Source organism: Paracoccus aerius (assembly GCF_014656455.1).
Lineage (GTDB): Bacteria > Pseudomonadota > Alphaproteobacteria > Rhodobacterales > Rhodobacteraceae > Paracoccus > Paracoccus aerius.
The window spans coordinates 1-56,092 of the sequence record NZ_BNCL01000018.1; the positions used below are offsets into that span (position 1 = coordinate 1).

50 protein-coding genes and 5 pseudogenes (1 of these 55 cut by a window edge) are annotated in these 56,092 nt (G+C 61.8%); 29 read left to right on the forward strand and 26 right to left on the reverse strand.

Annotation, left to right across the window (positions count from 1 at the left end; genetic code table 11):
- Nucleotides 1–83 precede the first annotated feature (83 nt).
- A pseudogene (locus IE224_RS16465) lies at nucleotides 84–623 on the reverse strand (IS30 family transposase); the annotation flags it as partial.
- A gap of 304 nt (nucleotides 624–927) precedes the next feature.
- On the opposite strand from IE224_RS16465, the gene IE224_RS16470 reads away from it, so the two are divergent.
- The 5 genes and pseudogenes from IE224_RS16470 to IE224_RS16490 form a co-directional block, all read left to right on the forward strand.
- Nucleotides 928–1,530: a VPLPA-CTERM sorting domain-containing protein gene (locus IE224_RS16470; RefSeq protein ID WP_191311928.1), complete on the forward strand. Its 603-nt coding sequence runs from the start codon at nucleotides 928–930 to the stop codon at nucleotides 1,528–1,530.
- 247 nt (nucleotides 1,531–1,777) lie between these two features.
- Nucleotides 1,778–1,975 carry a hypothetical protein gene (locus IE224_RS16475; protein WP_191311930.1) on the forward strand — a complete coding sequence of 66 codons (198 nt, stop codon included), beginning with the start codon at nucleotides 1,778–1,780 and terminating at the stop codon, nucleotides 1,973–1,975.
- A gap of 360 nt (nucleotides 1,976–2,335) precedes the next feature.
- Nucleotides 2,336–2,515 (forward strand): hypothetical protein, encoded by a 180-nt coding sequence (locus IE224_RS16480; protein ID WP_191311932.1) that lies wholly within the window; start codon nucleotides 2,336–2,338, stop codon nucleotides 2,513–2,515.
- Nucleotides 2,516–2,614: 99 nt separating this feature from the next.
- Nucleotides 2,615–3,283 carry a sugar transferase gene (locus IE224_RS16485; RefSeq protein WP_191311934.1) on the forward strand — a complete coding sequence of 223 codons (669 nt, stop codon included), beginning with the start codon at nucleotides 2,615–2,617 and terminating at the stop codon, nucleotides 3,281–3,283.
- A gap of 362 nt (nucleotides 3,284–3,645) precedes the next feature.
- Nucleotides 3,646–4,047: pseudogene (locus IE224_RS16490) on the forward strand (ABC transporter ATP-binding protein); the annotation flags it as partial.
- Here IE224_RS16490 and IE224_RS21410 read toward each other — a convergent pair.
- Nucleotides 4,035–4,223, reverse strand: coding sequence for a mechanosensitive ion channel family protein (locus IE224_RS21410; RefSeq protein WP_373305574.1), 189 nt, complete (start codon nucleotides 4,221–4,223; stop codon nucleotides 4,035–4,037). The pseudogene IE224_RS16490 and the gene IE224_RS21410 overlap by 13 nt on opposite strands.
- Nucleotides 4,224–4,342: 119 nt before the next feature.
- Between IE224_RS21410 and IE224_RS16495 the strand changes: the two genes are divergently transcribed.
- A complete protein-coding gene (locus IE224_RS16495; RefSeq protein WP_191311938.1) occupies nucleotides 4,343–4,510 on the forward strand; it encodes a hypothetical protein in 168 nt (55 codons plus the stop codon).
- A gap of 173 nt (nucleotides 4,511–4,683) precedes the next feature.
- Here IE224_RS16495 and IE224_RS16500 read toward each other — a convergent pair whose 3' ends face one another.
- Nucleotides 4,684–6,486: a CHASE2 domain-containing protein gene (locus tag IE224_RS16500; protein ID WP_191311940.1), complete on the reverse strand. Its 1,803-nt coding sequence runs from the start codon at nucleotides 6,484–6,486 to the stop codon at nucleotides 4,684–4,686.
- 10 nt (nucleotides 6,487–6,496) lie between these two features.
- The gene (locus IE224_RS16505) at nucleotides 6,497–10,168 is read right to left on the reverse strand and encodes a TonB-dependent receptor domain-containing protein (protein WP_191311942.1); all 3,672 of its coding nucleotides are present in this window, start codon (nucleotides 10,166–10,168) and stop codon (nucleotides 6,497–6,499) included.
- 169 nt (nucleotides 10,169–10,337) lie between these two features.
- On the opposite strand from IE224_RS16505, the gene IE224_RS16510 reads away from it, so the two are divergent.
- The 3 genes and pseudogenes from IE224_RS16510 to IE224_RS16520 form a co-directional block, all read left to right on the forward strand.
- Nucleotides 10,338–10,889 carry a Pycsar system effector family protein gene (locus IE224_RS16510; RefSeq protein WP_191311944.1) on the forward strand — a complete coding sequence of 184 codons (552 nt, stop codon included), beginning with the start codon at nucleotides 10,338–10,340 and terminating at the stop codon, nucleotides 10,887–10,889.
- Nucleotides 10,890–11,037: 148 nt separating this feature from the next.
- Nucleotides 11,038–11,199, forward strand: a pseudogene (locus IE224_RS16515) (IS110 family transposase); the annotation flags it as partial.
- Between the two features lie 43 nt (nucleotides 11,200–11,242).
- A pseudogene (locus tag IE224_RS16520) lies at nucleotides 11,243–12,031 on the forward strand (IS5 family transposase); the annotation flags it as partial.
- Between the two features lie 190 nt (nucleotides 12,032–12,221).
- Here IE224_RS16520 and IE224_RS16525 read toward each other — a convergent pair.
- The 3 genes from IE224_RS16525 to IE224_RS16535 form a co-directional block, all read right to left on the reverse strand.
- Entirely contained in the window at nucleotides 12,222–13,166 is a 945-nt protein-coding gene (locus tag IE224_RS16525; protein WP_191311946.1) for a glycosyl hydrolase 53 family protein, read from the reverse strand.
- A 371-nt stretch (nucleotides 13,167–13,537) separates the two neighbouring features.
- Nucleotides 13,538–14,413: an NAD(P)H-hydrate dehydratase gene (locus IE224_RS16530; protein WP_191311948.1), complete on the reverse strand. Its 876-nt coding sequence runs from the start codon at nucleotides 14,411–14,413 to the stop codon at nucleotides 13,538–13,540.
- The gene (locus tag IE224_RS16535; protein ID WP_191311949.1) at nucleotides 14,410–15,174 is read right to left on the reverse strand and encodes a histidine phosphatase family protein; all 765 of its coding nucleotides are present in this window, start codon (nucleotides 15,172–15,174) and stop codon (nucleotides 14,410–14,412) included. Before IE224_RS16535 ends, IE224_RS16530 begins: the two co-directional genes overlap by 4 nt.
- Nucleotides 15,175–15,353: 179 nt before the next feature.
- On the opposite strand from IE224_RS16535, the pseudogene IE224_RS21415 reads away from it, so the two are divergent.
- Nucleotides 15,354–15,509, forward strand: a pseudogene (locus tag IE224_RS21415) (IS3 family transposase); the annotation flags it as partial.
- Nucleotides 15,510–15,836: 327 nt separating this feature from the next.
- Nucleotides 15,837–16,055: a YMGG-like glycine zipper-containing protein gene (locus tag IE224_RS16540; RefSeq protein ID WP_191311951.1), complete on the forward strand. Its 219-nt coding sequence runs from the start codon at nucleotides 15,837–15,839 to the stop codon at nucleotides 16,053–16,055.
- Between the two features lie 128 nt (nucleotides 16,056–16,183).
- Here IE224_RS16540 and IE224_RS16545 read toward each other — a convergent pair whose 3' ends face one another.
- Nucleotides 16,184–16,558, reverse strand: a complete 375-nt coding sequence (locus tag IE224_RS16545) for a VanZ family protein (protein WP_191311953.1) — start codon at nucleotides 16,556–16,558, stop codon at nucleotides 16,184–16,186.
- A 407-nt stretch (nucleotides 16,559–16,965) separates the two neighbouring features.
- On the opposite strand from IE224_RS16545, the gene IE224_RS16550 reads away from it, so the two are divergent.
- Nucleotides 16,966–17,550 carry a YqaA family protein gene (locus tag IE224_RS16550; RefSeq protein WP_191311955.1) on the forward strand — a complete coding sequence of 195 codons (585 nt, stop codon included), beginning with the start codon at nucleotides 16,966–16,968 and terminating at the stop codon, nucleotides 17,548–17,550.
- A gap of 138 nt (nucleotides 17,551–17,688) precedes the next feature.
- On the opposite strand, the gene IE224_RS16555 is transcribed toward IE224_RS16550, so the two are convergent.
- The 4 genes from IE224_RS16555 to IE224_RS16570 form a co-directional block, all read right to left on the reverse strand.
- Nucleotides 17,689–18,513 (reverse strand): undecaprenyl-diphosphate phosphatase, encoded by an 825-nt coding sequence (locus IE224_RS16555; protein ID WP_191311957.1) that lies wholly within the window; start codon nucleotides 18,511–18,513, stop codon nucleotides 17,689–17,691.
- Nucleotides 18,514–18,799: 286 nt separating this feature from the next.
- Entirely contained in the window at nucleotides 18,800–19,078 is a 279-nt protein-coding gene (locus IE224_RS16560; protein WP_191312047.1) for a TSUP family transporter, read from the reverse strand.
- A 153-nt stretch (nucleotides 19,079–19,231) separates the two neighbouring features.
- On the reverse strand, nucleotides 19,232–19,531 hold the full coding sequence (locus IE224_RS16565) for a hypothetical protein (RefSeq protein ID WP_191311959.1): 300 nt from the start codon (nucleotides 19,529–19,531) through the stop codon (nucleotides 19,232–19,234).
- A gap of 104 nt (nucleotides 19,532–19,635) precedes the next feature.
- Nucleotides 19,636–20,388 carry a cell wall hydrolase gene (locus IE224_RS16570; RefSeq protein WP_191311961.1) on the reverse strand — a complete coding sequence of 251 codons (753 nt, stop codon included), beginning with the start codon at nucleotides 20,386–20,388 and terminating at the stop codon, nucleotides 19,636–19,638.
- A gap of 160 nt (nucleotides 20,389–20,548) precedes the next feature.
- On the opposite strand from IE224_RS16570, the gene IE224_RS16575 reads away from it, so the two are divergent.
- Both IE224_RS16575 and IE224_RS16580 read left to right on the forward strand, forming a co-directional pair.
- A complete protein-coding gene (locus IE224_RS16575; RefSeq protein ID WP_268246561.1) occupies nucleotides 20,549–21,322 on the forward strand; it encodes a type IV secretory system conjugative DNA transfer family protein in 774 nt (257 codons plus the stop codon).
- A 212-nt stretch (nucleotides 21,323–21,534) separates the two neighbouring features.
- Nucleotides 21,535–22,896 (forward strand): IS110 family RNA-guided transposase, encoded by a 1,362-nt coding sequence (locus tag IE224_RS16580; protein ID WP_191311963.1) that lies wholly within the window; start codon nucleotides 21,535–21,537, stop codon nucleotides 22,894–22,896.
- 536 nt (nucleotides 22,897–23,432) lie between these two features.
- On the opposite strand, the gene IE224_RS16585 is transcribed toward IE224_RS16580, so the two are convergent.
- Complete coding sequence (locus tag IE224_RS16585) at nucleotides 23,433–25,124, reverse strand: Na+/H+ antiporter family protein (protein ID WP_202380237.1); 1,692 nt, start codon at nucleotides 25,122–25,124, stop codon at nucleotides 23,433–23,435.
- A 27-nt stretch (nucleotides 25,125–25,151) separates the two neighbouring features.
- Between IE224_RS16585 and IE224_RS16590 the strand changes: the two genes are divergently transcribed.
- The gene (locus IE224_RS16590) at nucleotides 25,152–26,921 is read left to right on the forward strand and encodes a thiamine pyrophosphate-requiring protein (RefSeq protein WP_191311965.1); all 1,770 of its coding nucleotides are present in this window, start codon (nucleotides 25,152–25,154) and stop codon (nucleotides 26,919–26,921) included.
- 263 nt (nucleotides 26,922–27,184) lie between these two features.
- Here IE224_RS16590 and IE224_RS16595 read toward each other — a convergent pair whose 3' ends face one another.
- The 7 genes from IE224_RS16595 to IE224_RS16625 all read right to left on the reverse strand — a co-directional run bounded on the left by IE224_RS16595 (nucleotide 27,185) and on the right by IE224_RS16625 (nucleotide 33,777).
- The gene (locus IE224_RS16595; protein ID WP_229849420.1) at nucleotides 27,185–28,057 is read right to left on the reverse strand and encodes a bestrophin family protein; all 873 of its coding nucleotides are present in this window, start codon (nucleotides 28,055–28,057) and stop codon (nucleotides 27,185–27,187) included.
- 98 nt (nucleotides 28,058–28,155) lie between these two features.
- Nucleotides 28,156–28,908, reverse strand: coding sequence for an SDR family NAD(P)-dependent oxidoreductase (locus IE224_RS16600; protein ID WP_191312053.1), 753 nt, complete (start codon nucleotides 28,906–28,908; stop codon nucleotides 28,156–28,158).
- Nucleotides 28,908–30,218, reverse strand: a complete 1,311-nt coding sequence (hisD, locus tag IE224_RS16605; protein WP_191311969.1) for a histidinol dehydrogenase — start codon at nucleotides 30,216–30,218, stop codon at nucleotides 28,908–28,910. Before hisD ends, IE224_RS16600 begins: the two co-directional genes overlap by 1 nt.
- A gap of 10 nt (nucleotides 30,219–30,228) precedes the next feature.
- Entirely contained in the window at nucleotides 30,229–30,996 is a 768-nt protein-coding gene (locus IE224_RS16610) for an SDR family oxidoreductase (protein ID WP_191311971.1), read from the reverse strand.
- Between the two features lie 12 nt (nucleotides 30,997–31,008).
- Nucleotides 31,009–32,376, reverse strand: coding sequence for a TRAP transporter large permease (locus IE224_RS16615; protein WP_229849421.1), 1,368 nt, complete (start codon nucleotides 32,374–32,376; stop codon nucleotides 31,009–31,011).
- Entirely contained in the window at nucleotides 32,274–32,774 is a 501-nt protein-coding gene (locus IE224_RS16620; RefSeq protein WP_191311973.1) for a TRAP transporter small permease, read from the reverse strand. Before IE224_RS16620 ends, IE224_RS16615 begins: the two co-directional genes overlap by 103 nt.
- A 52-nt stretch (nucleotides 32,775–32,826) precedes the next feature.
- Nucleotides 32,827–33,777, reverse strand: a complete 951-nt coding sequence (locus IE224_RS16625) for a TRAP transporter substrate-binding protein (protein WP_229849422.1) — start codon at nucleotides 33,775–33,777, stop codon at nucleotides 32,827–32,829.
- Nucleotides 33,778–34,002: 225 nt separating this feature from the next.
- Between IE224_RS16625 and IE224_RS16630 the strand changes: the two genes are divergently transcribed.
- The 4 genes from IE224_RS16630 (at nucleotide 34,003) to IE224_RS16645 (ending at nucleotide 38,000) form a co-directional block, all read left to right on the forward strand.
- Nucleotides 34,003–34,731 (forward strand): GntR family transcriptional regulator, encoded by a 729-nt coding sequence (locus IE224_RS16630; protein ID WP_191311977.1) that lies wholly within the window; start codon nucleotides 34,003–34,005, stop codon nucleotides 34,729–34,731.
- A 29-nt stretch (nucleotides 34,732–34,760) separates the two neighbouring features.
- Nucleotides 34,761–35,672, forward strand: a complete 912-nt coding sequence (locus IE224_RS16635) for a 3-hydroxyacyl-CoA dehydrogenase (protein ID WP_191311979.1) — start codon at nucleotides 34,761–34,763, stop codon at nucleotides 35,670–35,672.
- A gap of 1 nt (nucleotide 35,673) precedes the next feature.
- Nucleotides 35,674–36,606, forward strand: a complete 933-nt coding sequence (kce, locus tag IE224_RS16640; RefSeq protein WP_191311981.1) for a 3,5-dioxohexanoate:acetyl-CoA acetone transferase — start codon at nucleotides 35,674–35,676, stop codon at nucleotides 36,604–36,606.
- Between the two features lie 146 nt (nucleotides 36,607–36,752).
- A complete protein-coding gene (locus IE224_RS16645) occupies nucleotides 36,753–38,000 on the forward strand; it encodes a glycerate kinase type-2 family protein (RefSeq protein ID WP_191311983.1) in 1,248 nt (415 codons plus the stop codon).
- 364 nt (nucleotides 38,001–38,364) lie between these two features.
- Here the strand turns inward: IE224_RS16645 and oiaX are convergent, their stop codons facing one another.
- Nucleotides 38,365–39,609, reverse strand: coding sequence for a 3-oxo-isoapionate-4-phosphate decarboxylase OiaX (gene oiaX / locus IE224_RS16650; protein WP_191311984.1), 1,245 nt, complete (start codon nucleotides 39,607–39,609; stop codon nucleotides 38,365–38,367).
- Nucleotides 39,606–40,961 carry a four-carbon acid sugar kinase family protein gene (locus IE224_RS16655; protein WP_191311987.1) on the reverse strand — a complete coding sequence of 452 codons (1,356 nt, stop codon included), beginning with the start codon at nucleotides 40,959–40,961 and terminating at the stop codon, nucleotides 39,606–39,608. The genes oiaX and IE224_RS16655 overlap by 4 nt, the downstream gene beginning before the upstream one ends.
- An 87-nt stretch (nucleotides 40,962–41,048) precedes the next feature.
- Between IE224_RS16655 and IE224_RS16660 the strand changes: the two genes are divergently transcribed.
- The 8 genes from IE224_RS16660 to IE224_RS16695 all read left to right on the forward strand — a co-directional run bounded on the left by IE224_RS16660 (nucleotide 41,049) and on the right by IE224_RS16695 (nucleotide 49,746).
- Entirely contained in the window at nucleotides 41,049–41,879 is an 831-nt protein-coding gene (locus IE224_RS16660) for a phosphogluconate dehydrogenase C-terminal domain-containing protein (protein ID WP_191311988.1), read from the forward strand.
- A gap of 115 nt (nucleotides 41,880–41,994) precedes the next feature.
- On the forward strand, nucleotides 41,995–42,936 hold the full coding sequence (locus IE224_RS16665) for a D-ribose ABC transporter substrate-binding protein (RefSeq protein ID WP_191311990.1): 942 nt from the start codon (nucleotides 41,995–41,997) through the stop codon (nucleotides 42,934–42,936).
- Between the two features lie 68 nt (nucleotides 42,937–43,004).
- Nucleotides 43,005–43,634 (forward strand): DUF2291 family protein, encoded by a 630-nt coding sequence (locus IE224_RS16670; protein ID WP_229849423.1) that lies wholly within the window; start codon nucleotides 43,005–43,007, stop codon nucleotides 43,632–43,634.
- The gene (locus tag IE224_RS16675) at nucleotides 43,631–45,169 is read left to right on the forward strand and encodes a sugar ABC transporter ATP-binding protein (RefSeq protein WP_191311991.1); all 1,539 of its coding nucleotides are present in this window, start codon (nucleotides 43,631–43,633) and stop codon (nucleotides 45,167–45,169) included. Before IE224_RS16670 ends, IE224_RS16675 begins: the two co-directional genes overlap by 4 nt.
- On the forward strand, nucleotides 45,166–46,227 hold the full coding sequence (locus IE224_RS16680) for an ABC transporter permease (RefSeq protein ID WP_191311993.1): 1,062 nt from the start codon (nucleotides 45,166–45,168) through the stop codon (nucleotides 46,225–46,227). Before IE224_RS16675 ends, IE224_RS16680 begins: the two co-directional genes overlap by 4 nt.
- A 1-nt stretch (nucleotide 46,228) precedes the next feature.
- Nucleotides 46,229–47,251 carry a Gfo/Idh/MocA family protein gene (locus tag IE224_RS16685; protein WP_191311994.1) on the forward strand — a complete coding sequence of 341 codons (1,023 nt, stop codon included), beginning with the start codon at nucleotides 46,229–46,231 and terminating at the stop codon, nucleotides 47,249–47,251.
- Nucleotides 47,242–48,978 (forward strand): D-apionate lactonase family protein, encoded by a 1,737-nt coding sequence (locus IE224_RS16690; RefSeq protein ID WP_191311996.1) that lies wholly within the window; start codon nucleotides 47,242–47,244, stop codon nucleotides 48,976–48,978. Before IE224_RS16685 ends, IE224_RS16690 begins: the two co-directional genes overlap by 10 nt.
- A 27-nt stretch (nucleotides 48,979–49,005) precedes the next feature.
- Nucleotides 49,006–49,746 carry a transcriptional regulator NanR gene (locus tag IE224_RS16695; protein WP_191311998.1) on the forward strand — a complete coding sequence of 247 codons (741 nt, stop codon included), beginning with the start codon at nucleotides 49,006–49,008 and terminating at the stop codon, nucleotides 49,744–49,746.
- Nucleotides 49,747–49,997: 251 nt separating this feature from the next.
- On the opposite strand, the gene IE224_RS16700 is transcribed toward IE224_RS16695, so the two are convergent.
- The 4 genes from IE224_RS16700 to IE224_RS16715 form a co-directional block, all read right to left on the reverse strand.
- Nucleotides 49,998–50,315: a transposase gene (locus IE224_RS16700; RefSeq protein WP_229849424.1), complete on the reverse strand. Its 318-nt coding sequence runs from the start codon at nucleotides 50,313–50,315 to the stop codon at nucleotides 49,998–50,000.
- Between the two features lie 176 nt (nucleotides 50,316–50,491).
- A complete protein-coding gene (locus IE224_RS16705) occupies nucleotides 50,492–51,754 on the reverse strand; it encodes a glycerate kinase type-2 family protein (protein ID WP_191312000.1) in 1,263 nt (420 codons plus the stop codon).
- A complete protein-coding gene (locus tag IE224_RS16710; protein ID WP_191312002.1) occupies nucleotides 51,751–52,725 on the reverse strand; it encodes an HpcH/HpaI aldolase/citrate lyase family protein in 975 nt (324 codons plus the stop codon). The genes IE224_RS16705 and IE224_RS16710 overlap by 4 nt, the downstream gene beginning before the upstream one ends.
- A gap of 125 nt (nucleotides 52,726–52,850) precedes the next feature.
- Nucleotides 52,851–53,480 carry a response regulator transcription factor gene (locus IE224_RS16715; RefSeq protein WP_191312004.1) on the reverse strand — a complete coding sequence of 210 codons (630 nt, stop codon included), beginning with the start codon at nucleotides 53,478–53,480 and terminating at the stop codon, nucleotides 52,851–52,853.
- 174 nt (nucleotides 53,481–53,654) lie between these two features.
- On the opposite strand from IE224_RS16715, the gene IE224_RS16720 reads away from it, so the two are divergent.
- On the forward strand, nucleotides 53,655–54,902 hold the full coding sequence (locus tag IE224_RS16720; protein ID WP_191312005.1) for a pyridoxal-phosphate-dependent aminotransferase family protein: 1,248 nt from the start codon (nucleotides 53,655–53,657) through the stop codon (nucleotides 54,900–54,902).
- Nucleotides 54,903–54,927: 25 nt separating this feature from the next.
- Nucleotides 54,928–56,092, forward strand: the 5' portion of a protein-coding gene (locus IE224_RS16725; RefSeq protein ID WP_191312007.1) for a malate--CoA ligase subunit beta. The gene runs 32 nt beyond the window's last position; the window shows 1,165 of its 1,197 coding nt (coding positions 1–1,165); the start codon lies at nucleotides 54,928–54,930; its stop codon lies off the right edge, out of view.

Here is a 56,092-nt window from a genome sequence, read left to right on the forward strand (position 1 = left end):
TACCTCCTCCACGCTGGTGCTTTGCAACATCACCATCTTGGCACATCGCGATGCCGTTTCGGGGTGAGGTATCCACACCATCAGTTGCCGAACTGGCTCCGGTCGTTGATCTCGGGCGGCCGGTTGTGAATGCTTGTTTCCGCGGGGAAAACCCGGTTGCGGGGTGAGCGGGCATAGCGCGGCTTCCGCTTTCGGCGCCGCTCGGGCAGGAGGCGCGCCAATTGCGCTGACTGGCCTTCGGCCGAATAGACATACTGGTAGATCGTCTCATGGCAAAGCCGGTGCGGAGCCCCAGGTTCGATCCTGAGCCGGCCTGCAATCTGTTCCGGAGACCAGCCTTCGTGCAGACAGCGGATCACTTCGGCGCGTAAGTCCGGAAGACGCTCGAGCTTGCGCCGGCGGGAACGCCTGCGGTCGGCCTGGGACTGAGCCGTCACATGCCAGTAGCCATCAGCCTGCGGGACATCCTTGTCATGCCACCAGTTGCGCTTGACTTCGCGGGTGATGGTCGAGCGACTGCGGCCGAGCATCTGCGCAATCTTCGTCTTCGGCACCTTGGCCTGCAACAAACGCGCTATCACGCGGCGTTCGTCCAGCGTCAGGTTGGTGAAAGGGCGCCTCATCACATCCTCCTGAATAGCTTCAGGAAACTATCGAGTGATGCATTCCAGAATGGAATGTGCCGCCCTACAGCTATTTTCGACAATAATTCGTCTTATGGAACATGAGGCGTGCGTCAGCTGTGTGTCGTGGGTGATCGAGAACAACAGCATAATTGGTTAACGGCCTGTTCTTTTGGTCAATTTTAGCAAGACAAGCAAAAGATCGAATGCGCGAACAGACACGCCGCATGTAGACAGGATGTGGCATCCTCCGTGTCGGGTGTCTGTCAAGCTGGTCTCTTTTCCTTGTGCATAAAGGTTTGTCATGAGTTTCTGCAAATTTCTTGCTGCTGCGTCTTTCGCGACCGCGCTCAGTGTCAGCGTCGCATCCGCCGCGACCTTCACCATCGATCCGGGTGATGTGACGGTTTCTGGTAGCGACTTCTGTTTCCCGGGCAACTGCAAGCTCGACGGCTCGATCAAGGGCGGCAGCTTTGATCTTGATACCGTGGGCGCCACAGCAACGCTCTCGGACCTGTTTGACTGGCAAGTGGTTACCAGCAGTCCGTGGGCTTCGGGCGTCGGCAAATACCACGTGAACGCAACCCTGAACTTTTCATCCCCCTCGCCTGCCTCGACCAGTGGCTCGGGCTATGCCGGCTTCATTACTCTTCTCGGGTCGGTCTCTGGCGGTGTCCTGGCTTGGACGTCAGGATCGGGCATGGTCGATTTCGCCGATGGCTATCGGCTGAGCTACTCCTTGAAAGACGCGCTGAAGCTTGGCTTTGGCACGGGGACCACGACTGGCGCCACCTTCACGCTCGAAGAAGTTCCGGCGCCTGTTCCCCTGCCGGCCTCCGCTCTTCTGCTCCTCGGCGGCATGGGCGTCCTTGGAGGCATCCGAGCCAAGCGCCATCGCACTGCCTGAGCCCCGTTGCCTTGAGCGCTGCACTGCCCTGCTAACTGCGAGCGTTCAGCTTACTGATGACTGCCTGCCTGCCAACCTCAGCCCGCCTCCCATGGCGGGCCTTTTTTATGACGAGGATGCCAGGAGCAGTTCGGATTGATCAAAGGCCTGTGCAACTCAAGGTGTTTTTCGCTTCATGGTTCACGGTTTATTTACAACCTATAGGCGATTAACCGCTTATCGATGAACCAAGGAGCTACCGCGAGCCATGCGCAGAACCATGACAGCAACAACGCTTCAGGACTATCTCTCCTCGGCCCATACAACACTTCTGCTTTGTCGCGCTCACGCGGATCGCTTTGCATTGACGAATGAAGAAGCCCAGGATGTTGCACAACGCATCGCCCTCAGCATTGCCGAACTTGAGGACCTGTACCAGGACATCGATCGACAGCTGGCGGCATAGGCTCGGCATGACCTGCTGACGGACTTGGCTGCACCTGTAACAACAGGCACTGGATCTTTGGGACCTGAAATGGTCTTCCTCTTTGAAGACGAGGCTGAAGCTTGGTCAACAGGTAAAAGATCTCGCCTCAGCGGGGGATCTTGACCAGTTCCTGAAGGGAGAGCGGGATGGATAAAGGCTACGGACCTCCCGCCCCTCCGTCTGCGCTTTTGTGGAGCGGCTCCCCGACAATTGGTGATCAGGCCACGTCTTTCTCCGCACGATCACCCGGCAGCCCTTTAGCCTATACAAAAAGGCAAATTGGCCAATAGACAACCTCCGGTTATAGAGAGGATGTTCGCTACAGTTGTAGGTATTTCCATGTTTGGCTCTGAAACCACCTTCGCGTTTCGTCCCGCTGTGTCTGTCGATGACTGGAAGGTCATCATGTCGGCGATCAGCGCCTATTCCCACAATGCAGAGTACCGTGAGCTTCTGGGGCGTCTGGAACGCCAGGCGAAGGTCAACGGGATCGCAACGCCCGCGCCCCGACTGTCCTGATGTCACAAGTTGAGCACGCACTGAGGTCAGTCTGACTTCAGAGAGTGATGGCGGTTTCCATCACAATTTTAAGCCTTTGTTCGTAAAGAGTAGTTTGTCATGTTTGTTCAGCAGCTTTTGGCTGATGGCCCGGCTCGTATTTCAGTCTTTGTCCCGCGTCACGGACTTTACCGCAGCTCGCTCAAGCGGCCGCTGGACCTCCTCCTGGTGCTGATGGCCTTGCCGGTTGTCTTGCCGCTGGTGCTGGTGCTGGCCCTGGTCGTTCTCATCGATGGCGGCAATCCCTTCTACGCGCAGAACCGGGTTGGCCGTGGCGGGCGCCGCTACCGGATGTGGAAGCTGCGCAGCATGGTGGTCGATGCCGACACGCGGCTGCAGGGTCATCTGGACGCCCATCCCGAGGCGCGCGCCGAGTGGGAAGAGACCCAGAAGCTGCGCCACGATCCGCGCATCACGCGGTTCGGTCGTCTCCTGCGCAAGAGCTCGCTGGATGAGCTTCCCCAGCTGTGGAACGTTCTGATCGGGCACATGAGCCTGGTTGGCCCCCGTCCGATGCTGCCTGAACAGCAGGCCCTGTACCCGGGGTCGAGCTACTACGACCTGCGGCCGGGCCTCACTGGCCTGTGGCAGGTCTCAGAGCGCAACCAGTCCACATTCGCCTCACGGGCCATGTATGACGACAGCTACGATCGATCGATCAGCCTGCGCACAGATGCCCTGGTTGTCTGGCGCACCATCGGCGTCGTGCTGAGGGCGACGGGCCTCTGATCCCTGTCATGATTGCCTGAAGACAGGCGCAGATTTCCAAAAGACGCTCGTTCACCTGCCCTTGCGGGTCGCCCCTCGGGCCGGCAGAAGCACTAGGCCAAGTTGCTCCAAAGTATAGCCGTGCTGTTCGGCAACGCGTTCAAGATCAGCCGCCGCCGCGGCGTGTTTCAGGGCAGCTTCGGTCTGCTTCTCTTTCTCAACTGCGACCGCCGTGCGTGCCTTGTCCAGCCGGATCACCTCGGAGTTGGGAGCTTGCCCCGTGCCCCCCGCAGGCACGGGTTCGTCTCTCTGCTTCGCATCGGTGGACGACGGTGCTTCTTGGGTGATCGAGGCTCTTCTGAATGATCTAACCCTTGAGCAGCGGAAAGGTCGTCTTTGAAAAGCGTCCCTTATCTGCTTGGCGCGCGCGCGACTTTGCCCGCCGCCTTGCCTTCCTGCCCCAGCACCCCCCTGCCGCCGAAGGGATGACCGTGCGCGAGCTGGTGGCGCTTGGCCGGTATCCCTGGCATGGTGCACTTGGCCGCTTCGGCCCGCAAGATCACGCAGCCGTCGCCCGCGCCATGGCGGAATGCGGGGTTTCCGACTTGGCTGACCGGCTGGTTGATACCCTGTCAGGGGGTGAACGTCAGCGGACCTGGCTGGCCATGATGGTGGCGCAGGAGGCGGGCACCCTTCTATTGGACGAGCCGATCAGCGCGCTTGATATTGCGCACCAGGTCGAGGTTCTGGGTCTCGTCCGCCGCATGTGCCATCAAACAGGACGCTGGTGCCAGCGTCGGAGCAGCCGAGCCTCTCCCCGCCAGCCATAGCGCGCCAGCGCCCATGTCAAAACCAGAACGATAAGGGCGGCAATGAGATTCGGCAGAAGGGCCACCAAGCTGCCCGCCAGCCGTGCAAGCTCGAACTGCAGGATGCGCAGTGGTTCAATGTCAGAAAGCATCGGCTTCTGGTGCGCTCATCATCCTCGGAACCGGCACGCTTTCTGCCTGCTTTCACTGCTGTAACCGCATCTTCCACCGCCCGCACAAGCGGCGCTGAAGCGATGCAAGGGGGAGAAGAATGGAAGAGAAGCTCAGAACGGCAATCATTGATGAACTCAAGCGTCAGGCAGACATAGATCCGGAACTTGATTTGCAGCAGGATGGTGATCGCCTTGTCGTAAATGGGCCCGTCGACCTAGACGCTCTTGTCATGGTCATCGCGGGTTCGGTCGCTGGTGGGCCCTAGCCTGAAGAGTCTCAGAACCACCTGCACGATGTCTTGATCCCCCTACCCGCTCGGCCGAGTGCACCTCTATATCCTCATGATCCGCAGCCGCGCCCCAGCGGAAATCTCAAGAATGGACGCTAGGGCTGTAATTGTTCTAAATGATGAGAAACCCAAAGACGTTGGTGTGTCTTTCATGCCAAGGTAAAGACCCGCGTCGCTCTTGTTCGGCCACGCACATTAACATCGGCCAACGGGCGTAGTCCCCCGTCTCGCCCGATCGCCGCAGCAGTCGCCTCACCAACGACTAACGGAACCCCCATGTCCTTTGTCATCCCTTCTAAACGCGCAGCCAGGTTGACTGCGTCACCAATCGCCGAATAGTCGAAGCGGGTGCCTGAGCCCATGTTGCCCACGATACAGGTTCCGGTATTGATACCGATCCCGATCGACAGCGGGGCTATCCCCTCGCGCGCAAAATCGTCGTTCAGAATGGCAAGCGCTGCAATCATGCGGCGGCCTGCGGCAACCGCGCGGGCCGCGTGGTCGGGTACGTCCAAAGGCGCGTTCCAGAAGGCCATCAGGCAGTCGCCGATATACTTGTCGATCGTACCGTTTTCGGCCAGGACGGCCTGGGACAATGGTTCCATCAGCCGGTGCAGGATCATGGTCAGCCTCTCCGGCTGAGCCTGCAGACCCTCGGCCAGGGTAGTAAAGCCACGGATGTCACAGAACAGGACCGTAATCTCGCGGCTTTCGCCCCCCAGTCGCAGGGCGCCAGGGTCAGCTGCCAGCCTTTCGACAAGCGCAGGGGAAAGGTAATGGGCAAAGGCGCGGGTTAGCCCCGCGCGCAGGCGCCGTTCAGCGGCAAAGTCGCGCAGGGTTTGTCCCGCTGCGGTCACGGCGAAGGCAGCCATTGGCGCTAGGGGCGGAAACCACAGCCGCCCCAGTCGCAAAGCCAGCCAGCAGGCCAGCGGCAGAAGCGCAAGCCCAAGAACCAGCGACAGGATCTGCCACCGTCGCGCGCCCAACGACAGAAGCGCCATCGCCAGCATCGCTGTCAGGACATTCGCACCGATGCGGGGCGACAAACTTACCGGCCGGATCCAATCCCCGGCCGCAAGGTTTGCGGCCAGGGTGGCATGGATCTCGGCCCCCGCCACCAGCGACCCGGAACGCACTGTCGCCGGAGTCGTGAAGGCGTCGCCGCCGCCCTGGTCTGCAGTCGGGGCAGCCTGAAGGCTGAAGCCCACGATTACATCACGCCCTGCAAAAAAACCGGGTGGAAGAAACGCATCAGGATCAAGCGCCTGATAGTAGGACACGGTGGGCGTGCTGCGCGCGGGACCATAAAACTGGATCAAGGCTTCCGGCGGCGCGACCGGCACTGCCAGGTCCCGCCGCTCAAGCAACGCACCGGAAAGGCTGTCCGGCTGCTGCGGAAAGCGGCGTACAGTCCCGTCGCGGTCCAGCGGAATGGTTGAAACGCCCGCTACCGCACCCGCCTCAAGAAGCGCCGGAAGCGGGTCGGTTCGCAAAAGCTGTATTGCTTGGGGCGTCTCAAGGACGCGTTCGTCGGCGGCCAGCACCGTATCCGGCCCGACTGCAGCAGCCAGGGCGGCATCAGCCTCAGGCACTGATGGATCGGCAAAAACCAGATCCAGGGCTATGGTCCGCGCCTCGGCGTCGCGCAGCGCCGTCACCAGCCGCGCATGGATGTTGCGGGACCAGGGCCACTGCTGTGCTACTTCCGCAAATGACGGCTCGTCGATGGCGACGACCAGGGGGGTGCCGGCGGGCCTGGGCGGTGGGGCGATCATCGACAGGTGATCGAAGGCCCGCGACTCCAGCAGCTGCCAGGCCGGCAACTGCGACAGAACACTGGCGGCCGCAGCCGCGGCAATCGCCAGGACGCTGAGGCCCGCGCGGCGCTTTTGCTTGGTGACAGGGCTGGTGCCGCGCAGGTCTGTCCACCAGGGACGGGGCGAGGTTGCCATGATGTCCTTGTCAGAACCTGATCCTGAGCGTGGCTTCTATGGTCCGGCCCGCGCCCTTTACCCCCGGCGCGACCTCGAAAGGCTCGTCCAGCAAATTCCACACATTCAGTTCTGCCAGAAAACGCTGGTCACGAGACTCCCACACCGCTTCAAGATCGGCAGTCCAGGCGCCGCCCACGCGCCCGCCGGTCTCGTCCCCGATCCGGGACCCGATCCAGTTCGCCGACAGACTGGCCCGGATGTTCGCCGGATGGACCCAAGTCAGGCCAAACCGTGCAGCGTCGTCGGGCACGAAGGGCAGGCTTTCGCCAAAGGTCGCGCTTGCCGGGTCGCGGTTCTGACTGGCATTTCGCACCACCGTCGCGGAAAGGCCAAGCCCGTGTGGCAGCTTGTAGTTAGCCGTGGCTGCGATCCGGTCCAGCCGCCCATCAGCCACGTCGAGCCAGTCGAGGCCGGTCGGAACGGGCACCGAGATATCGGTAAATTGCTGCCGCTGCACATCCACCGAGGTAAACAGGCGGTCACTCCATTCCGCATCCCATCGCAGGATCGCGGTCCTCGATCGTCCACCCGGATCCAGAGGCATCCGGCTGGGCTGCAACGCGACAATTCCGAGGGGTGCAAGGGTGGTGTCCCCGGTGCCGGTCGTCTCGGCAATCCAAGCCGCGCGCAGCCAGTGCCGTTCTGCCGGCTGCCACGAGATGCCGATGCGCGGATCCAGCCGGGACAGCGTCACTCCACCGTCGAAGCGCAACGCAACGGCGCCTGCTTCCACAGCAAAGCCGGGCATGACCTCGTGGTTCACGTTCGCCCAGGCGCGAGCCACGTCAAAGGCTAGGCTTTGGCCTTCGCGCGTGACGCTGGGCACCGGGCCGGTGATCGTGATGTCTTCCTGCGCACGCGATGCCTTGACGTGGCCCGCCTCGATCCCGGTTCGCAGCACCCAAGGCCCGCGGCCATAGCGCCAGCCAAGAGCCGCCATGCGCGTGCTTTGCGATGTATCGGCGGCAAGGTTTCGAAGGCCCAGGATCTGACCCGTTGCCACCGAGGCAAGAAGACCCGTTTCCTCGGTCTGCTGGCTGGCCCTTGTGCCGAAGACGGCTGCCTCGAGCACGTTGTGCCAACCGAAGCTGTGGCTCCAGCCAAGCCCTACGCGATCCACGCGGGTGTCGCGGCGGCGGTTGAAAAGAATGGCGTCAAAGGACAGCAGCGGTTCGTCCAGAAGGATCAGGCCATTGTCGATCTGGGAGCTGTCGCGCGCCGTCTGGGCATAGAATACGATATGGTCATCATGTGTGACGCTGGCGGTCGCATAGGCAAGGCCCGACGTCACCCGCTGGTCAAGATCGAACTCGGACAAGGGGATTAATGATCCGGACTCGCGCCAGCTGCGCCTGTCCGCCTGTCCGTCCTGTTCCAGCATCAGATAACCGCTGACCGGCACGGGACCATGGCCGAAACCCTGCAGCTCAAGACTGCGGGTGCTGCGGGCGTCCGCCTCGGTCATGACTGTCCCAAAGCCTACCGTTGCCTCCACAAAAGGACGGCGCAGCACATCATTGCCGCGCTCGCGTCCCGCAAGGATGCCGGGGGACAGCATCAGCCCCTGGAACAGGCCGGAAAACCCCGAAGCGTCCGGTGTGGGATCGACAATTTTCCCGCCATATCCGAGGCTGGAGGCGACAGGCAGAGCGCTGCCTGCCACGGCCTGATCGATCAGGCTTGCGCCATCGAAGGGGTCGAACACTGCGTCGCCATAGGATCGACCCCAGGCATCCAGGCCCTGCAGCCGAAAAGCCTGGTTCAGCAGCGACCCTTCCGTCCGGTTGGCCTCGGCCCCCGCAAAATCGCCGCCGCGTGCGCGGGCGCGGCGCATGGCGGATTGTGCGGCGGCGATGGCGCGGTCGGCCTCGTATTCATCGATGGCAAGCGAGGCTGCGGCTTGCGCCGACACCGGATCGTTCGGGTCAAGTCGGTCTGCATTATCAAGCGCCTGCTGGGCCAGTTCGCGCTCTCCGGCGGCGATATAGGACGCTGCCAACAGCAGAAGGCCTTGGGAATAGGAAGGGTTTGCCGTTGAACCTGCCAGTAAATCGTCCTGAGCTGCAGCGATGTTGCCCCGCTGGAGGTTCCAGCGGCCACGCGCGAACAGCGCCACATCGAAGGCAGGATCCAGGGCAAGCGCCTGGTCAATCAGCGGCCCGGCTTTGTCGGGGCGGTCCTGATCTAGATAAAGGAAAGCGAGATTGGCATAGGCCACCGGATCCATCGGCTGCAGGGTGATGGCGCGCTGCAGCGCCGCCTCGGCCTCACGGTTCGCACCCAGGGTGGATTGCACCGCCCCGATGTGGTTCCACAGCGACGACATGCCCGGGGCCTCGGCGACTGCGCGGTTCAGTACCGCCAGAGCGGCAGTATGGCGCCCCTCGAAATCCGACAGAAAGACGGCCTGAGCCTCCAATGCGCTTGGGTCGTCGGGGTCAATGGCAAGCGCCCGGGCGATGGCGGCCTGCGCCTGGCTGCGGTCATCCACCAGCATGGCAAGCCGCGCCCGGGCAGCGGGCAGAACCGCCTGATCCGGGAAACGCGTCTCGGCGACCGCCAGATCCCGAAGGGCAGCAGGGATGTCCAGCAGGACCGCCTGCGCATAGGCATGAGCAAGCGACCCCGAGGACGTTCCAGACCCAGGCGGAGGAGTTCCGACCCGAGTGGGATCGGTAAGAGCGCGGGCGAAATAGCTTGCATGATCGGCCACGGCCCTGCGCTCTGCATCCAGACGCGGTGCCGCCGCCGCAAGTAGCCGCTGGGCATCGCCGTAACGGCGTTCGTTCGCGGCGATAAGCCCTTCGACCAGGTCCAGCCGCGCCACCAGCTCGGGCTGCGTGACCTGGGCCCGTGCCTGTGCCACCCGGGCCCGCGCTGCCTCGGCTCCCTCAAGCGCGAAGGCCACCTCGGCCGCAGTCACAAGATCGGCCGGGCTGCGCGCCTCCGCGTGCAGTTCTTCAAGGCGCGCCCGCTCGGCCCGCAGGGTAGCACTGGGAAAAGGCGACGGGGCAAGTGCGGAGAACGCCGAACGCAGGGACAGATAGGTCAGCATCTGTTCCCGGTCGGACGGGTCAGTGATGACAATTTTGGTCGGCGCCTCGCCGATCCCGGCGGCGGCGGCCTCGCCCTGGCGAACGGTGACCGAGCCTTGTGGGTTGCTGAGGCTGACAATCCCCTCCAGCACCGTCAGCGATGTCCGGTCGCCTTCCACAGTCAGAGAGAAGTCCGTTCCCCGGATCGCCGCCGCGGCCGCCGGGGTTTCGACCAGAAGCCCCTGCCCGCCGCGCGCGGCCCTGCCCCACAGCGTGCCTCGCTGCAGTTCGAACACGCTGTCCGCAGCCGCACCCACTTTCTTGACGACAATCGTGGTGTTTCGCGCCAGCCGCATCTGCGTCCGGTCCGCGAACATCACCGCGAGATTGCCAGTGGCGTTGGTTCGCAGCACGTCCCCTGCCAGCAGATCCTGTGCCAGTTCGACCGCCGTCCAGCCAGACAGATCGATGAACTGGACTTCCTCGCCGGACCTTCGGGCGATAACGGATCCTGCCGGGGTTGCTCCGCGCGTCAAGGGTTCAGCGAATGCCGGGTTGACCAGCAGACAGACCACGGTCAGGTGCCAAGGCAGGCGGAGAGACATAAACAAAAAACCCGATTACGGCCTCACGGTTCTGTTATCCGACTACCCGTGCCATCGGTCAAGCTGTCCGTCAGACAGTCGGATTAAGTTGTCGCACTATCCAACCGCATGATAAGCATCACGTTGAGTTGTTGCATCTTTAGTAGGTAACCCGGTGAGATCCGAACCCATGCCCGATGCGCCGGGACCAGACGCGCCCGGCGCCGAGGCACTGCCCGAAGCTCTGCCCGGTAATGATCCCTATTGGGAACATCTCAAAAAGGTCAACGATGTCTTCTACGACCAAATAAAGACGGCGGATCAGAAGGCCGCCTATCTGTTCACCTTCATGGTCGCCTTCCTGCTGGCCTCGGCCGAGGGGCGGGACATTTTTTCACTGCCCACCTATCGCACTGCCTCACCGCTGCAAGCGGTGATCACTGCGGTCATGGCACTGGCGGTCCTGCTGACGCTGTTTTCAGCCCTAGGGGTGGTCCTGCCGCGCAAGCTTGCAAAGGGGACGTCCTTGTTCTGGGGCGCTTGGCCGGAACAAGGCCACCGGATGCTGTCCGCGCGCGAAAAGGCTGACACGAGCTTCCTCTTCGATGAATACGCCCGCAATGTGGAAAATCTGGCCACTCTTGCCAAACGCAAGTTCCGCCTTGTTGGCATAGCCTTTCGAGGCCTGATGATTTGGTTGGCCTGCTATGTGCTTCTGCTTGCCACAGCCCCAGCTAGCTGAGGCTCAGCATAGCTCATGAACGGTGGGCAACAGCTATAGACTTGTGAGGTCTCTGACGATGTGACCGCCCCCCGATGGCTTCAGATGTGCCGAAGTCGGTCTGCAACGATCCAAAAAAGGAGAGGGGTCATGTCGGTGACTATCACGGTTGGGGCTCGATCTGGCAAAGAATGTGTTCCAGGGGCATGAAGCTGACGGCGCAGGGCAGGCCGTTCTACGCAAGAAGTTGAGGCGGGCCAATACACGGGAGATTTTCGGCCCGCTGCCCTCTTGCGTCGTGGCGATGAAAGCCAGTGGCGGCGCCCACTTCTGAGGGCGTCTAACAAAACCGCTGCTCAGGCGTTAAGGGAGCCATGAGCAAGCCGCTTGTATCTGATGATCTGTGGGAGGCCATCGCTCCGCAGCTGCCAAGGGAGCGGCCGATGTCGAAGGGCGGCCGCCCTCGATGGAAGGACCGGCTGGCGGTGGCGGGCATCATCTTTGTCCTACGCTCCGGCATTCGCTGGGAGATGCTGCCGCGTGAGTTGGCTGCTCAGGCATGACCTGCTGGCGAAGGCTGCGTGAATGGCAGACAGCCAGCGTTCAGACCAAGTTCCACCGCGTGCTGCTCGAGCGGCTGTCGGACACCGGGCATGAGGACTGGAACCAAGCATCCCTCAACACCGCCGCCGTTGCCGCGAACAGAGGGATGCCGAGATCGGCCCGAACCCTACGGATCACGGTAAAACCGGGCGCAAAGCGCCATCTTTTGGGCGACCGCCGCGGCAGCGCACTCGCGGCGCGCCCGAGCCCGGCCAATTGGCGCGTACAGCATGATGTCGGCACCCGCTCTGGATAGAATGCCTGGCGTGCGCCATGGACGTGGCCGTCCGCGCAAGCGCCCTGACAAGCTTCACGCCGACCAGGCCTAGGACCCTCACCGCTGCCGGAGCGAATGCCGGAAGCGGAGGGTCACGCCCCGCATTGCCCGGCGAGGCATAGACAGCAGCGAAAGGCCGGGCCAGCACCGCTGGGTTGTCGAGTGAACGCTGGCATGGCTCAACCGCTTTCGCGGCCTTGCTATGTGCTACGACCGGCGCGCCGATATCCACGTAGCTTTCGTGATCCTCGGCTGCGCTCTCGTCTGCCTCAACCAGATCAGAGAGATCGGTTGGGGGTTTCAAAGCAGGGATCCGGGCAAGCGCCGGCACAGTGGACTGGACAATGATGCGGTCCGCAACTCTCAATCGACGTGATGTCGCCTATTTGTCAAAAGCCTCAGACGGATCAGCCTGGCGCTTGGCTCAGAGGCCATCCATGCCGCGCCCAGGTGGGTACGCAAGATCCATCCTGTTAGACTGCAGCGATGGCTCTTTGTTCTGCGAAAGCCGCTGAAAGCTCGGGATCAACCGAAAGATCACTTCGGATCAGCCCGTGGCTCCAGCGGGAGCGGGAGCGCGGCGCACGCCATGGAGGGCAGTCGATGATTGGATACCAGCAGACCCCGGCGATATCCACCCCTTGTTCTTTGGCGAGGGTGACCTCGTTCAGGACGTATTGAAGCCAATGCCTCTTGTTGAAACCGGGATGGCGCCGGTGATGGACCGGATGCCCATCGTGCCAACTTGTTTCAGACACTATCACGGGTTTACCATAGCGGCGCCACGACTTCAGCAGGACCTTTGAGAGAACGGTTCGCGCCGTGTGGGGATAGTAATTGACCCCTATGACATCAACATTAACGGCGGAAACGATCGCATCGCTCGCCGCGAACTGACGTTCACCGATGCCGGTGATCGGATCATTGGTCAGAATGCCGACGCAGGGATGATGATCCCGGGCGACCTGCGCCATTGTAACAGCCATCTCTACGGCTTCGCGAACCTGCATGCCCGCAAGGGCCGGGTAAAGCGCAGGTTCGTTGACAGGGCACAGCCAGAGACGCTCAGCAGGAGAGATGTCATACGCGGCTTTTGCGATGCTCTGTGCCCAGCGGACAGGATCCTGATTGCGGTGATAATGGGACAGATCCCAAATGGCCTGAACTCCGACGCGATGTGCCGCCTTTAGCCGCTCGGCTGCGTCATGTCCCGGAACCAGCCCGTCTCTGATCGTCAAAAGTCCATGGTCGCGGGCGATCCGCAGATGGGCCTGCATCCTGTCCATCGGCGTGTGGCGGGTCGTACAGAGCAGGTCGTGCCGCCCGCCATGGACCAGCCCGCACTCAAACCCCGCCATCAGATCAGATCGGAAAAGACGATCCCCGACCGGCAGGGACAGTTGTGTCAGCGCATTCATAGAGGATGTTCAGTTATGGGGCAGCGGATCTAGGCCGATCTTCGATGAGGCGCAAGCAGTGGATAACGCCCTGCGGGCAGCGTTATCTGGACGTGGACTTCGCAATGCCGAGACATGCAGAGCAGGATGCCAAAGGCCGTGGCAAGAGGCGGCAGACCGGCTTACGTGGTGCTGTCTTCAAGGTTAACTCGTCGCCTACTGGGGTACGGTCTCATCGAAGGCGGGAGCACGGCTTTTGTGACGTCATCAACCCTTTCCCGCGCAAGACCCGATGGTGGAGCACTTGCCACGGATTTCGTCCAGGATGGCAAGACAAGTGGCCTGCACCCTGGTGGTCTACGGGGACTGCAAGAAGTGGCTTGGCCTCTGAATCAGAACCCACGCATCAAGCTCGGCGTCTCGGCGGGAAGCTGCCGCGCCAGAAAACCCATTGGCCCGTGACGCTCAGACAATCTGCGTCCCGCTTCCCCATGCAGCCAGACGCCCCAGCAGGCGGCCTCCCAGTTTATAAGACCGCGCGCGCTCAGCCCTGCGATAATTCCGGTCAGCACATCTCCGGAACCGCCGGTCGCGAGTCCCGCGCCGCCGCCGCCGTAAAGCGCAAGTTCACCGTGCGGATTTGCCAGCATTGTCGTCGGCCCCTTCAGGACCACCACAGCGCCTAGATCCTTCGCCAGGCGCAAAAGCACTTTTGCACGGTCTTTTGTCACCACATCCCTGTCTTCGCCGGTCAGCGCCGCCATCTCTCCGGCATGAGGCGTCAGGATCAGGCGGCCTGTCATCCGGCGCAGCAATGGCAGGCGGTCATGACCGGCTATCACGGCAGCCGCGTCAAGGATCACGCTACGGGCATTGGCGCGTGGCAGGACCGCGTCAAGCACCTGTCCCGCCGCATCGGCAGATCCCATTGCCGGGCCAATCGCCAGGCAATCGCAATGATCCAGCACCTGTTCGACCGGGTCCGTGCCGGCAATTTCGCCGGTCGCGTCCGATGGCAGGGCGAATATTCCGGCCTCGGGCAGCAGCACACCCAAGGGGATCGCCAGCATGTCCGGCACAGCCAGTTGCACCTTGCCGGCGCCAGCTTGAAACGCCGCCTCGGTGGTAAGGCGCACCCCACCCGGCACCCGCGTCGACCCGCCGATCAGCAACACGCGACCGCGATCATTCTTGTCGACGTCACTGTGAACCGGCAGCGGATGGGCCCGCAGCCATGCGCCGTCCAGCGTGATCGGCGCGTCGCTCATCCTCGGCGGCCGGCGAGCGCATCGGGGTTGGACGTGACCGGTGTCTTGTCGGCCACCATCGGCGCGATAACGTTGTAGCGCAGCAACTTCATTTCGCCGTCGCCTTCGCCGGTTTCCGCAAAACAGTATTCTGTGATCGAGCAGTTCGCTACGTCCCCCTCAGCGTCAATCGCCAGAATTTCGTCTTCGGTCATCCCTTCGATGATATAGCGCAGGCAGAGGACCACGACCTGATGCGCGACGATCATGACCCGACAGCCGCCATGGTGAAGCCCAACGGTGTCAAGCAGTGACCGCAGGCGGAAAATGACGTCGCACCAACTCTCCCCTCCGGGTGGGCGGTGGTAGAACTTGCCAAGAAGCAGGCGCAGCTCAGCTTGCTGCGGTTCTTCCTCGCGCACGCCCATTGTCGTCAGCCCGTCAAGGATGCCGAATTCCTTCTCGCGCAGGCGCTCATCAAGACGCAGGCCCAGGGAAGCCCGGCAACCGCCGGCTTCCCGGAATATTTCGGCAGTCTGTCGCGCCCGCAGATAAGGCGAGCACATCAAGACATTGGGTCGCGCGCCTTCTTCCCCTTCGGCAAACCATCGCCCTAGCGCACGCGACTGATCGCGCCCCAAGGCTGAAAGCGGGATATCCACGTCTCGTACGCGCAGGTCGATGCGATGTTGTCCGGCCTCATGGGCCTTGTCGCGGGCGACATTGCCTGCGCTCTGCCCGTGGCGCACCAGCCACAGCCGCTCCGGCCATCTCGGCGTCATCGTGATACCTGTCCCACCATGACATACCCCTCGCACGGTGTCAGAGGCCAACGAGTGAAGGTGCGTAGCGGTTCAATTCCTGAAAAGAAATCATCATGCGTGGAGTAAACTCCTCAGGCTGAACCTGAACTGGCCCTCATTTGACCGGACACCAGGCATAACCATAGAGGCTTAGGCATATGCCCAAGCACGTGCTTATGTCGGAGATCGAAATTATCACCGATGGCGGCCGCCAGCGCCGCTGGACTGCCGCCGAGAAATTGCGAACTGTCGAGGAGACACTCGATGGGCAGGCCAGACTGATACTCCCAGTACTCGTAAGGCTGAAGGGTATCTGCGCAACTTGTTGGTCCTGAGGCGCGATAAACTGCAGCTACGTTCCAAATATACCGAGTCATTATTTGGATATCCTGCCCTACCCGGAGTTCTGAAAAAGCCAAGAGCGACAAGTAATGTTGCCGGTTCACGACGAATGTAAGTGGTCTCTGCAGCCGCTCCGGCGTCAACGGGTGTTATGGAAGTCCTCAGAATAGGAGCACGCCTTCGTAATGCAGATCACAAACGAGAATGGCAGCTGGTTGAACCTATCCCGGCGGGTTCCCAAGCACGGCTATTGGGGTTAGGCAGGCCCCTCAAACAAAACAACAAGGGGCAGTATTGACATGTTCAAGATCGGTTTCGCAGTTCTGGCCATGACGGCAGCACTGGCTGGATGCGCGGGTGGCTACAACAACCCGACTGACAGCGCCGCAGTCCGAACCGTTGGTGGCGCAGCCGCAGGCGCGCTTGTGGCAGATGCAGTGGGAGGCTCAAAGACCAAGGGCGCCTTGATCGGCGCCGTCGCGGGCGGTTTGTCCTGCGCCTCGGGGACCTGCCACTGAGGCCAAGCCAGAGGGGACGGGGCCAAGGTGCATGACCTGGCTCTTCCCGCTCATCGTGAAGACAGCTGTGAGGGCGAGACGACCCTCCAGCCTGCGTTATACAGGAACCGGCCGGTCCGGGGACGATCTTACTGACCGCAGGCCTTCAGGCTGCGGAACGGGCGGGCACACGCCACAAGTATTCGTCCAGCAAGACTGCCCAGCCCGATGCCCGTGAGGTCCGCCACCCAGTCCGCCAAACTGCAGTCACGCCCTACAAAAGGCTGAATGATCTCGATCAGCCCACCGAAGGCTGCATAGACCGGAACGGCAACGAACAGCCAGTTGGGCCTGAGCGTGGCTATTGGAAGCGCTAGCCCTGCAAAGGCGAGAGCATGATAGATCTTGTCGGCATGCTCAATCGAACCCAGGGAGGGTGCCGTGACGGGTGTCAGTGTCAGCAGCGAAATGATCGCTATCATCAGCGCCGAAAGGCCAATGGCCAGTTTTGACTGGATTTGCATGAATGCCTTGTCTTGAGCGTGGTTCAATGGAGTCATATCGGAGAGAACTGTCGATCCCTGGATGGAATGACCGACACAGTCAACAAGGGCGGTGGCAGCTTGTTCACTACCTGACCCATGTTGCGGTGTCACCTGCTCTGAGGCCGAGGGCACTGGCAAGATGGCGCACGACTTCTTACGCAGGCCCTCCATGTGCTGTAGCGCAGCCAGCGGTTCTCAAGACGTTGCAGCGATGCGCCGCTGAACTTTCGGCTTCGTTCGGATGTCCGGATCAGCGTCTATCCAGGCCGTTGTCTTTACATCCCTCTCCTCTGCTGAAATACGAGCCGCTCCGCTTGTGGAGGCTGCGGGCAGCTTGGGAGGAACAGGCAGCTGCCCAGTGTGGCGCGGCGGCGAAGGAACATGACATGCTCAAGGCAACATACGGCTGGACGATCAAACTAGCGTCACATCGGAAGGCGACCCATGCACTTGGCGCCGTTTCTTTTGCCGAAAGCTCGTTCTTCCCAATCCCACCCGACACCATTCTGATCCCGATGATTATCGCAGAACGACGTCGTGCATGGTGGCTGGCTTTCATCTGTACTGTGATGTCTGTTCTGGGCGGTCTCCTAGGTTACATGATCGGCGCCCTGTTCTTCGAGGAAATGGCACAGCCTGTGCTCGCCCTCTATGGATACGACGACGAGTTCGCCGCCTTTGCCATGACCTACAACGATTGGGGCGTCTGGATTGTGCTGATCGCAGGCGGACTGACTCCCCTGCCCTTCAAGGTCGTGACACTTGCGAGCGGAGCGACAGAGCTCAACATCATCGCTTTTGTTCTGTCCAGCGTCGCGGCGAGGGCAATGCGGTTCTATACCGTGGCCGGGCTGATCTACTGCTTTGGGCCCACGGTGCGACACTTCATCGAAACGCGGTTGGTGCTGGTGTTCACGCTAGGCCTTGTTGTGTTGATCGGGGGGGTCATAGCCGTGCGTGTGCTCCTTTAGCTGGACGTCGCGGCAACTATAGGGTGGGCATGGCTTCATGATCTCCAGATGGTCAGAGGCTAGTTTTGCGGGTTCATAGGGTTCGTGCTGAGGTCTCCGTATATGGTCAGGGGGCGCCAATCCTCCTCCATCCTAGGTTCATGACAAGGGTGGGATCAGTCTCTCCTGCAACAAGAGCAGCAGCAATCCGCCCAAGGCAATTCGATAGATCACGAAGGGGGCGAATGACATTGCCGAGATCATCCTGAGGAAGACCGCGATGACACCGTATCCGACCACAAACGACACGGCTGTCGCAGTCGCGGTGACAGAAAGGGTCGGACCCGAATGGTTCCAGCTTGACCACAGTTGGTAGAAGCCTGATCCAAACACAGCCGGGATGGCCAAAAGGAACGAGTATCGAGCTGCAGTTTCGCGGGTATAGCCCATGGCAAGGCCTGCACTGATCGTACCGCCTGAACGTGATACGCCGGGGATCAGAGCCATGGCCTGAGCTAGGCCGAAGATCATCCCGTCCCGCCAGGAGAGATCGGGGAGCGTCTTGACCTTGCGGCCTAGCCGATCGCAAAGGCCCAGGACTACACCGAAGCCGATCAGCATCGCTGCTGTCATATAAAGGTTGCGCAGGCTTGTCTCGATCAGATCCTGTGCCAGAAGTCCCAAAACGACAATTGGGACAGACCCCATGATGACAAGCCAACCCAGATGAGCGTCTTGCGGATCATGTTGACGTCCGATAGCTTGCCGAAGCCATGCCGCGCCAATGTTCCGAATGTCGTTCCAGAAATAGAAAACGACTGCTAATTCCGTGCCGATCTGCACGATCGCTGTGAAGGCGGCACCTGGATCCTGCGCGCCCGGAAATAGATGACCTGCGATGCGCAGATGGGCACTTGAGGAAACGGGCAGAAATTCGGTCAGGCCTTGGACCAGACCAAGAACGGCAGCTTCATAATGCGTCATTGGAACTCGCGGAAAGTGTACATAGTCCCGCCTGTGGACCATGATCAAAAGCAGAGGCCAAGGGGAAAGCGCGGCGGCGGACAGCTGTCAGACTGTCAAGCGTCAAACAAAGAATGTCTGGCGATAGAAATAGACCTCGCATCTCGAGCTTGGAAACAGCATGCAAATGGCATGGCGACAAGCCGACTTAGCACGCCAGCCGGTGTCCTTGCCCAAGACATTCTCCCTCTGCACGCAGGCCTTAAGAGAGCGCCGCGATGACGCATTAAAGACGCCCTGGGTAGACTCAAGTCCAGATCGCCTTGCGCAGCATGTTGATTCCAACCAACAGCAGGAACAAAGAAAAATAACGCTTCAGCCGGGCCGCGTCAGTTTTATGCGCCAGCGCAGCTCCATATGGTGCAGTCAGAGGTGTCGTCACGACCGCCGGCAGGAACGCGGGGATACTGACTGAACCTATAGTGAAGGGCGGTGGATCTTCGATCTGCAAGAACAAGAGCAGCGCGACGGAAGGTACAGCTATCAGGATGCCGAAGCCTGAGGCGGTCGCCACGGCGCGGTAGATCGGACACTCTCCAGTTCAGGCCCGAGCTGCGTCCGTTTCAGCAGTTCTGCCAGTTGGCTGCCTGAAGCCGAAGAAGTCAGTGGCGCCTTGTGCCACGCCGGACGGTTTGCGACACAGCCCTAAGCAAACCAGCTCGGTGCCGCATTTTTCCCATCAGTCTCCCGTGACTCCTGCTGCGAGTTCAATCCAGATCAGCAGGAAGGACGCTGCAAGCGCAAGGGCAATGACTCTGCGCCAGACGCAAGAAGCAGTCATCCTGAGAGACAGTTCCCACGTGAGGGCCGTGCACCCCATCAGCAGGGCTGCGGCAACAAAATCGAAAAAGCCCCACTTGACCTGATCAGTAACTTGCATTCCCAGCAACGGCGCCAGAAGGAGCAGTGCAGTGACGGAAGCCCATGTGGCCGTCCGCCGGTGCAGCACGGAGAGACTGCTTTGTCGAGGCCTGCTCATCTGCCCTTCCGTAAGTTGGCGAAGACAATCTTACCACACACCAGGCACTCTGGCATGATAGATCTTTCTGGGGCGGACATGCTCTCAACACGTTGTATGGCTTATCAAAGCGCGGAGGAACGGGGATCGACGTAGAAGATGTGATCGTCGATCAGCCGCACGCGCATCATATGCGGCGCCCAATCGGGGGTGACGGCCGTGGTGTGGTAGTGATCTGCGCCCTTGAGTTCCGGCATTGGCCCCTCGACAAGTGCACGGGCAGCGACCCGCACCGCTTTCCGCCAAGCCTCCATGTCGTCGATCAAGGGGTAGTCGTAGCGCGAGGTCAGGAAGCTGAACTGCGTCGGATCAAGAGTCGCGCAGGCCGTGGCTCCCCATCGGTGGGGCAGCTTTGCACGTTGGAGGATCACCGAGGCGACAGCCCGCTGACCAAAGTCATCCTGATCGCGCGCCTCGTGGTAGATAGCGACGGCGACACAGGACAGATCACTTGCATTGCGCAAGGATGCCGGGGGAAGCGGAATAGGGCTTCCCTCCAAGATCTGCGCCGCCGTGGCAGGACGCGGATAGGGGCGCACCGTCCTGACTTGAACCGGGCGCGGCAGGGGAGCAGAGACCCTCCTGAGCGTCAGCCGGGACGGCATGGGGGCAGGCGCCTTGGAAAGGTTATCTGAGAGGGCCGGCTGTGTTCCGCGGCGGACGCGGAGAGTGGGAGGAGGCATAAGTGACGATCTGCGCGCTTCGACGCCCGGCGCCGGCTGCCGGAACTGGCTCTCGTCCACCCGAGCGAACAGCAGGCTGCTCGAGTTCCAGGCAGCAACAAGAGCAATGGCCGTGACGAGGATCTCTCGGATCATCGGGCTACTCCTTCGATCCCATCAAAAACGACGCCGGGGGTAAGAGTGTTCCGACAGTGGTCGTGAAGGGCGGATCAACGCCACTCCTCCATCGTGGCAGACCTCGCGCTACGACAGGCATTCCAGGAGCCGGAAACTAGCGTCGCCTAACGGCAATGGGATCAAGCTATATCTTACCCCGAGCGAACCTGACACCATTGCGGAGCTGTCGGACGCCGTTGGCATGACCACCAAGCGGGTCGTAAGCAAGTCGAAGAATATCAAGGACGGACTTTTCTCCAACAACATCTCCGAGAGGACGGAAGAACATCCCTTGCTCACGCGAGATCAGGCCCGCCGGCTGCCAAGGGAGGATGTGGTCATCGTGGTAGACGGCGACATGCCCATCCGGGCCAAGCGGCTGATGTATTATGACGACACCGCCTACAAGGAGCTTTACGAAAGTCAGAACTTCAGCGCGCCTCCGCCGCAGCCACCTCACGTCATCACCGAGGCCGACTACAGGTATATAGAGACGGCCGAGGACATGGCCGAACAGAAGGCAGCGGCAAAAATAGAAGGCGATGCTGCTCGCTTCCGTGCGGCCGAGAAGCGGGACGTAGACGCCGCGGCGTTGGGACACACGCAGTCCGACTTTAGCAAAGATGAGCCGTCTGTCGGTGCAGCAGGCGGCGCGGGCACACAGCTTGTCGCTCAGGACGGTTCGACAGATCCCGCACCAATCGAAGAGCTAGATCAGGTTGCGCCTGTGGCGAACGCGACCAGTGCTCAAGAAGCGACAGCAGGGACACGGATTGCACCCAAAGAAGCGGACCAACAGGGCGTTTCCGGCCGCCACACGGGTCAGGCTGATACAGCGTCGGCCCCTGCCCCCCAAAAGCACGTGCCCCTATTGAGCGACAACGAGCTTATAAAAAACCGTCACGGGCCGTAGCCCGCCTGTGCGCGGTATAAACAGCCTGTGGTATCCTCGATGGCCTGAAGGGCAGTTGCCGATCGCTTATTGGAGGCCAAACCCCGTTAAAAAACGTGGCACATGGGCCGATGCGCACTTGAGAGTGGTGACGCCGCGACTGTGGCGATCCCAAATAGGAAGATGACGGACTTGCATGGCCCACGCCCTTCTTGCCTGTAGGAGGAGATGCCATGACGAAGATTGCGACCGGCGGCCACCCGGACCTGAAGATGGTCAACCCTGCTGCGGCGGCGATCGATATCGGATCGACCATGCACATGGCGGCTGTGAACCCTGAGGCCTGCGAGACACCCGTCAGGGCTTTTGGCACGTTCACCCAGGACCTGCATGATCTGGCGGATTGGCTCAAGCCCTGCGGTGTGACCAGCGTCGCTATGGAGTCAACAGGCGTCTACTGGATCCCGGCGTTCGAGGTTCTGGAAGCGCGAGGCTTCGATGTGACCTTGGTGAATGCGCGCTACGCCAAGAACGTGCCAGGCCGCAAAACCGACGTCAGCGATGCGGGGTGGCTGCGGCAGTTGCATTCCTATGGCCTGCTGCGCGGCAGTTTCCGCCCGGAAGCCGAGATTGCCACCTTGAGCGCTTACCTGCGCCAACGGGAACGTCTTGTGGAATATGCCGCGGCCCACATTCAGCATATGCAGAAGGCGCTGATGGAAATGAACCTGCAGCTGCACCACGTGGTATCGGATATCACCAGGGCGACCGGCATGCGGATCATCCGTGCCATCGTAGCCGGGGAGCGCGACCCGGAGGTGTTGGCCGTGTTCCGCGATATCCGTTGCCACTCTTCCATCGAGGTGATCAAGGCTGCACTCGTCGGCAATGATCGGGACGAGCACATCTTCGCCCTGAGCCAATCTCTGGACCTCTACGACTTCTACCAGGCCAAGATCGAGGGCTGTGATCGAAAGTTGGAGGCCGCGGTCGCGGGGTTGACCGTCAAGGCCCCTGGAGACGTTGCTGCCCTGCCCAAGGCACGGATCAAGCGCAAGCAGGTCAATGCTCCCTCCTTCGATGTTCGGGCGGCACTTTACGGCGTTCTGGGCACAGACCTCACCCAGATCCACGGGCTGGGTCCTTCGCTTGCCCTGAAGCTGGTTGCCGAATGCGGCGCGGACTTGCTGGCGTGGAAAAGCGCAAAGCACTTCACGTCCTGGCTCTGCCTGGCACGAGGCAACAAGATATCAGGCGGCAAGCTGCTGTCGTCGCGCACCCGACGCTCCTCCAGCCGAGCTGCAGCACTCTTGCGCGTGGCCGCCACGACGATCGGACGCAGCGACACTGCTTTGGGGGCATTTTATCCACGCCTGTCATTCCGGATCGGCAAGCAAAAGGCGGTGACCGCCACGGCACGGAAGATCGCCGTTCTGTTCTATAATGCCGTGCGCTTTGGCATGACCTACCGCGATCCGGGCGCGGTAGCCTATGAGGAACGACATCGCAGCCGAGTTTTGGCGAACCTGCAACGGCGCGCCAAGACACTCGGCTTTGCATTGGCGCCCTTGCCCAACACTGAGGCTGTTTCTTAGGAAGCAGCTTTGCTTAGCAAAAAGAACCGGGAGCGGCAGGCTGCACTGCCCTTGCCAGAACTCGGCCATTCGAGCGCAGGAATTTCGCTGAAAGGTGCAACCGTAGCGCACCTGCGGATCGATAAGCTGGCAACGATGGTTTCCGAGACGCTTTCAGCTGCATCATGAACCGCATTCCGCTCAAACTCAGAGATCGCGTGTCGCTGCCATATCCAGTCTCTTCTGTGGCAAGCATCGCTCCCAGAAGATTGGAACTAACGCGGGCATGTCCAGACAGACTGGAGACTGCCCTCCAGATCCTGGGTTTCGATAACGAGCTTCGCATCAAGCAAAGCGGAGCTCTTTGCCCTGCAGCGTACCTGTCGTGGACGAATAGGCGTCCTGAGGTTCTGACGAATTGTCACAAGGACCCTGCTCAAACAAATATTGCCGACCAAGGTCCTGCCTTCTCGCCCGCAACCTAATAGAATAAGACCCTCTTGTCGAATTTCACTCCGGGCCGCCATTTGGCTGCGATAAACGTCGAAGTGCCTTTATCAAAGCGTCAGCGCGGCTATCCAAGCAAACAGGACCATGCCGAAGTTTGCATGGATGAAGGTCGGGATCACGCTGTCCTTGATGTGGTCGTGCTGGCCATCCGCGTTCAGGCCTGCCGTTGCACCCAGCGTGATGGTGGACGCGGGCGATCCTGCATCGCCCAGAGCCGCCGCTGCACCGAGAAGGGCGACTGTCGCCAGCGGCGAGAAACCTAGCGCGAGGGCCAGAGGCACATAGACCGGCGCGAGGATCGGGACCGAAGCAAAAGAGTCCCCGAACCCGATCGTGATGAACAGCCCGACCAGCAGCATGATGGCCGCGCCCAGGGCCTTATTCTCGCCGATGAAGGTTGCCGATGCCGAAACCAGCGGCTGGACTTCTCCAGTGGCGGAAAGTACGCCCGCGAACCCCGAGGCGATGGTGATGATCACGGCCACCTGCGCCATCATCCGCAGGCCTTCGGTAAAGACGTCGTCTTGGTCGCGCCAGCGGAAGATGCCCGCAAAGCTGAGGATGACGAAGCCGACCATGGCCCCGATCAGGAGCGAGTCGAACTTGATCTGGCAGACCAAAGCCACCAGCAGCGCAGCGATCGTTGCCAGCAGCTGCGTGAGGTCAAGGGTGACAGGGACCTTGGCGGCTGCCGGTGCCTCATTCTCGATCGTGTGATAATAGCGCGGCTTGCGGTAGGTGATGAAGACGGCGACGAACATCCCGGCCAGGATCCCCATCACCGGCAGGAACATCGCCTTGGGCGCCATGTCGGCGGTCACGACCAGACCGAGGTCAGCGCCGACCTCGTTCAGGTTGGTCAGAAGGATGTCGTTCAGGAAGATCGCCCCGAAGCCTGTCGGCAAAAGCAGGTAGCTGGAGCTGATCGCGCAGGCCAGCACGCAGGCGACCGCTCTGCGGTCCATGCGAAGCCGGTTCATGATGCCAAGGAGCGGCGGGATCAGCACCGGGATGAAGGCAATATGGACGGGGATGAGATTTTGCGACATGATGGACGCCGCGCAAAGGATCAGCAGCAAGGTCCACTTGATGCTCTTGCCGGTGGCGGCCTCGCCCGTCCCCAGCCGACCCGAGATCTTCGCGGCCAACAGTTCAAGCAGGCCGCTGCGCGCCAGCGCGACGGCAAATGCTCCGATCATGATGTAGGTCATGCCGACCTGCGAGCCGATGAGCAGGTTGTCGTTGAGCGCAGTGATCGTCTCTGTCATCGACAGGCCCGCCTGCAAGCCGCCCAGCACGGCCGCCGAGACCAGGGCGATGGCAACGGGTAGCCGCAGCAGACAGAGCGTCATCATCGCCGCGATCGACAGAACGACGGCGTTGATGTGCAAACCCGCCGCAATCGAGCCGCCGTAGATCGTTGCAAACAGGACAAGCACAGGAAGCACGCGCTTGCGAAGGAACTCTCCGTCGGCAGGAAAGCTCATGGGCAGATCAGTCATGGTCATTCTCTTGAAGGGTCCGAGCCCAAAGCCCGGCATACAGGGCGATACGTCGCGCAACAATGGATGTTCAACCTCATTATTTGCCTGACGCCTGCCAAAAACTGGCCGCGGAGAAGCCAAAAGCCTGGCTGGGGAACTCAGATTTATCTCTATCCCCAGGCAGGCGAGCCGGATGTTCCTGCCATCAACAGGGCTTGGCGGGAACAGCTCGCATGACACGCCGTTGGACAGCATGACATGGCATCAGCAGGAGGGCAGAGCATGGCTCCGACAGTTGGCGATTTCTTCTGGGAGCGGCTCAAGGCATGGGGTGTGACCCGCGTCTTCGGCTATCCGGGTGACGGTATCAACGGGCTTCTGGGCGCATTGCAGCGGCGCAATGGCGACATCCAGTTCGTCCAGGCCCGGCATGAGGAGATGGCCGCCTTCATGGCCTCGGCCCATGCCAAGTTCACCGGCGAACTGGGCGTTTGCCTTGCAACCTCGGGCCCCGGCGCCACGCATCTGCTGACGGGCCTTTATGACGCGAAGCTGGATCACGTGCCCGTTCTGGCCATTGCCGGACAGCAGGCTCGGACGGCTTTAGGCGCGCATTACCAGCAGGAAGTCGACCTGATCTCGATGTTCAAGGATGTCGCTGGCGCTTTTGTGCAGCAGGCGACCGTGCCCGCGCAGGTGCGTCATCTTACCGATCGAGCGATCAGGACCGCCCTCAGCCAACGCAAGGTGACAGCGCTTATCTTTCCCAACGACCTGCAGGAGATGCCTTATGAGGACCCGCCGCGTGCCCATGGTACAGTCTTCTCCGGCGTCGGATATTGCGCGCCTCGCGTTGTGCCGGCCGAGGAGGACCTGCGGCGCGCGGCCAATGTTCTGAATGAAGGCTCAAAGGTCGCGATGCTGGTCGGTGCCGGTGCGCTGGATGCCGGTGCCGAGGTGCGCGCCATAGCCGAGGTGCTAGGGGCCGGCGTGGCCAAGGCCCTTTTGGGCAAGGCGGTCCTGCCGGATGATCTGCCCTATGTCACCGGCTCGATTGGGCTTCTGGGCACATCGGCTAGCTGGGATCTGATGCAGGGGTGCGACACGCTGCTGATGATCGGATCGGGCTTCCCTTATTCCGAGTTTCTGCCTCCGCAAGGTGCGGCGCGCGGCGTGCAGATCGACCTGGACCCTACCATGCTGTCGCTGCGCTACCCGATGGAGGTGAACCTGACCGGCGACAGCGCCGAGACTCTGCGCGCCCTTCTGCCCCTGCTGACGCCGAAAAAGGGTGGGAAATGGCGCCAGACGGTGGAGAAGAGCGTCGCCTCCTCGTGGAAGGTGTTGGAAGACCGGGCGATGCAACCGGCCAGTCCGATCAACCCGCAACGCCCCTTCTGGGAGTTGTCGCAACGCCTGCCTGAGGGGGCGATCCTGACCTCGGATTCGGGCTCCTGCGCCAATTGGTTCGCACGCGACATCAAGATGCGCGAGGGGATGATGGCTTCGCTCTCAGGCGGCTTGGCCTCGATGGGTGCGGCCGTTCCTTATGCCATAGCCGCCAAATTCGCCCATCCGGAGCGCCCCGTGGTCGCGATGGTCGGAGATGGCGCGATGCAGATGAACAACATGGCCGAACTGATCACTGTCGCCAAATACTGGCGCGAGTGGGAAAGCCCGACATGGGTCTGTCTGGTGCTGAACAATCAGGACCTGAACCAGGTCACTTGGGAACAGCGGATCATGGAAGGCAACCCCAAGTTCGAGGCGACCCAGAACATCCCGGATGTTCCTTATCATCGCTTCGCCGAAATGATCGGGCTGAACGGCATCTTCGTAGATGACCCTGCTAGCATCGGTCCGGCATGGGACATGGCCCTGGCCTCGCCGATACCCACGGTGATCGAGGTTCGCACGGATCCCGAGGTGCCGCCCATGCCGCCACATCTGACCTTCGCGCAGCTGCGCAACTTCATGGCCTCGGCTGCATCGGATCCCGAGCGTGGAGGTATCCTGCTAAACACAGCCCGGCAGGTGTTGGGGGGCTCGTGACGCCGAAAGGCAGCGCATGGCCTGAGCCCTTTGGGTCTTGCCGGAAGCAGTATTCAAACGCCCAGATTACCTGCAAGGTGAAGCATGGCCAAAGACAAATCCACACGCTGAGCGAGGCTCTCGATCAACTGAAACTGCTGCAAGGTGTCACGGTATCGCCGTGAAAGATGGGGACGAGGCATTGGCGAAAAGTCCTTTGCCTTGCCATCCTCATCTTCGTGCTTCCATTTATCAGGGAGCCGCCCAACCTGCCCACTCTTGCATCAGGTCAGGACGTAGTCCTTTGCGATCGGCACCGGGGGAAGGTCCGTCTCACCCATGGCCGAGCGCAAGTGGATCTCGATGGTCGTCGCATAGGCCGAGATCGGAAGGTTGTTGGGCATCAGGCCGAAGGGCTCCTCAAGCTCCTCTCCCAGGGCATCGAGGCCGAAGAACGTATAAGCCACGAGCATGGCGGCAAGCGGCGTCGACCAACCCAGCATGTTGGTGAGACCGAATGGCAGCAGAAAGCAGAACAGATAGGCCGTCCGGTGCAAGAGCAGCGTGTAGGCAAATGGCAGGGGCGTGTTGGCCAGGCGCTCGCAGCCGACCAGTGCCTGCGTCAGGCGGGAAAGGCTGTCGTTGAGGCCGAGAGCCTCGACGGGGGCAAGACGACCTTGCCGCAGCAATTGTCCGATCTGCGCCGCGACCGGATGTAGGATCACATCCGCAGGTCTAACATCAAGAGCGGGTTCACTCGTCTCCCGACCTTCCATCTTCTGCCGCAATTGCTCGACCGCCCCCTTCCCGAACGTGATGATCGCCGTCAGGATGTCGCGACGCTCAAGAGAGGTCTTTCCCGGTTCCTCATCCAGAACGACCGTCTGCCGGGCAATGTCTCTGGCGGACTGGATGATCTGGCCCCAAAGCTTGCGGGCTTCCCACCATCGGTCGTAGCAGGCGTTGTTGCGAAAGCTGAGAAAGACGGACAGGGCGATCCCGATCAGTGTCAGGGGTGCGGGATTGATCCCGGGAACAAGAGCCGGTGCCTGCCGGTGCGCGGCGACAACCATCACCGACAACACCCCCACAGCGGCAAGCTGCGGCCAGGTGCGCAGAATGATCGATCCCTTCAGGACAAAGAACAGCGTCAGCAAGCTGGGACGGGAACGGACGATCATCGCACGAGACCTCGGATGCTCAGAGGAGCATCGTTTCCTTTATCGCGATTGCGATCAACGAGTATTATGGAGCCTCACTCAGCCGTCCAGCCTCCGTCGATCATGATGGACGACCCAGTCATAAGGGCCGATGCGTCGGATGCCAGAAAAACAGCCGCCCCCACGATATCCTGCACCTGACCAAGCCGACCGAGCTTGATCTTTTTGAGCACCTCCTCCTGGAATGCGTTTTCCGAAAAGTAAGGCCTTGTCAGGGGCGTTTCAATAAATGTCGGGCAGATGGTGTTAACGCGGATGGCATGGGGGGCCAGTTCAATTGCCAAAGATTTAGAAAAGCCCTCGATTGCCCATTTCGATGCACAGTAGATGCTGCGCCTTGCAGCGCCGATATGTCCCATCTGCGACGACATGTTGATGATCGACCCGCCCCGTCCAGCCTTGAGCATTCCCCGGGCAACCGCCTGCGCGGCGAAGACCGCAGCCCGGAGGTTCAGGCCGATGATCAGGTCGAAATCCTCTTCGGTGACATCTTGCACAAGGGCGGGCCGGTTGGTGCCAGCGTTGTTCACGAAGATGTCGAAGGGTTCGCGTGCGTCGATTTCACGGCTAAAGGCACAGGTATCCGTGACGTCAAGCGCCAAAGTGTCGGCTGTCCCACCGTCAGCGATGATACCCTCAGCCACCTCAGTGATTTCGGAGGAGGAGCGGGCGCAAAGAGTGACGGCCGCCCCTGCCGAGGCCAGAGCCTCGGCCACGCCGCGCCCAATGCCCCGCCCGGCCCCCGTTACCAAGGCCCGTTTGCCGGCCAGATCGAAGTTCGCCCGCATCATTCCGCAGCACCTCCATAGGGGACGTCCGTCCCGCCATAGCGGCGGACCCGGATATTGGCCTGCTCGGCATGTCCCGTGAAGCCCTCGAGCAAGCAAAGGCGCGAGCAATAGGCGCCGATCTCGGCGGCGGCCTCATCGCTGGTAATACGCTGGTAGGTGTGTGTCTTGAGAAACTTGCCCACCCAAAGCCCGCCAGTATAGCGGCCCGCCTTGCGGGTCGGCAGCGTATGGTTGGTGCCGATTACCTTGTCGCCATTCGCCACATTGGTGCGGGGCCCGAGAAACAGCGCCCCGTAGGAGGTCATGCGGTCCAGATACCAGTCGTCGCGGTCGGTCATGACTTGGACATGCTCGCTGGCAATGTCGTTGGCGACCTGGAGCATCTCCTCATGGCTGTTGCAGAGGATCACCTCGCCATAGTCGCGCCAGCTTGCGGATGCGGTCTCGGCCGTAGGGAGGATCTGCAACAGTCGCTCGATTTCGGCCATCGTTCCTTCGGCCAAGGCACGCGAGTTTGTCACAAGCACGGCGGGGCTGTTGTAGCCATGCTCGGCCTGCCCCAGCAGATCGGTCGCGCAAAGTTCCGCATCCACGGTATCGTCGGCAATCACCATCGTCTCGGTCGGGCCTGCAAACAGGTCGATGCCGACGCGGCCGTAGAGCTGGCGCTTGGCCTCGGCCACGAAAGCGTTGCCGGGGCCGACCAGCATGTCGACGGGCCGGATACTTTCGGTCCCCGATGCCATGGCACCGATGGCCTGAATACCGCCGAGGACATAGAGCTCATGCGCGCCGGCCAAGTGCATGGCAGCTATAACGGCCGGATTAGGCCGCCCCCTGAAAGGAGGTGTGCAGGCCACGATGCGCGGCACCCCGGCGACACTGGCGGTCAGCACCGACATATGCGCCGACGCCACCATTGGAAACTTGCCGCCGGGCACATAGCAACCGACCGATTGGACCGGGATGTTTTTGTGCCCCAGAATGACACCAGGTCGGGTTTCGACTTCGATATCCTGCATCGAGGCGCGCTGCGCTTCTGCAAAGCGCCGGATTTGATGCTGTGCGAAGCGAATGTCGTCAAGCTCGCGCGTGCTCAGTTCCGCGATAAGGGCGTCGATTTGTTCCTGAGTAAGGCGAAAGCTGTCGGGGACGTAGTTGTCGAACTTATGGCTGAACTCTCGAACGGCAATGTCGCCGTGCGTCTCGATATCCTTCAGCGCTGTCTCGACTATCGTACGGGTTCTGCTGTCGTCCTGGTCGCGCTCTACGTCGGACTTGCCCCTCTTGAGGTAGGTAATCGCCATCGTCGCTTCCTTATCCCAGCATTCCGGTATCACCGCAGACCGAAATTGCCTGCCCGGAGATCGTACGGCCACGAGGACTTGCCAGATACAGGATCTGGTCCGCGATCTGCTGCGGCGTGACGTACTCCTTGATGGAAGTGTGAGAGAACGCCTCGCTCTCGGCCTGATCGAAGCTGATGCCCCGGGCGTCCGCGCGCGATTGCAGCACGCGGCGCTGCCGATCACCTGCGACCAGTCCCGGCAGGACGGCATTCACCCGAATGCCGTGTTCGCCCAACTCCATGGCCATGGATTTGGTCAGTCCGATCACCCCCCATTTTGCTGCCGCATAGGGACTGCGCAGCCTAAAGCCCAAGCGACCGGCCAGCGAGGAGATGTTGACGATCGACGGGTTGGCGCTCTTTCGCAGATGCGGAACAGCCCGGCCCGTGGTGACAAACTGGCTCGTCAGGCAGATGTCGATGCATTGACGGACGGCGTCAAGCTCCAGTTCCTCGATACGCCCGGTTGGTCCCGCGATGCCTGCGTTGTTGACGAGGCTGTCGAGCCCGCCCAGTACCGTGATGGCGTCGTCCATGAAGCCTGCCAGTGCACCTGCGTCCTGCACGTTCACGCGGCGGCAAAACACGTTGTCGGGAAGTGTCGCCAGGCCGGCGTCGTCGATGTCGCAGGTGGCGACATGGGCACCCTCAGCAAGGAAGGCGTCCACGATGGCGCGGCCGATGCCGCCCGCGCCTGCCGTCACGATGACCCGGGCATCGCCTAGGGATAGATTCATGAGTCTTTTTCCTTATCGGCCTGTGAAGACCAGCGAGAGCCAGGGCAGGAAGCTGATGATGAGAAGGTCGATCAGCAGGATGATCACGAAGGGGATCACCGCCCGGGCGATCTTCGGAATGCCGATACCGGCGATCTGTGAGGCGATGAACAGGTTCAGACCCACAGGGGGCGTGAACATTCCCATGGCAAGGTTCACCACCATGATGACCCCGAAATGAACCGGATCTATGCCGAAGCTAAGCGCGATAGGCAGCAGGATCGGGGTGAAGATCAAGATCGCTGCTGCCGCTTCGAGGAACATGCCCACGAACAGCAACAGGAGGTTAACCAGGATGATGAACATCCAAGCGCTCTCGATTGCGCCAACAACGAATTCGGATATGACCGCTGGCACCTGCAGCGACAGGATGATCCGGCCATAAAGCCCAGCTGCCGCGATGATCGACAGCACGACCGCAGATGTGATGGCGCTGTCGCGCATGATCACAGGAATCTCGCGCAGCGGCAGTTCACGATAAACGACACCGCCCACCAGAAGCGAATAGACGACCGCAACAACAGCGGCTTCAGTCGGCGTGACGATGCCACCATAGATCCCGCCAAGGATCAGCGTCGGCATCAGTAGCGCCAGAATTGCTGAGCGGCCGGCGATCAGCACACTACGGACGCTTGTCACTTCCTCCACCGGCATATGCAGAGTGCTGGCATGGATGCGCGCATAGATCAGAAGCGACGCAACGACCACGAGGCCCGGCAGGACGCCCGCAATGAACATGTCGCCCACCGACTGGTTCGCCGCGATGGCATAAAGGATCATCGGAATGCTGGGAGGAATGATGACGCCAAGCGCCCCGGCGGCCGCCTGGTTCGCTGCGGCATAGGGTTTGCCGTAGCCTTGGGCGACCATCGCGGGGATCAGGATGGCGCCGACCGCCGCCGTCGTCGCGGCGCCCGAGCCAGAGATCGCAGCGAAAAAAGCCGAGGTCACGATCGCAACCATCGCCAGCCCGCCTGTCGTGCTGCCGACGAGCGTCTTTGAGAAGTCCACCAGCCGCTTGGAGATCCCGCCTGCCTGCATCAGGTTTCCGGCCAGGATAAAGAAGGGGATCGCCAACAGTGGGAAAGAGTTGACCGAGCGGATCATCTCTTGCGGAGCGATCAGCAGGGGCATGATGTCGCCCTGCCAGATGGTTACCACCGCTGCGAGCCCAAGCGCGAAGGTCACGGGTACGCCGACTAGCAAAAGAAGAAGCAGAAGTCCGAACAAAAGCGAGATCATGCCACTGTCTCCTTCTTGCCGGAGAAGTCGGCGGCGATGATTGCAAGTGAGTTCAACACGATGAGCGCTGCCCCTGCGGGGATTGCGCCATAAAGCCATGCCATTGACACCCGCGTGCTGGGTGCGGTCTGTGTGGCAACTCGCTGAGTGAGCTCAAGCCCATATTTGAGAAGAACAAAGGCAAAGGTGCAGGAGGCTGCGGCGATGAACAGGTGAAAAACTCTGCTGGCCCTCGGGCCTGACAGTGATACCAGCAGGTCGACTGCGATCAGCGAGCCGTAGCGGTAAGCATAGGCAGCACCCAGCATGGTCATCCAGACCATCGAGAAACGCGAGACTTCCTCGGAAAAGGTCAGCGAACTGCCCATCACATAACGGGCAAAGACCTGCCAGCTAATTAGGACCGTCATCACCAGCATCAGCGCGGCGAGGATCCAGCCGACAAGCCAGTTGATGCCGTCCACCGTGCGAACGACTGTGTGCAGCGCCCTACGCATCTGCGACCTCCTGAGCGATGGAAGAAGAAGGGGGCTTTCGCCCCCTTTGCCGTTACTGCGGCGCCTGGAAGTTCATCGCGGCGTCCACCAGTTCGGTGCCAACCGTGTCTTTCCACTTGGCGATCACCGGCTGGACCGCTTCCCGGAAGGGCGCCAGATCGGGATAGGTGACTTCCATTCCCAATGTTTCCAATTCACCCACCAGACGCTCCTCCATCTCGCGCGATGCTTCGCGCTGAACCGGCGTGGCGATCTCAGCCGCTTCCAGCATGATCGCCTGATCCTCGGGTGAGAGAGAGGCGAACAACTGCGCCCCAATCATCAGGGGCGCGGGCGAATAGACATGCTGGGTCATGTTCAGGTAATCCTGAACCTCGTGGAACTTCACGTCGTAGATCGTCGGGATCGGATTTTCCTGACTTTCCATCACACCCTGCTGCAGGGCGGTGAAGACTTCGGTCCAAGCCATCGGTGCGGCATTTGCCCCAAGGGCAGTCCAGGTGTCTACCTGCACGCTGCTTTCCTGGGTCCGGTGCTTGATGCCCCGCATATCCTCAAGCGTCTTTATCGGTCGAACGCTGTTGGTGTTGTAGCGGAAACCGTTCTCCATCCAGGCCAGGATCTTGACACTTGCCGCATCTTCCAGCCGCTGGGCCAACGTTTCCCCGTGTTCGCTGTCCAGGAACGCATGAGCGTGTTCGTGATCGCGGAAGATGTAGGGCAGGTCGAACAGCAGGAACTCGTTGGTGAAGCCGCCCATTGGGCCTGTCGAGGTAATGCCCATGTCGATCAGTCCAAGGCCAATCCCCTCGACGACCTCCCGCTCGGCACCCAACGCATTGTCATAATGCGGCCGGATCTTGAGCCGCCCCTCCGACAGGCGCTCCAGCTCCTCTCCGAATTTGTGGACGCCAACCGCCTGATGCGACTGCGGCCCCAGCGGCAGGCTGACATCGAACGTGCGGCTTTCCTGCGCCATGGCAGTCGAACCCAACAGCGCCATAACGGCTGTGATTCCTGTGATCTTGCAGTTCCGCATTCTCAGGACCTCCCTTCCTTCAACTTGCGTAAACAATACTCTCGCAGAGAGTCGATCTGTGATCTCGGATACGCTACGGGCTAAAAGTAATTTACGTCAACAGCTCATTAATTTCGATTATTTGCTGGACTTTTAGAAAGGAAACCATCAACGAATAAAGCAACCGAGATCACAGATACCGAGGAACATATGGTTCGGGGAGGGGAATCAGATGGCTGGTCTAGACTAGGACCGCTTACTCTGAAGGAGGGAGAGACTGCCCAGTCCCAGATCTATGCACGCCTGAGAGACGCCCTGATCAGCGGTTACTTTCGGCCAGGTGAGGAACTGAGCCTACGCCGTGCGTCCGCGGCACTCGGTACCAGCGTCACTCCGATCCGCGAGGCTCTCCGACAGCTGGAAAGCGACGGCGGGTTAGAGGTATTTGGCGGCAATCGCGTCCTGCGCGTTCCGGTCCTGTCTGAGGCTGAGCTGATCGAGATCCGCGAAATCCGCGTCAAGCTGGAAAGCTTCGCGGCCGCTCAGGCGATCAACGGGATTGGTCCTTCTCAACTGCGACTGATTTCGAATGCCTGCTCGGTCATGCAGCGCGCCGCAGACACGGATGACGCGGACCTTTATCTTGAAAGCAACTGGCGCTTTCATTCGCTGATCTATCGCGCCGCGGAACGTCCGGTCCTGATGGGCCTGATCGAGCAGATGTGGCTTCGGGTTGGTCCTCTGATACGGCTAGCCGTGACGGCACCCAATCATTTCGATCGTTCGATGGAAAGCCATCGTGCCGCCGAACGCGCCTTGCGCGAGCGTGACGGCGCAGCACTGGAGGCCGCGATCGTTAGGGACATTTCCGACGCCGCCTCGGATCTGGGGAAGACCCTGGGCAGCTTTGTCCGCGTCAAGAACTTCAACAGAACCTAAACCTTTTGATGAGCGGGAAGGATTGAACCGTGGCGAGCACTGTTTCCATCATCGGCTGCGGCCTGATCGGAAGAGCTTGGACGATTGTCTTTGCAAGAGCAGGATTGGACGTCCGAGTGTGGGACGCCGATCCCGCAACCACCGAACATGCGATGGCAACGCTGCACACCACATGCGTGGAAGCTGGGGAAGATCCGTCGATCCTGGCGCGTGTCACTGTCGTCCAGGACATGCAGTCGGCGCTTGAAGGCTCGGACTGGGTGCAGGAGAACGGGCCAGAACGGATCGAGATCAAGCGCCAGCTTTATGCTGATCTTGATCGGCTGGCTGCACCTGAAACAATTCTGGCCTCCTCCAGTTCGGCCCTCGTGGCCTCGCAGTTTGCCGAAGGACTGGCAGGCCGCCACCGCATTCTTGTCGCCCATCCAGTGAACCCGCCCCATGTAATTCCGGTGGTGGAACTTTGTCCCTCGCCCGACACCGCGCCTCATGTCATGGACAACGCCGAGGCGCTGATGCGGGATGTTGGGCAGGTTCCCGTGCGTTTGTCGCGCGAGATCGACGGGTTTGTCCTGAACCGGCTTCAGGCGGTACTCCTGGCGGAATCGCTTTCTCTCGTCGCCCAAGGCATCGTGTCGCCAGAAGGCTTGGACGACACCATTTGCCACGGTCTTGGCCGACGCTGGACGCTGCTGGGTCCCCTTGCCACGATCAACCTCAACGCGCCCAGGGGGATCGTGGATTATCTCGACCGCTATGGGCCGACGATGGCAAGGCTCAGCAACAGCGCTGCACGGGGTGATGCCTTCACGCGCAAAGCCGGAGAGATCGCCGCCGCAGCCCTACCGGGTAGCGACCAGGTTGCCTCACTCAGCCGGAGCCGAGACAGAAAACTGGCGGCATTGGACAATTTTCTGAAATCCTTGAAGGAAGAGAAGTAACATGGCTGCCAAACGCAAGGTCATCATCACCTGCGCCGTCACCGGCGCGATCCATACGCCGTCGATGTCGGAATACCTGCCCGTCACGGCCTCGGAAATTGCCGAGGCGGCGATCGGCGCGGCCGAAGCGGGTGCCGCGGTTGTCCACCTCCATGCACGCGACCCACAGGACGGTCGCCCCGACCAGACGCCCGAGGCATTCGCGCCCTTTCTTCAGATCATCAAGCAGCGCTCCAGCTGCGTGGTGAACATCACCACTGGCGGCGCGCCGACAATGTCTATTCAAGACCGCGTCCGACCTGCCGAGACGTGGAAACCTGAACTGGCATCGCTGAACATGGGTTCGATGAACTTTGGCCTGTTCCCGATGCTGGCCAGGTTCGATGACCGACTGAAGCATCAGTGGGAACGGGATTATCTTGGAAACAAGGGCATCCTGTTCCACAATACCTTTGCCGATATCGAGCATATCATCACCACGCTGAGGGCGAACGGCACCCGGTTCGAGTTCGAGTGCTACGACACCGCGCATCTCTACAACCTCAAGCATTTCCTTGATGCGGGACTGGTGCAGGGTCCGCTCTTCATCCAGACAGTGTTCGGCCTGATGGGCGGCATCGGTGCGCACTACGACGACGTCATGCACATGAAGCGCACGGCTGACAGGTTGTTTGGGGACCAGTATCGCTGGTCTGTCCTTGGTGCCGGCAAGAACCAGCTTCCGGTAGCTGCAATTGCCGCAGCGCTTGGCGGCCATGTTCGGGTCGGGCTCGAGGACTCTCTCTGGGCCGGCCCAGGGCGGCTTGCCACGAGCAATGCCGAACAGGTTATCGCCGTCCGGCAGATCATCGAAGGATTGGGCCTTGAGATCGCCACCCCGGACGAAGCACGAGAGCTGCTTGCCCTAAAGGGTGCGGACGCCGTCGGCTTCTGATCAGTAGAATATCCGGGCTGCCGGTCAGGCAAACGAGAATACCTCGCGGCGGCCCGTGACACCTTGCATAAGCGGCGTGTTGGTTACCCATAAGATCACAAGCGCGGTCTGCAATGCGATCCGCGGCTCCCCATCAGAGACTGACAATGACGCGCGACCCGAAAGACCTTCTTCTGCGCCTGTTCCGTGCGGCAGTGGACAGCGCCGATCCGGGCAAGACGGTGGCGCGTCATCTGCCGGAACGCCCCAGCGGCCGGGTGGTCGTGGTGGGGGCCGGCAAATCCGCCGCTGCCATGGCTCGCGCGGTCGAAGCCGAATGGCCCGACGTAACCGGCGTGGTCGTCACCCGCTATGGCCACGCTGTCCCAACCCGAAGTATTGAGGTAATCGAGGCTTCCCATCCCGTTCCCGACCAGGCGGGAGCCAATGCAGCGCAGCGCATTCTGGCGGCTGTGCGCGGGCTTGGCCCCGACGATCTGGTGCTGGCGCTGATCTCGGGCGGGGGATCAGCGCTGATGACGGCGCCTAGGCCAGGCCTGACGCTGGACGACAAGATGCAGGTGAACCGGCTGCTGCTGGCTTCTGGGCCACCAATCGGGGTGATGAACCGGGTGCGGCGCAGGCTGTCGGCAGTCAAGGGCGGGCGCTTAGCCATTGCGGCAGCACCGGCACGAGTAGTGACGCTGGCGATCTCCGACGTGCCGGGCGACGATCCCCTGGCCATCGCCTCAGGACCGACGGTTCACGATCCCGACGCGACGGCGGACCTATCTGATATCGTAAGAATGCTCGGCCCTGCCCTGCCCGAGGCCGCCCGACGCCTGCTGATGATGCCACCTGATCCCTTGCCGCCGTTCACGGCGGACTATCGCCTGATCTCCACCCCGCTTATTGCCCTTGAGGCCGCCGCAAGGATGGCCCGTGCCGAAGGGATTACACCCCTGATCCTGGGTGATGCCATCGAAGGCGAGGCAAGTACTGCCGGTCAGGTCATGGCGGGCATCGCCCGCAGCGCGGCCCTGCACGGGCTGCCGGTCAAGGGCCCGGCAGTGCTGCTGTCGGGCGGCGAGACCACCGTAACTCTTGGCAGAGCCAAGCCGGGCAAGGGCGGGAGGAACACCGAATTCCTGCTCGCGCTCGCGATAGCATTGGACGGCTGTCCTGGCATACATGCGTTGGCCGGTGACACTGATGGCATTGATGGCAGCGAAGATGCAGCAGGTGCGGTCATCTCTCCCGACACGCTGGCCCGTGCCCGGGCGGAGGGACTGGAGCCGCGTGCCGTGTTGGAGGCGCATGACAGCTACAGCCTGTTTGACCGGATCGGCGATCTGGTCAAGACCGGGCCGACCCTGACCAACGTCAACGACTTTCGGGCCGTGCTGATCCGATGATCAGCCGTTACTGCGGATGTGTTCTTTGCACTTTCTGGCAAACCAACCGTTTTAACCGCACAATGCCCTGAGATTAAAATTTAAAGCCACGCCTATCAGGCTTAATGTCGGTCATGTCCGCCGCACGCAGCCACTCGGCATCTAACGGGTGTATGGAATATTAGTTAAGCGCCGAGCATTTCCGATTAACTTGAAGTGATCCTTCCATTTCATTCAGCTTTTTAGCGACTCCGACAAGAGCATTTGTTCGAACCTCTCGTCGCGACCGAAGAGGCGCTGAGCAATGGCTTCTCCTTGTTGATCCACAACATCGGCATTGCGCCTCATGATTTCAAAAAAATTTCCGCATTCCTATTCTGGCAGTTCATTTCCCCCACTTCGCCAACGATGCCGCAAGGTCCGGATGATTTGCGGCGGCTTGTTGAAGACTTTCGCCATCGGCTGCCGCCTGCCAAGCCCGGCGGATCGCCCGCACTCCTGCTGCTGCACCGTTGGGATGACCGTGGATACCGCCTCCTCCCAGATACATCAGGTCCAGCGTTCCGCCTGTACGCTGATAGGTGTCGACTGCCTGCCCGCCCCATTGTCCTGAGCAAACTACTGGAAGCGGGCGATCGGCATCCGAAAAGATGGGTGTCATCACATCGTGGAAAGATTTTACGAAGCTCTCATCCGGCTCCCAGTATTTTGCCTGCATTCCGTTGATCTGGAACTGATCGACACCCAGCAAGCGCCATATCTTCTGATAGGCACGGAATTCCATCCCCAAGGCCGGGTGGCGGGTCAGGATGTCCCATCCGTTCCGGTGCGCATGCAGGCACAAGACAGACCGCTTGCGCAGAAATGCCATGCCGCCATGCCCGATGGAGTTGATGTTGACCACTGCGGCATTGCCGCCTCGAGTCGCGACGTAGTCATGGTCGCGCATCATCCGGTCAGGATCTGCCGAGGATATGCCGAAGGCATACATCACCCGCTTGCCGGTCCGGTCGGCGTGACGCTCGATCACCGGCATGATCGCATCGACGCGCGCGGCCAGCGGCGAATAGCCCGGCGACATCAGCTTTTCATCGTCTTTGATAAAATCCACGCCTGCCTCGCACAGAGTCTGGACAACCTCGGCCGTGTCCTCGGGCGAGAGGCCAAGCGAGGGCTTGATGATCGACGCGATCATCGGCCCTTCCGGCACGCCCATCAGACGGCGGGAACCGGCGATACCGAATTGCGGGCCGGGATGGCAGGCGAAGGCAGACGGGAGGTCGAGATCCATGACCCGCACCGCAGTCAGCCCGCGGATGGCATAAACGCCGCCCACGGTGATGGTCGTCAGAGCAGCGAGATCGGTGCCAATAGCGTCTAGTGGCCAAGCGATCGTGACATCAGCGCGGTGGAAAGGTCCGGACGCATCGGTCGGGAATCCAGGGTGATCTGCATCAGGAAGCGGGACAATGCTTTCAACACGGGCGGCATAACGAGCCTTCAGCGCCTCCGTCTCACCGGGCAATTCGGTAAAGGTGCCGGTGGACTGGTCGGCGGCGATCTTCTGCGCCATCGCTTCAATGCTGCCCAGTGTCTCGATACGATAGGTGACGCGGATTTGGTGTGTCATGTTGCCTCCCGTGATCCGCCGCCGTCGCGGATCCAGCCAAAATAATCCTCAGACCCCATCTGTCCGCCTTTCAGGGCGATTTCCAGCCCGTCATGGGCGCCATCGCCAAAGGCCCGGCACAGAGCAGCGCCGGGAATTGTCGGTGCTAGGGCGGTTAGCGCCGACAGGCCCAACTGGCGCATCCCGTGCCCCGAGGTATCCCCGCCCGAGATCACTGCCCGCCTGATTCCTGTAGCGCGCAACGTGGCGTCCAGGATGCGGCCTAAAGATTCCCCAATGCGGCGATTGGCCGTGCCTGCCTCCATGCCGCTGCGGGCCAGGGCCGCGCGGAAGGCTTCGACCTGCTGGCCTTCGCCAGCAGCGGAATGAACCAGGGGGCTTTGACCCGCCTCTGCTGCGGCAATGGCGGCTTGAGTCAGGCGGGTCTCCTCGGCCGTCTGGTCGGCATCGCTGCAGGTGACGGCACGTGCATCGAAGGGCAGCAGCGCAAAGCCGTTCCGCCCGGCCCAGTCCAATTGCCGCGCCGTAGTTGGCGAGACCGAGCCGGACATCGCCACGATCCGGTCAGCGCGCGATACAGGGCCTGGCGGATCGACGCGGGGGATCATGCCGCTGTCCTGCCAATGCCTGACCAGGGCATATTCAACGCCTTGGCTGCCCGCGACAAAGCCAAGGTCGGCGCGATTTTCCCAGAGCAGGCGGCCTGCTGCGGTTTCGCTGACGGGATCCATGCTATCGATGGACAAGATGCCCGCGCCCGATGCCAAGGCATCCTGCAGTGCCCGCGGATCGGCAAGCCCCTCCAGGTCGATCAGCGCCGAGGGCAGGTCCGTCTGCGCCGCCAGGTGCCGAAGCAGGTCGGCCTCGAGCATGGGCGTCACCGGATGGCGTGACATGACCGGGTGGCGGTCCAAGCGGAACACGCCGTCCAGCGTGCCCGCGAACAGGTGGCCGAATGCCTGATACCGCCGCATCTGCGGCGCGGCGGTCAGCAGGGGGACCGCCTTCGCGGACCGCACCTGCAGGCCCAACTCGATAGCGGCACCAATGGATCCGGACACAGGCGATGAGTCAAACGTCGAGCAGATCTTGTAATGCAGGATAGGCGCCCGCAGCCTGTCCAGCCAGCCGAACAGCGCAGGCAGGTTCTGCACCATCCAGGCTGGATCATGGCTACGCGCTGTGGTGGCAATCCCCACTCCCCGGCAGTCCGCGAACCGCGCCGCCAGCTCGGGCGAGGGAATGTCGGTGAACAGGACCGAAGGTAGTCCCGCGAAGTGCAGCACCTCCATCACCGCCGCCGATCCGGTGAAGTCGTCGCCCAACCATGTGACCCACGGCGCCTCAGCCATTGCACCCTCCTCTTGACAGCGTTCGTCCGTTATTATCTCATCATACCAGTTAAGCAAGGATCGATTCCTTGCGAGGAGGAGAACGAGATGACGAAGGTTGCCCTGTTCGGGGCGGGCGGCAAGATGGGCGTGCGCCTGTCGACGAACCTGGCCAAGACCGATTTCAACGTGGCCCATGTCGAGGTCAGCGATGTCGGCCGTGAGCGGCTGAAGTCTGAACTGAGCTTCGATACCGTCGATGCCGGTACCGCCCTAGCCGGGGCCGAGGTGGTGATCCTGGCGGTTCCCGATACCGTGATTCGCAAGGTTGCCGCATCCGTGGTGCCGCAGGTCGCGCCCGGCACGATGATTGTGATACTGGATGCCGCAGCACCTTTTGCGGGCCATCTGCCGGACCGTGCTGATATCACTTATTTCGTCACCCATCCCTGCCATCCGCCGATCTTCAACGACGAGGATACGCCGGAAGGCCGCGCCGATCACTTTGGCGGCGTTGCAGCGAAGCAAGGTGTGGTTAATGCCCTGATGCAGGGCCCGCGCGAGCACTACGAGTTGGGCGACCGCATCGCGCGCGCCATCTATGCCCCCGTGGCCCGCAGCTATGAGGTGACTGTCAAGCAGATGGCCATGCTGGAACCGGGCCTGTCAGAGACCGTTTGCGCCTCGCTTCTGATGGTCATGCGCGAGGCCATGGACGAGGTCGTGGCCCGCAGCGGCGTCAGCAAGGAATGCGCCCGCGACTTCCTGCTGGGGCACATGAACATCCTGGGCGCGGTGATCTTTGAGGAACGGCAGGGCCAGTTCTCGGATGCTTGCAACAAGGCTATCGAGTTTGGCATCCCCATGCTGATGCGCGACGACTGGAAGAAGGTACTGGAATGGGACGAAGTCGCCGCCAGCATCGAAAGGATCACCTGACAAACCCGAAGTCGTGACCTCGTCATACCTGTTGACAGGATGGCGATTCCCCAGCAGCTTGAAACGGTCAGAGAGGAACCGGCAGCAGTCCGGCTGACCTAAGGGAGGAAACACCATGAAACTTACCCGCCGGCTGATGATCTCAGCCTTTGGCCTTGCCATGACCATGGCCATGCCGTCCTTTGCCAGCGCGGAAGGACTGATCGCGATTATCACCCCCAGCCACGACAACCCCTTCTTCAAGGCCGAGGCCGTGGGCGCCGAGGCGCGCGCCAAGGAATTGGGCTATGATACCGTCGTGATGGTCCATGACGACGACCCCAACAAGCAGCTTGAACTGTTCAACACCGCCATCGGCCAAGGCGTGAAGGCCATCATCCTGGACAATGCGGGCGCCGACGCCACCGTGGCCGCCGTTCAGGCCGCCAAGGACGCGGGCATCCCGTCTTTCCTAATCGACCGCGAGATCAAGGAGTCCGGCATCGCCGTCAGCCAGATCGTGTCCAACAACTATCAGGGCGCGCAGCTTGGGGCCGAGGAATTCGTCCGCCTGATGGGTGAGGAAGGCAAATATGCCGAGCTTCTGGGGCGCGAGGCGGACACGAATGCAGGCATACGGTCCTCGGGCTATCACGACATTATCGACCAGTATCCTGACATGGAGATGGTGGCCCAGCAGACCGCCAACTGGTCGCAGACCGAAGCCTATACGGTGATGGAAACGATCCTGCAGGCCAACCCTGACATCAAGGGCGTGATCTCGGGCAACGACACCATGGCCATGGGCGCTTGGGCCGCGCTCGAGGCTGCAGGACGGACGGACGTGATCGTGGTGGGCTTCGACGGGTCGAACGACGTGCGCGATTCCATCAAGGCGGGCGGCATCAAGGCGACCGTGCTGCAGCCGGCCTATCGCCAGGCGCAGCTGGCCGTGGAACAGGCCGACAAGTATCTCAAGACTGGATCGACCGGCGTGGATGAAAAGCAGTTGATGGACTGCATCCTGATCAACGCCGACAATGCCGACAAGCTGGAGACTTTTGCACTCGCCGAATGATCCAGATCGGCCCGGCACCTGCGCCGGGCCGCCTTCCCATACCCTCGGAGTCCCGCATGATGCGCGCGATGACCGCGATCCTTGGCCTGTCCCTGGGCCTGATGGAGCTTGGCGCCTGTAAGATCGTTCCAAATCCCGAACCCGGCAGCGAAAGCGCGGCCTCCCAGACGGACGATGACCGGATGGCCGCAAAGGCGGGCGAGATCTATGCCGCCCAGTTGGTCCCCTATGTTGCCCAGAAGGCCATCGAACTGCCCACGCTGACAGGCGCCCTGCAGGGCGGCTTTGACGCGGCAGGCCAAGCCCATGGCGTGCGTCCCCAAGCCGAGGGCAGCCCGTGGAACTTCCTGCTCAAGGGCCAGGGCACCGTGATCGAAGCCAATCGTGAATCCCGCGCAGCCACCATGGCGCTGGACACGACCGGCGACAACCAGGCCGACGTGACGATCCAGCTTGGCCCCGTCATCAAGGGCACCGCCCTGCGCGATGCGGCGGACTTCATCGTCTTCACCGATTACCGCGACCAGATCGAATTTGCGAAGCTGGCCCGCGCGCTGAACGACCGCGCGCATGGGGCGGTCAAGCTGCCCGAGGGCGACCTGACCGGCAAGACCTTTCGCTTCGAAGGCGCGGCCACCCTGCGCACCGCCACCGATCCGATCCTGGTCGTGCCGACCCTGCTGGAAGCCGCGCCATGACCCATGAGATCGGGTTGCAGATCCGGGGCGGCACCAAGGTCTATCCCGGCACCCGCGCGTTGAAGGGGGTCGATTTCGACCTCCGCATGGGCGCGGTCAACGTGCTGGTCGGCGAAAACGGTGCCGGCAAGTCCACGATGATGAAGGTCATTGCCGGGGTCGAGCAACTGACCGAGGGCCAGATCCTCATGGACGGCCAGCCCGTCCATTTGGGCGGCACCGACGACGCCCGCCGCCACGGCATCGGCATCGTGTTCCAGGAACTCAACATGTTCCCGAACATGACGGTCGCCGAGAACATCTTCATCAACCGCGAGATCACCCGCGGCCGCATCGACATCGACACCGCCGCGCAGCGCGAGGCGACGCGCGGGTTGATGCGGCGGCTTGAACACGACATCGACCCCGACACGTTGGTGGGCGACCTGCGCGTCGGGCAGCAGCAGATCATCGAGATCGCCAAGAGCCTGGCGCAGGACGCGCGGATCCTGATCCTGGACGAGCCGACCAGTGCGCTTTCCGCCGCGGAGGTGGAGATCCTGTTCCGCGTCATCGCTGACCTGAAGAAGCAGGGCGTGGGGATCGTCTACATCTCGCACCGGCTGGAGGAACTGATCCGCATCGGCGACTACATCACCGTGCTGCGCGACGGCGCGATCACGGGCGCGCGGTCGATGGAGGGCGTCGACGTGGGCTGGATCGTCCGCGCCATGATCGGCGAAGCGTCCAAGGACTTTGCCAAGGAGATCGACCACCCTTACGGCGCCGAGGTCTTCCATGCCGAGGACGTGACCCTGCCCCGTCCCGGCGGCGGCATGGCCGTCGATCATGTCAGCATGTCCCTGCGCGCAGGAGAGATCCTGGGAGTCTATGGCTTGATGGGCGCCGGTCGCAGCGAGTTCCTGGAATGCGTGATCGGCCGCCATCCCCATGCGGGCGGGCGCATGTTTGTGGATGGTAAGCTGCTGAAGACCCGCACCGTTTCGGGCCGCATCCGGTCTGGGATTGCCCTGATCCCCGAAGATCGCAAGAACGACGGCCTGGTGCAGATCCTGTCGATCCGCGAGAACATGACGCTTTCGTCGCTTGGTGCGTTTACCACCGGCTTCCACATGAACCTGGGTGCCGAACGCGGCACGGTGCGCGATTTCGTCAAGCGCCTGACGGTCAAGATCGCTTCGATGGAGAACCCGGTTTCCAGCCTGTCGGGCGGCAACCAGCAGAAGGTCGTCATCGGCAAGGCGCTGATGACCAAGCCCAAGGTGCTGCTGATGGACGAACCCTCGCGCGGGATCGACATCGGCGCCAAGGCCGAAGTCTTCCGCACCATGCGCAAGCTGGCCGCCGAGGGGCTTGGCATCGTCTTCGTTACCTCGGACATGGAGGAGCTGATGGCCCTGTCCGACCGCATCATCGTCATGTCGAACGGCCGCGTCACCGGTGAATTCGACCGCAAGGACGCCACCGAGACCCTTGTCATCGCCGCATCGGCCAAGGGCCACGCCCCCACTCCCGTCAAGGAACCCGCCGCATGACCCATGCCGCCACAACGCCCGCGCCGCAGGCCGGGTCCGCGAACCTGCTGCTGGTGCTGCTGAAGGCGCGGACCTTCATCGCGCTGATCCTGGTCTTCGCCTTTTTCGCCTTTGCCGCGCCGAATTTCCTGTCTACGGCGAACATGGTGATCATGTCGAAGCATGTCGCGCTGAACGCCTTTCTGGCGATCGGCATGACCTTCGTGATCATTTCGGGCGGGATCGACCTGTCGGTCGGCTCCATCGTCGGTCTTTGCGGCATGGTCGCGGGCTGGCTGGTGCTTTACGGCATCGACCTGGGGCTTGGCTGGTCGATCCAGTTCAACACCGTCGAGATCTGCCTGATCGTGATGGTCGTGGGGGTTCTGATCGGCGCGGTCAACGCCTTCCTGATCACCAAGCTGAACGTCGCGCCCTTCATCGCTACGCTTGGCACGCTTTATGTCTGCCGGGGCGCGGCGATGCTGTTTTCCGACGGGCGGACCTTCCCGAACCTGAACGGCAACCCCGAATACGGATCCGACACCTTCCGCCTGATCGGGGCGGGGGACGTGCTGGGACTGCCGATCTCGATCTGGATGCTGATCGTGGTGGCACTGATCGCGGCATATATTGCGCGCCGCACGCCGCTGGGGCGATACATGTATGCCGTGGGCGGCAACGAACGGGGCGCGGCGCTGTCGGGCGTCAAGGTGAACCGGATCAAGTTCTTCGTCTACATGTTCAGCGGGCTTTGCGCGGCGCTGGTGGGGCTGATCGTCTCATCCCAGCTGGTTGCCTCGCATCCTGCGACGGGCCAGGCCTTCGAGCTGAACGCGATTGCCGCAGCCGTCCTTGGCGGCACGTCCATGTCGGGCGGGCGCGGGCGGATCGGCGGCACCATCGTCGGCGCCTTCGTGATCGGCGTGCTGTCGGACGGGCTGGTGATGATGGGCGTGTCGTCCTTCTGGCAGACGGTCATCAAAGGGCTTGTCATCATCGCCGCCGTCGTGGTCGATCAGGCGCAACAGAAACTACAGGCCCGCGTCGCACTGCAGGCCGAAGCCGCGGGGAAGTAAGATGAAGGGTGCATTGATCGGCTGCGGGTTCTTCGCGCAGAACCAGATGCATGGCTGGACCGGGATCGAGGGCGTAAAGATCGTGGCCGTCTGCGACCGCGATCCTGCGCGGCGCGATGAGACGGCGGCTCGCTTCGACGCCCGCCCCTATGCTGAGGCCGCCGAGATGCTGGCAGCCGAGGATCTGGACTTCGTGGACATTGCGACCACTGTCGCCTCTCACCGTCCGCTGGTCGAACTGGCGGCACGGGCGGGCGTCCACGTCATCTGCCAGAAACCCTTCGCCGAGACTATGGAGGATGCCCGCGCGATGGTTGCTGCCGTCGACGCGTCGGGCAAAACCCTGATGGTGCATGAGAACTTTCGCTGGCAATCTGCGGTCCGCGCAGCCATTGATGCCGTGCGCGGAGGGGTCATCGGCACACCCTTCTTCGGGCGCGTCAGCTTTCGGTCGGGCTATGACGTGTTCTCGGGCCAGCCCTATCTAGCGACCGACCCGCGCTTCATCATCCAGGACCTGGGGATCCATATCCTCGACGTGGCCCGCGCCCTGTTCGGCGACGTGGCGACACTGTCGGCCACCACGCGGCGGATCAACCCGGCGATCCGGGGTGAGGACGTGGCGACCATGCTGCTGGAGCACACAAGCGGCGTGACCAGCGTGGTCGATTGTTCCTATGCGACCCGCCGCCAGCCCGAGACCTTCCCGGAAACGCTGCTGGAGATCGACGGTGATAGGGGCACCCTTCGGCTGGACGCGGGGTACCGACTGGTGATCCAGACGGAGGGCGAACAGGTTCGCGACGTGGCCCCGCCGGTCCTGCCTTGGGCGGAACGGCCCTGGCACAACATCCAGGAAAGCGTGCAGATCATCCAGGCGCATTTCGTGGACTGCATGCGGGCGGGCGTGCAGCCCGAAACGTCGGGGCATGACAACCTCAAGACGCTGGCCCTGGTCGAGGCGGCCTATCGGTCCGCCGCCGATCGCTCTCGCATCGGCATGCAGGCGCCGGAATGGACCTGACCCGGCTCTTCGGCACTGACAAGCCGCCGCGCCGGGGCGAGGTGCTGCGGAGGGGCGAAGCGCAGGTAACGCTGGAGGCCGGGCAGTTGCGCCACCTGCGCATTGGCGGGACTGAGGCGATCCGCGCCGTCTCCTTCCTGGTGCGCGACCGGGATTGGGGCACGGTGGAACCCGTCATCACGGAACTGGCGATGAAGGGCGGGCATGTTGCCTACGTGGCCCGCTATGACATGGGCGGGGGCAGCCTTGATGCGCAGGTCACACTGACCCTGACACCCGACAGCCTGACGGCCGAGGTCGTGGCGGTGGCCCAGGGCACTGTGGAAACCAACCGCGCGGGCTTCACCGTCCTGCACCCGATCGAGAGCGTGGCCGGTGCGCCCGTCAGTGTCGGCCATTCCGACGGCAGCGTCGAGGAGACGCGCTTCCCGGCCCTGGTCGAGCCTTGGCAGCCCTTCAAAGATATTGCCTCGCTGACCCACCAGACGGGCAGGTTGCGCATCGAATGCCGGCTAGAGGGCGATGTCTTCGAGATGGAGGATCAGCGCCAATGGGGCGATGCCTCCTTCAAGACCTACAACCGACCGCTGGCGCTGCCCTGGCCCTATGCCGTCCGTAACGGCGCGGAACTGCGGCAGGTCGTGCGGATCGCGTGGACCCCTGCCCCGGCTGCCGAGCCGGTCGCGCCGATCCGCGCGCAGACGCCAGACCCGACCTTCCCCCAAACCGCGCTTGTTTTGACCGCAACTGACGCCCGCCGCGCCACGGCCAACCCCGACGACCTGAGCCGGATCGGTGCGCAGCGGGTGCTGTGCCATTGGGACATCGCTGCCGGGCATGGCCTGGCGGAACTGCGCGACTTCGCGGCGCTGCAAGTCGCCCTGCCCTATCTAGCCCATGACCTTGAACTGATTGCCGCCTGCCCGCCCGACAGCGACCTCAATGCGGAATTTGCGAGCTATGCCGCCGATCTGGAAGCATCGGGTTTCCGCCCTGCATCCATCATGACCTGCCCCTCGGTGGACCGGCAATCGACCCCGCCGGGATCTGAATGGCCCCCCTGCCCGCCCTTGGAGGCGATCTACGCCGCCGCCCGCAAGGCCTTCCCCGGCATCCCCCTGGGCGGCGGCATGGCGAGTTTCTTTCCCGAACTGAACCGCAAGCGTCCGCCCGCCGAGGCTTGGGATTTCGTCACTCACGGCCTCTGCCCCATCGTCCATGCCGCCGACGACCTGTCGGTGATGGAAACGCTGGAGGCTGTGCCGCATATCCTTGCCTCGGCCCGCGTGATCATCGGCAAGCGGGACTATCGGCTGGGGCCGTCCACCATCGCCATGCGCCAGAACCCCTATGGCAGCCGCACGATTCCGAACCTCGACCGCGACCGGGTCTGCATGGCGGACGACGACCCCCGGCAGGACGGCGCCTTTGCCGCGGCCTGGACGCTAGGACTGGCCGCAAGCATCGCGCTCGCAGGCGTTACGGTCTGGACGCCCGCCGCGCTTTACGGTCCGCGCGGGCTGATCCGCGACGATGGCAGCCTACGCCCCGTGGCAGCCGCGGTGCAGGCCATGGCTGCACAAGCGGGAAAGGCAGTCCGCAGAGCAACTGTGGCCCACGGACGGGCAGAACTGGCCTTCAATACCACCACCCTGGCTGCCAACCTGACGCCGGACGGGCCGGATCCCTTCGGCTGGCAAAGCTTCCGGTCTTCGCATAAGTCCTGAGGAATGACCGCAGCCAGGGGCCACGCCATGAAACACGACCAGCTTGCCAGCCCCAACCGGATCACCCGTCGTAAGCTGTCCGACCAAGTCTTCGACCGCCTGCGCGAGATGATAGCCAACGGCGAACTGCAACCCGGCGCGCCGATGCCATCGGAACGCGACCTGATGGAACGCTTCGGCGTCGGCCGCCCCGCCGTACGCGAAGCCTTGCAGCACATGCACACCATGGGCCTGATCACCATCAGCCATGGCGAACGCAGCCGTGTGAACGAGTTGTCCGCAGGCAGCGTGCTGGAACGTGTGGACGACGTGGCACGGATGCTGCTGTCATCCGAACCGGAACAGCTTGAGCATCTGAAGCAAGCCCGGCGCATGTTCGAATGCGGGCTGGTGCGGGTCGCAGCCGAGAACGCCACCGCCCAAGACGTGCGCGACCTGCGCGATCTGGTGCGCGAACAGCGCGCCCGCGTCGGCAATCCCGGGGCTTTCGTGACCGCCGACATGACCTTTCACAGCCGCATCGCGCAGATCTCGGCCAACCCGATCCTAGTTGCGACTAGTCAATCCATGTTGCGGTGGCTTTTCCAGTATCACGGCGTCCTTCTGCACTGGTCCGGCAGGGAAAAGGTTACCCTGCACGAACATGACGACATCGTGGACCTGATCGCTGCGCGTGACGCGGATGGTGCGGTGGCGGCAATGCAGGCGCATCTGGACAGATCAAATCCGCTCTATCTGCACGCGAATGTCACCAATCGTGCCGACTGAGTAGGGGCTAGCCATCAGGACACTTGAACAGTATGCGGGTTGGCTCTGGAATGAAGCGGGCACTCCGCACAGGCTTTGCTACAAGACGATCTGCCAGTGTATTTACTCTGCCGGGGATCAGTCAGAAAAAATTGGTCTGCGTCCTGCCCGAGCGGCACGGAAAGTGAAAAGCCCGCACCGGAGCGGCATCGGGCGTCTGCAGGCTCATGGCTTTGCACCCTCGTCGGATGGAGCAGCCCTGGGGCCGCTGATCACGAAGCATCCCTCGCTGCCGCTCGCGCCCAGGATCCGCGGCGTTTTTTGGCAAGATCCAGCTCCATGGTGAGCTGACCCACCTTCCGCTCGAGCGCGGCAATGCGGGCTTCATACTCGGCGATCACGCTTGCCTGGGCTTCCTCGTCATTCAGCTCGCCCCGATCGAACTGCGTGAGCCACAGCTGGATGAGGTTGGCGGAAAGGTTGTGGCTTCGTTGCGCATCGCGCCGCCCGAGGACGCCGGCACGGATGTCCTGGCAGAGCTGCAGCTTGAACGGCGTCGAGTGCCGGCGGTAGGGACCTCGTGTTGTCATGGGCCTTCTCCAATCAAGGCCCGTCCAGCGTATCAGTTTTTCAGGGTCCTGTGGTCCAGCCCGATGGGTTCACTCCACTCCCGCATCAGTGGGTTGCTCAATCTTGGATCTTGATCTCCGACATATGCGCGAGCATCGTCGCACTTGCTTATGGCGGCTGAACATATGTGCAAAAGTTAAGATAGCAGCAGGACCTGCACGTCTGCCACATTGGTGCCGGTGGTTCCGGTGATGAGCAGGTCGCCCGCCGCGGATAGCGCCGCGTGGCTGTCGTTGTTTGCGAGCAGGGACATGCTATCGACGCGTGAGGCCTTGATCCGGCCCAAGGTGGTGCCGTCAACTAAACCGCCCGCCGCATCAGTCGGACCGTCACGGCCATCTGTCCCACCGCTGAGAAACACCCACGGCCGTTGCCAGTCGCGTCCAAGCATCGCCACGCGCAGCGCCAGTTCCTGATTGCGTCCCCCTCTGCCGCTCCCCCGCAGGTTCACGGTGGTTTCTCCGCCGAAGACCAAGGCCTGTGGCCTGTCGGATGAGGCTTGTGCGGCAGCCTCGGCAATGCGTGAGGCAGCGTCGGACACATCGCCAACCAAGCGGTTGCTAATGATTTGCGCAGCCCACCCCGGAGGTACCGCATCGTACATCGCCGTGAGCGAGCTTTCGTTACTGCCAACAAGGTAATTGTCGGCGGAAACTACAGCCGGTGCCGCGTCGATCTCGCTTAATACTGTAACCGCCGCAGGAGGAAGCTTCTCCAGAAGCCCGTGCTGCGCAAGCAGGTCAAGAGCATCCTGCGCAGTTCCCAGCGGCGCGACCGTGGGGCCGCTGGCGATTGCACCGAGATCGTTGCCGATCACATCGGACAGGATCAACGCCGTAACCCGGGCCGGGGCAGCATAGCGCAAGAAGCCGCCGCCTTTGAGATCAGATAGCTGCTGGCGGATGAGGTTGACCTGCCCGATCGCCAGCCCGCCGGCCAGAAGCAGGCGGTTTACCTGTTGCTTGTCCGACAGCGTCAAGGGTGGACGGGGCGCGGGCACCAACGACGAGCCGCCCCCCGAGATCAGCGCATAGACCCGGTCCTGCGCTCCTGCCCCCTTCAGCATCTCCATGATGCGTTGGCCCGCGCGCAGCCCGGCTTCATCAGGTACCGGATGGCCGGCGCTCAGCACCGTGGCGCCAGGCATCGCCCGGTCGTTGCCGTAGTGCGTGACTGCAAGCGCCACGACCGGGGCGCGCACATGCTGCATCGCCTCGGCCAGCATGGCGGGGGCGGCCTTGCCGATGGCGATCAGGATGTTCCGGCCCCCCGCCGCCAGTTGGGCGGGGGGCTGCTTGTTGAAATGCCTGCGTATGGCGAGGGCGGGATCGGCCGCGCGAACGGCCTCGTCATAGAGCTTTCGTGCCAAGGCGCGCATTTTGGCAAGGTCCGATGTCATGCGGCGATTTGTCGGGCTTTCTGCACCAGCACCTCGGCCTGGCGGATAGAGGCGTAGTCGATCAGCCTACCGTCCAATGAAACTGCGCCCTTGCCCTCGGCCTCGGCCTTGGCCATGGCGTCAAGGATCTTCTGGGCACGCTCGACCTCGGCAGTCGAGGGGCTCATCACCTCGTTGGCCAGCGAGATTTGGCTCGGGTGAATTGCCCATTTTCCCTCGCAGCCGAGAACCGCGGCACGATAGGCGGCGGCCTTGTAACCCTCGGGATCAGAAAAGTCGCCGAATGGACCGTCGATCGGGCGCAGGCCATTGGCTCTGGCCGCAACCACCATGCGCGACAGGGCATAGTGCCACATGTCGCCCCAGTGAATCTGACGGTCGCCGCCAGCGTCCTTGTCGGTCAAGACAGAGTATTTTTCGTTTACGCCGCCAATGATGGTCGTGCGGGCACGGGTGCTGGCGGCATAATCGGCTACGCCAAAGTGCAGGCTTTCGTTGCGCTTGGAAGCGGCGGCAATCTCACTGATGTTCTGCATGCCCAACGCAGTCTCGATAATGTGCTCAAAGCCGATCCGTTTCTTGTAACCCTTGGCGTCCTCGATTTGGGTGACCAGCATGTCCACGGCATAGACGTCGGCAGCCGTGCCTACCTTAGGGATCATGATGAGGTCCAGCCGCTCTCCAGCCTGTTCGACGACATCCACGACATCGCGATACATGTAGTGCGTATCAAGCCCGTTGATTCGCAGTGACATGGTTTTCCGGCCCCAGTCAATTTCATTAAGGGCCTTGATGATGTTCTTGCGGGCCTGCGCCTTCTCGTCGGGCGCAACCGCGTCCTCAAGATCCAGAAAAATCACATCTGCCTTGGAAGCGGCGGCTTTTTCGAACATTTGAGGCTGGCTGCCGGGCACGGCAAGTTCGCTTCGGTTCAGGCGAGCAGGGGCTTGTTCGATAGGGAAAAAGCTCATGGCTTGTTGCTCCAGCATGTGATGTGGGGGAATAGCCGTAGACAGATCGAAATATTATTGCGTGTCAAGGAACAAATTAACAAAGAAGTTGCGCCTTCGCCCGCTGCCCCTGATTTCACTACTAATCAACCGCTCTGGTTTGAGTAATAGTAGGCAATTGCTTGAGCGCGGTTCTTGACAGAGAGCTTGTCATATAGGTTCGACAGGTGAAATTTGACCGTGTTGGCGGAAATCCCAAGCTCCCGCGACAGTTCACGGTTCGTCATCCCTTTAGACAGCGCTTGGAGCATGTCGGTTTCCCGCCGCGACAGACTCTGCATGAGGCTGTTCTGCAGGTCGCGCACATCAAGGTATGGAAAAACCATCTTGCCCTCCGCGACGGCGATGCAGGTCTCGAGAAGCGTCTCGACAGACCCGCTGCGAGGTGCAAAACCCGCTGCCCCTGCCCCCATCGCGGCCAAATGTGCTCCACTGGATTGATCGCCATAGACGACAACGCGGGGGCCTGCGGCTTCGTCGCGCAACCTCTCCATCAGGCGTACTCCCCCTGTCGGCGGCAGGCTCCACTCGATGATTCCCAACTGCGCTGGAGCCCGCCCTACGGTGGCCAGAAAACCTTCAGTCGTGGCAGATGTGGCTAGCAGTGAAAACCGTTCATCTCGCTCAAAAATCTCCGACAAGGCCGACAACACGAGCGGGTTGCTGTCAGCAAGAATGATCGTGATCGCTCTTTCAGCCGCTTTCACGGTGCGCATGTGCTGATCCTTTCAATCAAGGTCAAAAACCCAGCTTAGAAAACGCCTGTCCAACCTTTTGGGTAGGAAAGGGCCCACCCGATTAACTACCCGAAGGCAGCATAATATTACGTTGCGCTACATGTCCAGAAAACGCTCTATAAATTTCAAGAAGCTTGATCATGAGGAAATATTATGACCGAAGCAGCTTTCTTCCCGCAGCTTGAGATCCCCAATACCATTGCAGCGGGTCCAGGACCGGGACATACCGATGCGCGTGTGCTTGACCGTTTCGCCAGTGCAGGCATGGCTGACCACATGCATGCCGATGTCCTGCGAGGCATGATCGAATGCAAGCTGATGCTGCGTTCGGTCATGGGAACCCGGAACATCCATACGTTCGGCGTCGCCGGAACCGGTTGGAGCGGGCTCGACTGCCTGTTCAGTGCCGTCATGCCGGGCGACAGGGTGGTCGTCTTCGTCAATGGTACCTTCTCCGGCATCGATGGTCTAACACTGCGGATGAAGGCTGCAACGGCCAAAGAGTTGGCCGCGAGCCCGATGGACCCACAGCCCGCCTCGGTCAAGATCGTGACCGTGCCGCATGGACAATCCGTCACTGCCGAGATCGTCGAAGCCGCACTGGCCGAGCACAACGCGAAATGGGCCGCGATGGCGCATTGGGAAACCGGTTCTGGGCGGATCAACGATCTGCGCGGTTTCTCGGACGCCTGCGCCCGCCATGACGTGATGGGTCTGGTCGATGCGGTATCGTCGCTGGGCGTCGAGGATTTCCGCATCGACGATTACCCCGGCGTCCATGGCTGGGCGTCCTGTCCGCAGAAAGGGATCTGCTGCCTGCCGCTGACCTATGCGCCCGTCTCCTTCACCGATCGATACATTGCCAACCTGCGTCAAACCGGCTGCCGGACCTTCGTTCACCACCCTATTCTGGAGGCGCGGCACTGGGGCATCGTCGAGGGCAAGGACGTGGGAAAGGGGGTCTATCACCGGACCCACAGCGCCTATGCGGTTGCCGCCTTCCATGAGGCCCTGCGGATCACGCTTCAGCAGACAGTGGCTGGTCGCGCCAAGTCCTATGTGTTCCATGAGGCGGCGCTGCGCGATGCAGTGACGGCGATGGGGTGCAAGGTCACGTCGAACATGCCCTCTCTGGTGGTGCTGAATCTGCCTAACAAGCTGGCGGGGCGCGAGATGGAACTGGTACAGACCTGCCGCGCCTCCGGCTTTGGCATATGGCCAACCCTGTCCGAGCCGGTCCAGGTCCGCATCGGTATCCTGAACCTGCTGAACCAGAACGCGATCACCGACATCGTAAATCGCTTTGCTGCCGCCCTGAACAAGATGGGCGCCGAGATCGATACGGGGCGGATGAACGAACGCCTTGAACAGCATTATCAGACATTGGTCGCCGCCGAATAACGGTGCCCTCTGGGAGGAGGCGAAGATGGACATTCACGAATACCAAGCCAAGGAAATACTCAGCAACTTCGGTGTCGGCATTCCTCAGGGTGCGCTTGCCTACAGCCCCGAGCAGGCCGCCTATCGCGCCCGGGAGATGGGCGGCGACCGCTGGGTGGTCAAGGCGCAGGTCCATGCCGGCGGACGGGGCAAGGCAGGCGGCGTCAAGGTTTGCACGAGCGACACCGAAATCCAGGACGTGACCGAGGGCATGTTCGGACAGAAGCTGGTCACCCACCAGACCGGACCCGACGGCAAGGGCATCTACCGCGTCTATGTCGAGGCCGCCGTGCCCATTGCCCGCGAAATCTATCTAGGCTTCGTGCTGGACCGTGCCAGCCAGCGCGTGATGATCGTCGCCAGCAGCGAGGGCGGCATGGAAATCGAGGAGATTTCGGCCCACCGGCCCGACAGCATCGTGCGCGCCACGGTAGAACCCGCGGTCGGCTTGCAGGAATTCGAGTGCCGCGAGATCGCTTTCGCCCTGGGGATAAAGCCCGGAATGGTGCAGCAGATGGTGCGGACACTACTGGGCTGTTATCGCGCCTTCCGAGATCTCGACGCCACCATGGTCGAGGTGAACCCGCTGGTCGTCACGAGCGACGACCGCATTCTGGCACTAGACGCCAAGATGACCTTCGACAACAACGCCCTGTTCCGCCACCCACAAATCTCGGAACTGCGCGACAAGTCGCAGGAGGACCCGCGCGAGTCTCGCGCCGCCGACCGGGGCCTGTCCTATGTTGGGTTGGACGGTAATATCGGCTGCATCGTCAATGGCGCCGGCCTTGCAATGGCCACCATGGACACGATCAAGCTGGCCGGCGGAGAGCCCGCGAACTTTCTGGACATCGGGGGGGGCGCCACGCCCGAACGGGTGGCAAAGGCGTTCCGCCTGGTGATGTCCGACAAGAACGTCCAGGCGATCCTGGTCAACATCTTTGCGGGCATTAACCGCTGCGACTGGGTAGCCGAGGGTGTGGTGCGCGCACTGCGCGACGAGCCGGTGGACGTTCCGGTCGTAGTCCGCCTGGCGGGGACCAACGTCAAGGAAGGCCAGAAGATTCTGGCGCAAAGCGGCCTGCCGCTGATCCGCGCCACCACCCTAATGGAAGCCGCCGAGCGTGCCGTGATGGCCTGGCGTGCCGATA

What these genes read in the sequence shown, in the direction of transcription:
- IE224_RS16475 (WP_191311930.1), top strand. Translation starts at nt 1,778, where the DNA reads ATGCGCAGAACCATGACAGCAACAACGCTTCAGGACTATCTCTCCTCG.
- IE224_RS16615 (WP_229849421.1), bottom strand. Translation starts at nt 32,376, where the DNA reads ATGGCTTTATGGCGCAATCCCCGCAGGGGCAGCGCTCATCGTGTTGAA.
- IE224_RS16485 (WP_191311934.1), top strand. Translation starts at nt 2,615, where the DNA reads ATGTTTGTTCAGCAGCTTTTGGCTGATGGCCCGGCTCGTATTTCAGTC.
- IE224_RS21410 (WP_373305574.1), bottom strand. Translation starts at nt 4,223, where the DNA reads ATGCTTTCTGACATTGAACCACTGCGCATCCTGCAGTTCGAGCTTGCA.
- IE224_RS16660 (WP_191311988.1), top strand. Translation starts at nt 41,049, where the DNA reads ATGACGAAGGTTGCCCTGTTCGGGGCGGGCGGCAAGATGGGCGTGCGC.
- IE224_RS16665 (WP_191311990.1), top strand. Translation starts at nt 41,995, where the DNA reads ATGAAACTTACCCGCCGGCTGATGATCTCAGCCTTTGGCCTTGCCATG.
- IE224_RS16715 (WP_191312004.1), bottom strand. Translation starts at nt 53,480, where the DNA reads ATGCGCACCGTGAAAGCGGCTGAAAGAGCGATCACGATCATTCTTGCT.
- IE224_RS16700 (WP_229849424.1), bottom strand. Translation starts at nt 50,315, where the DNA reads ATGACAACACGAGGTCCCTACCGCCGGCACTCGACGCCGTTCAAGCTG.
- IE224_RS16585 (WP_202380237.1), bottom strand. Translation starts at nt 25,124, where the DNA reads ATGCTGTCCAACGGCGTGTCATGCGAGCTGTTCCCGCCAAGCCCTGTT.
- IE224_RS16685 (WP_191311994.1), top strand. Translation starts at nt 46,229, where the DNA reads ATGAAGGGTGCATTGATCGGCTGCGGGTTCTTCGCGCAGAACCAGATG.
- IE224_RS16630 (WP_191311977.1), top strand. Translation starts at nt 34,003, where the DNA reads ATGGTTCGGGGAGGGGAATCAGATGGCTGGTCTAGACTAGGACCGCTT.
- IE224_RS16680 (WP_191311993.1), top strand. Translation starts at nt 45,166, where the DNA reads ATGACCCATGCCGCCACAACGCCCGCGCCGCAGGCCGGGTCCGCGAAC.
- IE224_RS16480 (WP_191311932.1), top strand. Translation starts at nt 2,336, where the DNA reads ATGTTTGGCTCTGAAACCACCTTCGCGTTTCGTCCCGCTGTGTCTGTC.
- IE224_RS16705 (WP_191312000.1), bottom strand. Translation starts at nt 51,754, where the DNA reads ATGACATCGGACCTTGCCAAAATGCGCGCCTTGGCACGAAAGCTCTAT.
- IE224_RS16675 (WP_191311991.1), top strand. Translation starts at nt 43,631, where the DNA reads ATGACCCATGAGATCGGGTTGCAGATCCGGGGCGGCACCAAGGTCTAT.
- IE224_RS16695 (WP_191311998.1), top strand. Translation starts at nt 49,006, where the DNA reads ATGAAACACGACCAGCTTGCCAGCCCCAACCGGATCACCCGTCGTAAG.
- oiaX (WP_191311984.1), bottom strand. Translation starts at nt 39,609, where the DNA reads ATGACACACCAAATCCGCGTCACCTATCGTATCGAGACACTGGGCAGC.
- IE224_RS16555 (WP_191311957.1), bottom strand. Translation starts at nt 18,513, where the DNA reads ATGACGCATTATGAAGCTGCCGTTCTTGGTCTGGTCCAAGGCCTGACC.
- IE224_RS16540 (WP_191311951.1), top strand. Translation starts at nt 15,837, where the DNA reads ATGTTCAAGATCGGTTTCGCAGTTCTGGCCATGACGGCAGCACTGGCT.
- IE224_RS16500 (WP_191311940.1), bottom strand. Translation starts at nt 6,486, where the DNA reads ATGGCAACCTCGCCCCGTCCCTGGTGGACAGACCTGCGCGGCACCAGC.
- IE224_RS16620 (WP_191311973.1), bottom strand. Translation starts at nt 32,774, where the DNA reads ATGCGTAGGGCGCTGCACACAGTCGTTCGCACGGTGGACGGCATCAAC.
- IE224_RS16690 (WP_191311996.1), top strand. Translation starts at nt 47,242, where the DNA reads ATGGACCTGACCCGGCTCTTCGGCACTGACAAGCCGCCGCGCCGGGGC.
- IE224_RS16645 (WP_191311983.1), top strand. Translation starts at nt 36,753, where the DNA reads ATGACGCGCGACCCGAAAGACCTTCTTCTGCGCCTGTTCCGTGCGGCA.
- IE224_RS16545 (WP_191311953.1), bottom strand. Translation starts at nt 16,558, where the DNA reads ATGCAAATCCAGTCAAAACTGGCCATTGGCCTTTCGGCGCTGATGATA.
- kce (WP_191311981.1), top strand. Translation starts at nt 35,674, where the DNA reads ATGGCTGCCAAACGCAAGGTCATCATCACCTGCGCCGTCACCGGCGCG.
- IE224_RS16710 (WP_191312002.1), bottom strand. Translation starts at nt 52,725, where the DNA reads ATGAGCTTTTTCCCTATCGAACAAGCCCCTGCTCGCCTGAACCGAAGC.
- IE224_RS16550 (WP_191311955.1), top strand. Translation starts at nt 16,966, where the DNA reads ATGCTCAAGGCAACATACGGCTGGACGATCAAACTAGCGTCACATCGG.
- IE224_RS16570 (WP_191311961.1), bottom strand. Translation starts at nt 20,388, where the DNA reads ATGATCCGAGAGATCCTCGTCACGGCCATTGCTCTTGTTGCTGCCTGG.
- IE224_RS16590 (WP_191311965.1), top strand. Translation starts at nt 25,152, where the DNA reads ATGGCTCCGACAGTTGGCGATTTCTTCTGGGAGCGGCTCAAGGCATGG.
- IE224_RS16565 (WP_191311959.1), bottom strand. Translation starts at nt 19,531, where the DNA reads ATGAGCAGGCCTCGACAAAGCAGTCTCTCCGTGCTGCACCGGCGGACG.
- IE224_RS16580 (WP_191311963.1), top strand. Translation starts at nt 21,535, where the DNA reads ATGACGAAGATTGCGACCGGCGGCCACCCGGACCTGAAGATGGTCAAC.
- IE224_RS16535 (WP_191311949.1), bottom strand. Translation starts at nt 15,174, where the DNA reads ATGACGCCGAGATGGCCGGAGCGGCTGTGGCTGGTGCGCCACGGGCAG.
- IE224_RS16505 (WP_191311942.1), bottom strand. Translation starts at nt 10,168, where the DNA reads ATGTCTCTCCGCCTGCCTTGGCACCTGACCGTGGTCTGTCTGCTGGTC.
- IE224_RS16600 (WP_191312053.1), bottom strand. Translation starts at nt 28,908, where the DNA reads ATGCGGGCGAACTTCGATCTGGCCGGCAAACGGGCCTTGGTAACGGGG.
- IE224_RS16720 (WP_191312005.1), top strand. Translation starts at nt 53,655, where the DNA reads ATGACCGAAGCAGCTTTCTTCCCGCAGCTTGAGATCCCCAATACCATT.
- IE224_RS16470 (WP_191311928.1), top strand. Translation starts at nt 928, where the DNA reads ATGAGTTTCTGCAAATTTCTTGCTGCTGCGTCTTTCGCGACCGCGCTC.
- IE224_RS16670 (WP_229849423.1), top strand. Translation starts at nt 43,005, where the DNA reads ATGACCGCGATCCTTGGCCTGTCCCTGGGCCTGATGGAGCTTGGCGCC.
- hisD (WP_191311969.1), bottom strand. Translation starts at nt 30,218, where the DNA reads ATGGCGATTACCTACCTCAAGAGGGGCAAGTCCGACGTAGAGCGCGAC.
- IE224_RS16525 (WP_191311946.1), bottom strand. Translation starts at nt 13,166, where the DNA reads ATGAATGCGCTGACACAACTGTCCCTGCCGGTCGGGGATCGTCTTTTC.
- IE224_RS16655 (WP_191311987.1), bottom strand. Translation starts at nt 40,961, where the DNA reads ATGGCTGAGGCGCCGTGGGTCACATGGTTGGGCGACGACTTCACCGGA.
- IE224_RS16530 (WP_191311948.1), bottom strand. Translation starts at nt 14,413, where the DNA reads ATGAGCGACGCGCCGATCACGCTGGACGGCGCATGGCTGCGGGCCCAT.
- IE224_RS16510 (WP_191311944.1), top strand. Translation starts at nt 10,338, where the DNA reads ATGCCCGATGCGCCGGGACCAGACGCGCCCGGCGCCGAGGCACTGCCC.
- IE224_RS16495 (WP_191311938.1), top strand. Translation starts at nt 4,343, where the DNA reads ATGGAAGAGAAGCTCAGAACGGCAATCATTGATGAACTCAAGCGTCAG.
- IE224_RS16610 (WP_191311971.1), bottom strand. Translation starts at nt 30,996, where the DNA reads ATGAATCTATCCCTAGGCGATGCCCGGGTCATCGTGACGGCAGGCGCG.
- IE224_RS16625 (WP_229849422.1), bottom strand. Translation starts at nt 33,777, where the DNA reads ATGGCGCTGTTGGGTTCGACTGCCATGGCGCAGGAAAGCCGCACGTTC.